Genomic DNA, 57,671 nt, shown 5'->3' with positions numbered 1-57,671 from the left:
TTGTTAAAGCAGGATTTTATCCACAATCTTATAAACAAAATCAGCACTAATCTTTGCACTAGATTCTAAAAACTCATCAAAGCTTTGACTAGCCTCTCCATCGGCACTATCACTAATAGAGCGGAAGATGCAATATGGGATTTTAAAATTATCACACACACAGGCTACACTTGCCCCCTCCATTTCTACTGCGATTGCATTAAATTCTTTTACGATAGAATCTTTTATCTGCTGATTTGCGATAAATTGATCTCCACTTGCCACAATGCCCTCTTTTATACTAAGCCCCATATCTTTTGCCACTTCCTTTGCCATGTCGCATAGCTGCTTATCGCTTTCATAAAAAAGCTTACCTTCAGGGATAAAGCCCATAGCATGTCCAAAGGCAGTGATATCCACATCATGCTGACATAGCTTTGTTGCAAGTAATAAATCCCCAACCTTTAGCCCCTTTGCCAATCCCCCTGCAACACCACTAAAAATAATCTTTTCGCAACCAAAGCGTAGTATCATGGTAGTCGCACTGATTGCTGCATGCACCTTGCCTATTTTGCTATACGCGATGATAATCGTTGCGTTTTTATATGTGATTTTATAATACACATTCCCTGCAATTTCTATGCTTTCATATTCTTTATAAAGTGTTAAAAGCGGCACAATCTCTTCACGCATAGCCCCAATAATACCTATTGTCATATTTTTCCTTTTCTATGTAAATTAAAACGCTGATTATAACATAATATAGAATCCTTGTGCTATAAAAATTAGGACTATAAGAAATAGTAACAACTTATCTAAAACTATGCTAAAATTAAGCTTTTTGAAACTCTTTAGATTCAATGTATTTATATGCTTATAAAAGGAAATATTTATGAAAATTAGTCCCCGCTATATCCTGCCAAATCTCTTTACAGCAGGTAGCATATTCTTAGGTGTCATGGCTATTTTTATGGCACATAAGGGTTTGGTGCAAGCAGATTCTAAGGCTTTTACAACGGCTTGTTGGTATATCTTATTTTCTATGGTGCTAGATGGGCTTGATGGTCGCGTAGCCCGTCTTACAAATACAGCGAGTAAGTTTGGCGTAGAGTTTGATTCTCTTGCTGATATTGTTGCTTTTGGTGTTGCCCCTGCGGTGCTATTGTATTTTTATGTAGGGCATGATTATGGTCGTTATGGTGTGGCAATTAGCGGTTTATTTGTGGTGCTTGGGGCTATTCGACTTGCACGATTTAATATTACAACAAATGTTGAGACAAATTCTTTTATTGGGCTTCCTATTCCTTCTGCGGCGGCTATTGTGTGCTTATGGATTATTGTGGTGGAACATCAAAAGGTGAGTTTTTTTGGCTGGATTGAGTTTTTACGCACAAATACTTATGTTTTTCTCATCTTTGCATTCTTTATTGCTATTCTTATGGTGAGTAATATCCGCTACCCAAGCTTTAAAAAGGTGCAATGGAATCTAAAATATTTCATCGTGCTTTTAATAGCCCTTGCGTTTGTTATCGCCCAGCCATCTTTAGCCCTTTGTGTGCTTTTGAGTGCGTATATAATCTATGGTGTTATAAGATGGATTTTTATCGTGCTTTTTAGAATCACAATGAAAAAGAAAGATATTGAAGAGATAAAGGGGGATAATGGCACACGCAAAGAGTAATCTCAATCTAGCAAGCGATAGTATCCCAAAACTCTTTTTTAACTATTTTATCCCCATGCTTTTAGCCATGCTTGCAATGGCTAGTTATTCCACCATTGATGGCATTTTTGTTAATAAAAAGCTTGGTGATGACGCTATGAAAGCAATCGTTGTAGTATGGCCCCTATTTCCTTCTATGATGGCGTGTTCGCTTATGTTTTCTTTAGGTGGAGCAACTCTTATTAGCTACTATCTTGCAAAAGGGAGAGCGAATATTGCTAGGGCTATTTTTAGTAGTATTGTGTATTTGCTTTTTCCTTTATCGCTTTTAGTTGGTGTTTTGTGCTATGCGTATGCTAGTTCTGTAATTGACTTTTTTGCGCGGGGTTTAACACAAAATGTGCATGATATGGCGGTGGATTATCTGCGTGGGACTTGTGTGGGACTTTTTGGAATCATATTACATCCTGTGCTTGATATATGCGTGGTGAATGATAAGCGTCCCCGCCTTGCTATGTTTGCTATGTTTCTTGGGGCTATTTGCAATGTGATATTTAACTATCTCTTTTTATTTGTATGGGAGTTTGGCATTATCGGCAGTGCGTATGCTACGACTTTAGGGCATATTATCGGCTCTCTTGTGCTATTGTGGCATTATATAGAATCTAGACATAGGGCATTATTACTTGGCTTTTTTAATAAAAATCTAGCCAATAAAATACGCACAGCATTACCCTTTATCTGTGAGAAAAGCGGGGAGTTATATTTTGTAAAAGTGCTTAATTGGAATCTGCTTGGAAGAGCGATAAAATATGGCTCACCTTATGCGGCAAGTGAAGCAAGTGTAGGCATTGTCATGTGGCTTTATAATCAGATTCTAAAAGATATTGGCGGTGAGTCTGCCCTTGCGATATATAGTGCTATTCTTTATGCAGGATTTAACTTTTTTACCATTATGATAGCATTAGCAGAATCCATACAGCCTATTGCAAGTTTTAACTATGGCATGAGACTTTTTAATCGTTTGAGAGAGATTCTAAGATTCTATATCTATGTAGCATTGGGGCTTTCTTGTGTTCTATATACACTATTCTTTGTATTTAGTGATTTTGTTGTGTCATTGTATTTAAAGGATTTAGAGCTTAAGGCACAAAGCGGGGTGGCACTCAATATTTACTTTATTGGCTATGTCTTTTTGAGTGTGAATTTAATTATTGCATTTTACTTGCAAGCATTACAACAAGCCCTAGCTTCTTTTGTCGTAACGATAGCTTACACACTTGCATTCATTGTTGTGCTACTACCACTTATGACACATTATTATGGAATCATGGGTGCATGGATCGCCTATCCTATATCACAATGCTGTGCTTTATGCGTGAGTGTTATGGTTTTATACTATACTACAAAGCGTTCTGGGCAATAGTCATAAAGATTCTATTTTTATCTTTTGTATGCAGTCTATGTGATATTTGAATCTTTATAATCTAATTAGACCCTTCTAATATGATTTTTATATTGACATATTCACCTAAAAGCTCTTTTGGGGTGGTTGTAGCGATATTAAAGTCAAAGCGATTAATCTTGCCATGTAATTCTACGCCGATGACATTATCACCATAGCTGACATAGCAGCCGCAATCTGTGCTAGAATCATTTGTCTTTAAATGCGGATTTTGCAATGGCATATCGGTTGTTTGCAATGCGAAAGGATTAGTATTTGTGTTTTTTTCTTTTAAGGATAGGCTTGGATTGCGTATTGGTCCTGTGATTTTTACCTTAAAGGCTACTTCTTTTGTTATATTATTTATTGTGAGTTTTGTGTGTAAAATGTTATTTTTATATGAGATAGATTGTAAAAAGGCTTTTTTAGTGTGAAAAAAATCTGTTGAAAGTAGCTCTTCATCTCGTGCGGCATTATAGGTATTAATACTTTTGATATCAACTTGCCCTTGCAGATTCTTAATCGCATTATTTTCAATATCAAGTGTGCCAGAAAACTCTTGAAAATGCCCTATGGTATCAGCGACACTTAAATGCTTTACACTAAAACTCACACTTGAATGCGTCTCATCGATAACATATTCCTTTGCTTGAAGAATCACACAAAAAAGCATGAAAGTAAAAAGTTTTTTCATATTTAACCTTTATTTTATTTACTTAAAGCCCAAGATTCTAACATATCTAAGCATAAAAAGGGTTAATTCACTCTGTAAGCTAATAGCTAAAAACATAACTCATCATCGTAAAAAATAACTAATTGAAGCAAATCCAGCTACACCGCATGACTTAATCTCATGCACTCTTAAATCACTATTTATACCACCTAATGCAAATGCCCTCTCTTTTACATGCAAAGGCAAATTTTGTAGATATGGCAAACCTAAAGCCTTATTGCCCTTATCATAGAATATAGGGCTGATTGTAGCGTAGTTAGCCCCAAGTGATAGGACTTTAGATAAATCTTTTAAATGATGTGTGCTTACAAAAATAGGATAGAATCTTTTATCTAGCCTATTTTCTTGTGATAAGTTTTCATAAGTATTTACGGCGTGATTGAATGGAGTTAGAAAGTATGAAAAAGATTCCATATTACATAATAGCTTTAAACTTTTTGCGATACTTGTGCGAGAAAGCGTGCTATAAAGAATCTTTACTTTTTCATGCAAACTCATGTTATCTTGCAAAGAATATATTAAAGCATGGCTTTGCTTTAAATCTTTACAGATATTCTCACGCAAAAGAGATATATCAGATTCCTTAAAATGTATGCCTAAGTTAAAGCCATGTAGCCATAAAAGTATGAGTGTCTCAAGTTTATAGATAGAGAGATTCAGTAATAAAGCTATATTATGAGTTTGACAGAATCTATATGTTTCAAATAGTTTATGATATTCATTCGCAGATAAAATATCATTATTATCATAGCGAAATGCGATAAAATCTAACTTCATAGTTTTAGATTCTAACATAGCATAAGCATATTGTAGCTTTGTATATAATGTATCATCAGCATAATATGCAGGGGATAAAATGAGATAGGATAACATCAAGAAGCCATTAAACTAGATATTAAATCATAATTACGCAAAATAAGATAAAAGAGTGTGCCACAAAAAATACTCACTAAAATATTCTTAAACATAATATGTAAAAACAGCACAAAAATAATGCCAATAAGCCCATAGACCCCATTATCAATATTATCTAAGCCCAACATATCCTTACATGAATACACAAATATCATAGCAATAAGACTAGGGGGCAAAAGAATGCCTAAATCTGTGATAACTTTTGGGGCTTTATTACGAAAAATAAAGAATGGCAAAAACCTTGTTAATGCCGTAAGTAAGGCTATAAAAAGTATCATAATATATAGCATATTACCCCTTTAATCTTGACTTAGAATCTTCCATAATACTTTCATGCCCTCACTTAAATCATATCTAAAATGCTGCATAATACTAGGCACAATAATGGCTAAAATCACTAAAGCCACGCCAATTTTCACAGGGAAACCAATCACAAGCAGGTTAAATTGCGGGTGAGTTTTCATAATCATGCCAAAAATAATATCAGTCAAAAGCAACACAGCAATAATAGGAAACGCCATAGAAAAGCCGATTAGAATCATATTTGCAAATGACTTTGTAAAATATGCGACAATATTATCACTTAGCATAAAACCACCAAGTGGCGTATCATTCAGCGTTCGCGCGATAATATCAAGCAAAAGATAGTGAAAATTAAAATGCAATGCCATAAGAATTGATAAAAACACCACAACTTGAGAGACTATAGGCTTTGTAGTCCCACTCATAGGATCATACGCACTAGCCATAGTCAAACCCATAGAAAAACTTGCCAAATCCCCGGCAAATACGATAGATGAAAAGATGATTTGCAACACAAGTCCACAAGTAAAACCTAAAAGTATCTCAAACAGCCCACCAATCATAAATGCTGTCAAACTAGGATAAGAGATAATATGCGTTACCATCGGCATAAACACAACTGCAAGCACAAAGGCAAGAGCCGCCCGCACACTCACAGGTAAAATCTGATTATCAAAAAAGGGGAAAAATGCAAGAATACCGCCAAAACGCAACAATAGCATTAAAAACGCCATAACATTTGCATTTGTAATATAGGGGAGAAAATCAAGCATAAATAACCTTACTTTTGATACAAAACTCGAAATACAAATAATCTTAATTTTAATGAATCTTAGTGAATCTTAGGAATAAAATTATAGCATGAGATTATTGAGATTCTAAAGTGTTTTGAAGTTTGGGTGAAATAGGATTGAATAAAAAGCATGTTCCCGTGCTTAACTTAGGTTCAAAAACATACTGATGTGATTGTGTGAAATCTTTTGATCGTGCTTTGCCTTAAATTTGCATTAAATAAGTTGCAATCTCATTCTAACTAAAGCAAAGAGAAATGCTAGTGCCTATGTTAAGTGTGCTATTAAGATTGATTTTTGCATGATGTAGGTGTGCTACATGTTTAACTATGCTTAAGCCAAGTCCTGTGCCATTTATCATGCTTGAGTGGCTTTTATCAACGCAAAAGAATCGCTCAAACACTCTCTCATGATACATTTCTGGTATGCCAATGCCACTATCTTTGATATGCAATGTTTTGTGTGTCGCATCAAGAATTATCTCTATACTGCCTTTATCCTTATTGTATTTTATAGCATTCTCACAGAGATGAGAAAGCATAACAAGAAGTAGTCGCTGCTCTCCCATAACCAAAAAATCATCGCCTTGTATAGCACAAGAAAGCCCTTTTTGCTGGATAGAATCTTTAAACATAGATAAAGTAATTTCACAAAGATTTCGCATGGAAAGCGGATAAGGCGTAAAAGTGTAGTCATTATCAAGCTCATTTAGGATAATTATATCTTCAATCAAAGCCATTAAATGCCTTGCTTCCTTATGTATATTGCAAAGAAATTTTGGAATGTCTTCTTGTTTAATGATATTGTTTTGCAGCATTTCAAGCACGGCTAAAATGCTTGTGAGTGGGGTTTTTAGCTCATGTGATACATTTGCGCTAAATTCTCGTCTTAACTGCTCTCTTTGTGCTTTTTCTGTGATGTCGTGTAGGAGTAAGGCTACGCCGATTGGGGTTATTTTTGTTGTATTTTCTGTGCTTTGATTGGCTGTGAGATTTGGGTTAAAATCGCTAGATTCTGTATCATTGTCTTGAATTATATATGAAAACTCGCTTTTAGATTCTGTGTTAGTTATTTTGCTACGCTCAACATGATGGGCTATTGTGTTAGATTCTAGAATCTTACAATTTTGCACCCCTACACCCTGCACCCACCCATTTGGATAAGAATCTAGATTCTCAAAATTTTGTGCTTTAGTGGAGTTAAGCACAGATTCTATAATGACTTGATAGGTGCGTCGTTTTTGTGTATGATTTCTGTTAGCTTTTCGCCTTGCATTGCAAGATTAAACCATTTTTTATATTGCGTATCTAGTGTGGCTATATTCATGCCTTCATGTAGGTTGCCAAAAAACTTCATAGAACTTTTATTAAACGATAAAACACTGCCTTTAGAATCAAGTAGCAAAAAGCCATCTTTCATATTTTGCGTAATCGCATTAAATGTTTCCTTGTCTGCTTGTAGTTGCTTTATTTGAGAATCTATCAAGCGATTTTGCTCATCAATCTTATGTAAAAGCGGTGAGAGTTCTTTATAGCTTTTTAGTCCAAGCGGATTCTCTAAATTGAGTGCATTTAATGGTGCGATAATAAAGTTTGCAATGCTTCTTGCAAGCATAAAGCTAACCGTCAAACACGCAAGTAAAATAAGGCTCATATAAGGCAGGGTATCATAGAGAAGTGAGGGCATATTTTTATGCGGACTTGCTATGCGTAAGATATAGGCTTGTAGGTTTTTAGGATTTTGAGTAAAATCTAGATTCTGCGTTGTCTCTTGCGTGATTTTGCGGGAGTTTGCTTTTTTTGCTTCGGCACTACCGCTTAGGTAGCTTCTCGCAAAAAAAGCTTCACAACCCACAAAACGAAGTTTCTTTAGAAAATCATCACAAGATACTTCCGCAGTTGGCGTTTTGGAGTTTTTAGAATCTAGATTCGCTAAATTTTCGCCCTTGTCTATACAATTTGAACGATTAGCTAAATTGTGATGGATAGTCATATCGCTTAGATAACTCCTACCCTCTAATTCAGCCAAAGCCTCCAAAGCCATAGAGCAATTGCTAGAATTTGTGGATTTGTTTGCGTGGCTTGTTGGGGTAGAATCTAGATTCCTACTAAAATTTGAGCTAGTTTCTAAACTCACACTTGATTCTATAAGCCTTTTTTCTAGCATGATTCTTACAGCGTGATAAAGCATTTCTTGCTGCATGCTTTGTGAGTAGCGATAGCTTTGGGCTACCCCATTTTGCATACTTTCTTTAAACTCTATCCTTTCTGCATGATTATCAAGTGCTTCTTTTAATGCAAGATTATCATACACAACCTTACCATGAGAATCTATAAGGCTTACACGATAGGCGGTATTAATATGTGATAGATAAGAGATTCCCTGCTGTTTTAACCCTATCTCAATATAATGGCTATTTTGCTGTAAATGTAATAGAATCTGCTTTTCATAATAGTTTGTAAAAAAGACAAAACTAGCCCATAATCCAAGCAATACCCACCCAAAGCATACGATAAAAATAGTCCAAAATATCCTTTGCCGCAAAATCCACTCACTTCACTTATATTTGCGCGATTTTATAACCAACGCCACGCACGGTTTGAATGTATTTGCCACTTTCCCCAAGCTTTGTGCGTAAGGTATTGATATGCACATCAACTGTGCGTGTTTGAAACTCACTACCCCAAATAGATTCTAAAAGCTGCTCTCTTGTAAAGACTAAATGCGGATTAGCAAGGAATAGCATAAGCATTTCAAACTCTTTATAAGTGAGATTTATAGGCACTCCATTAGAGCTAACTATACGCGTTTTTGGATTAAGCGTTATTTCTTGAAAGCTGTATTCATCTAGGGATAATCCACGCGTTCTTCTCAATAAAGCGTTTATTCTAGCAAGTAGTTCTAGCACACCAAAGGGCTTTGTTACATAGTCATCAGCACCCATATTTAGCCCATAAACCTTATCTAGCTCACTGCTTTTTGCGGTTAAGAGAATGACTGGTATATGCTTTGTTGATTGCTTTTTCTTTAGAATCTTTAGGACTTCTATACCATCTTGCTCTGGTAGCATCATATCAAGCAAAATGAGTTCAGGCATACAATCTTCACTCAAAGCATTGAGTGCTTCAAAAAAGGCTGAAGGTGTCGCAAAGCCCTTTGATTCTAAAGAATGCGTATTCAATGCGTATTCAATGAGTTCTCGTATCGCATGTTCATCTTCTAGGATAAAAATCATTGTTTCACTCCAAAATAATATGATTTATTATAGCTTAGTTTTCTTTTGTCATAAATGGTGTAATGTTATTTGAAAGTCATATTATAAAGTCTATGATATAATTATGTCTTATTTCTTTTACAAGGATATTTGTGCTATCAACTAATGTTATTTCTCGTCTATTTGGGCGATTTGCCCATACAAGATTCCCAAAAAGTATGCAATATGCGATTAATCGCTTTTATGTTGATTTCTTTAAAATCAATCTTAGCGAATTTGAGAGTTTAGAATCTTATCCTACGCTAAACGCACTTTTTACACGAAAGCTTATAAAGCCTAGAATCCTGCATACAACCCCTTTTAATCTCATTAGTCCAACAGATTCTCTTATTACAGAATCTGGTCGCATTACACAGCAGACTGCCTTACAGATTAAAGGTAAAAGCTATAAAGTTGCTGATTTACTCGGTGCAGTGCATGATTTAGATACATATAGTTTTTTAAATCTCTATCTATCACCAAAGGATTATCATCATTATCATGCCCCGTGTGATTTAGAGATTTTAGAGGCAAAGTATTTTTCTGGTAAGCTTTTGCCGGTGAATTTTGCAAGTTTGTATAAAAATGAGAATCTATTCATACAAAATGAAAGGGTCGTGCTAAAAATGCGTTGTAAATATAATCAAAGCATTATGTATTATGTCGCTGTCGGTGCGTTAAATGTGGGTAAAATGCAGTTTTTATTTGATAAGGCAATACAGACAAATGCAAAACAAGGTGATTGTGTTTATACTTATGAAAAGCCTATTGCATTAAACGCAGGTGAAGAGATAGGATTTTTTGAAATGGGATCTACGATTGTATTAATCGCACAGGCTAACTGGAGTGTAAAATCAGGCGAAGTTGTGAGAATGGGTGAGCAAATTGGCACTTTAGAATCTTCTATGTGTTATTTAGCACTTTAAATTCAATGAATATCTTGATTTTCTTATGTTTGAATTCCGATAATTCCCCAAAAAAAGTCCCTAAACTTATTTTTTGATATTTCCCTGCTTTCATATGGGCTAATTATTATGTCTTGTTTGTGAAACTTGTAAGTTTTCTGTCGTGTTATTTGCAGACTCTTCACCAGAATGGCTTGTAGCTGTAGCTAAAGATTCTATATGTGATGGGCTTGTGGAATCGTTTATCGCTTCATTTGGATTTAGCTCATCATAGTGTTTGCAATAAGTTTCAAACATATCTTTTTCAAGCTTTTCATACCAATTTGTATTAAAATCCGGTGTGAAAGCTGGCATACATACCACTCGTGCGATATTTGATTTTACACTAATTGGATTGCTATCATATACTTTTCTAGTATTCACAAATACGATTGGTTGCACCCTTAGATTAAGCTTTTCAGCTAGGATTTTAGCTCCCGGTTTAAAGGGTAGAAACGCCCTTTTTCCCGGTCCCCTTGTGCCTTCAGGGAAAATAACAATAGGGCGTTTTTGACTAAGTTTATCTTTTGCTTCCTTTAAAAGCTGGATAATCCCCTTTTTATCTTCTCTATCAATAAGTATCATTTCAGGTAACTTCAAAGCATAGCCATAATATGGAAGTTCGCCCAATTGCTTCTTTGCTACCCAGCAAATATTTAAAGGGTGATCTCCCTCAAGGCATATAATATCTGATGCGCTTTGATGATTGACTACAATAAGTTGTGCATCTAGGTCATAGTCCCCTACTTTCTCCATTTTTAGCCCATTTGCAGGGAAAAAGTATTGACAATATCTTCGTGCTAATCTCCCATTCTCTCTTTTTTTCAACAAATAAATCCCAACAATAATACATGCAAGCCCAAGTGCTATAGTGAAAGTGGCAAAATAACCTCTTAATTTTTCCATACCTATCCTTTCTATTGAATTTCTAGAATCTAACGCTTATTTGTGTCATTGCGACTAATCCAACCCACTTTAGAATCAATATTTACTTTATAATAGTCATTCTTTTTATCTATTGCTTCAAGCTTTGTTGGATTTGTGATGACAAATAGCTCTGTTGAATTATGCGTTGGCTGTATCAGCACTCGTGCATTTGGCAAGGTCTTAATGCTATAGGTATTTGAAAAGATTCTATACACAATAAAGCCAAGCAATAAACATGAGATAATGGCAGCAAAATATGAACGCTTTATAAGCGTGATTAATAAAAAGATTCCAAGTATGATAAGTAGTATGTTTGTAATTTTTAGAAATGAGCTTTTTGGATTAAGATCTTCTTTTATCTCATCATCAAAAGATTCTATATTAATCGCATTTTTAATGCTTAGTGGTATAAACTCATGCTTATTAATATCAAAGTAGCTAAACTCAATAGAATTCAGCTCTTTTGGAATCCTAGCAAGCACATTAACCCGTGCAATTTCATCGCTAAATTTTGTGCCTTGACCAAACTCTTGGTCCTTAATATTTGGCAATCTAAAATCTTCTAAATTACTCCCATTTCCTTCCAACTCAATCAGTATCATATTGTTATTATCATCATAGCTCTCAAGCGTATAGTCAATGATTTTTAAGCTATTTGCCACAACGCCACTATATCCTTGCGTCTTATTTAGGGCTTGTGCTTGAAGATCTATAGAATCTGTTTGCATGGAATCTTGCAAATAGTTATTTTGCACGTGCACTACAAGTGAGGGGATAACTACCTTTGGCTTTATAATCTTAAAGGTATATGTCGCGGTGTAGTAGTCGCCTTCTTTTTGCCATTCGCTTTCTTTTATGAGTTGCACACTTTGGGATTTAGCACTTTTATCTTGTGTTTCAAGCGATGGGTTAAATTCTGTATAAACAATGCGTGCTTCATCTAGTAGCACAAGGCGATAAGTAATGCTTATGTATTGTCCTACATATAGGGTTTGCTCCCTTAGGTTATCTATATCTGTTAGCGTTGTGATATTTAGAATCTTTGCTTGTTCTGTATTATCTGTTGAAGTTATGGCTTCATCATTTTCATCATTATTTAAAACACTATTAGCGATATCGTTTGGAATCTCATCTATCGCAAAAAGTGGATTTATACACAATAGCACAAAGCATAGCATAATGCCCTTTAGATAGTTGAAAAATGTAGTTTTTGTAAATATAGAATCTAATATCGCATAAAAGCGTGATAGCATTTGTTGTGTCCTTTATGTGTTGTGTATTTGTAAAATCCCGCATTATAGCATATTGTTAGCATTAAAATCTAAAAACATTTGTTTTTATCCCTGCTTTTTGTATGATGTAAAATGTTACCACAATATACACTTATTTTAAAAAGATAAATTTATATGTAGAATTTTTACAATTTTGCATAAATTACAGACTATACTTTGTGCTTGTATAAGGCATAGGTGTTATTACCTTATATGTGTTTATGTATTGCATTTTACTTCAATTTAGTATTTATTTTTGTTTAGAGTAAGGAGCAGGGCAATGAAAGAGTATTTAGGATTTGGTATCGCAGGTAATTTTGCAAACCATTTAGAACAAGCGGGCGAGGCGAGTGATTTCGTGCATGTTGTAAGTGATGAAGAGGGCGCACCAAAGGGCATATTTCCATTCTACATTCCAAAGGATAATACATTTTTAGGGCGTTACTGCATTGATAATAAGAAGATTTTGTTACCAAAAGATACAGGATTGCGCGCACAAGCAGAGCCAGAAATAGGGCTTGAATGTGAAGTTGTGTATGAGCAAGGAAAGGTAAAGACGCTTATCCCAAAGTTTTTCATGGCATTTGATGATACTTCAATACGAAATGATAGCAATGCTACAAAGATTAGTCAAAAAAAGAATTTTTCAGCCGCTTCAAAGGGTTGTGGTTTAAGGCTTCCTATCGATAAGTTTGAAAAAGGTGGGATTTGTGATGATTATTCCTTAACTTCGTTTTTAATCTGTGATGGTAAAGCCCATCAATATGGCGATAATGCGAAACTAACAAATTATAGTTACTTTTATCAAAAGCTGATTGATTGGATAGTAAAAAAACTCAATACGCAAGAAGACCATGCGGTTTTAGAGAATCTTGACGAGATTATTAAAAGGGCTGATTATCCATCAAAAATACTTATAGCTATTGGTGCGACAAGCTATACAGAGTTTGCTGAGACTAGATTTTTGCAAGAAGGCGATGAGGTATGTGTAGTTACCTATAATCATAATAAATATAGCAATGAAAAAATTAAAGACTTGATAGAGCAAGGCGTATTAAGCCTTAAAGATGCTTCAATCGTGCGTCAAGAAGTCGTGCGTAGTGTGGATTGATATAACTCAGTTTAGAAGTATTAATAACCCTATTGCGTTTGAGCTGGGATTTATAAATTGTGATGTAAGCCCCATGCCTTGATGTTTTGGTGTGTTTATGTATGGAGTCATGTGTATATGCAAAAAGATTAAGCCTTGGTAGATTTTACGCTAAGCACAAAAGCAGTCGTTGCCTCCTTGTTTCATATTGTTTTACATTCAGTGTATAGTTTTATCTCTTTTAAATCATAGAATCAAGTAAAACAGATTCCATGTCTGCGATATACAAAAACCTACATTTGTTAAGTTATACCAACTATTCCGTAAAATCTTCCCCATCATGTTACATGTGGTAGCACGAAACGACAATTATAAACTTATATGACAAGAATATATCATAACATATCCACTTTTATTGGCATGTATATTACAATACAACGCTAAGTATCTTGAATGAAAGGGGACGATGTGGGAGCGCAAATACAAGATAAAAAACAAAAAAAGCTTTCAATACTTTATGGTTTAGTATGTATAGGCATTATGATTTCTTTTTGGATTATCCCTGCACCAGAGGGTATGAAAGCAGAGGGTTGGCATTTACTTGGAATCTTTTGTGCGACAATTTTGGCAATTATTCTAAAAGTTATGCCTATTGGAGCATTAAGCATGATAGCTATCGCCATTGTAGCGATTACTTGCGTAACAGCACCTGGTGATACAAAAGCAAGTATTAAAAATGCTTTGAGTGGATTTAATGAGAGTCTTATCTGGATGATAGGCGTGGCGATTATGATTAGTCGCGCGATTATTAAAACTGGACTAGGCAAACGAATTGGCTATTATTTTGTATCACTTTTTGGTAAAAATACGCTAGGCATTGCCTATTCTCTTGTAGTAAGTGAGACGATTTTAGCACCTGTTACACCATCAAATACGGCTAGAGGCGGGGCGATCATCCACCCTATTATGCGATCTATCGCACATAATTTTAACTCCGAGCCTGAGACAAAAACGCAAAATAAAATAGGCAAATATCTTGCATTGGTAAATTTTCAAATAAACCCTATAACTTCTGGCATGTTTATCACTGCTACTGCACCAAATCCTATGGTGGTAAATAAAATCGTGGAGGTAGCAAATAATCATGGCATAGAAATTGACATGCACATCACTTGGGGGCAGTGGGCTTTATCCATGTTTTTGCCTAGTATCGTCGTGCTATTTTTATTACCGCTTGTTGTGTGGGCTATCTATCCCCCTGAAATAAAAAAGACAGAAAATGCAAAAGATATGGCTACAAAAGAACTAAATGCAATGGGTCCTATGAGTTTGCAGGAAAAAGTCGTGCTTGGTATATTTGCCATTATGCTTATGCTATGGGCTGGAGTTGGTAAGTTTTTTGGTTTTAAGATAGACCCTGCTGCAGTTGCGTTTTTGGGACTAGCATTAACCCTTGTTAGCGGCATACTTACTTGGGAAGATATTCTTAAAGAAAAAAGCGCATGGGATACTGTGGTATGGTTTAGTGCGTTAGTAATGATGGCTAGTTTTCTTGGTAAGTTGGGCGTTGTTAGCTATTATGCGACGCATCTTGAAAGCGGTATCAATGCGCTGGGCTTTGGCTGGTTTGGTGCGTGTTTGTTGCTTACTCTCATGTATCTTTATATGCACTACTTTTTTGCCTCTACAACCGCACATATAGCCGCTGTGTTTGCGGCATTCTATGCGGCTGGTTTAGCACTTGGCGCACCGCCTATGCTATATGCCTTAATGCTTGCAGCAGCGGGTAATATTATGATGAGTTTAACGCATTATGCGACAGGGACTGCCCCAGTTATCTTTGGGTCTGGTTATGCAAGTGTTGGAGAATGGTGGAAAGTAGGCTTTGTGATGAGTGTTGTGAGTGTGCTTGTGTTTGGCATTGTTGGTGGTATTTGGTGGAAAATCTTAGGATATTATTAGGGTATGTTTAGAATCTTATGTATTATATTGGCTTGTTTTTTTGTCGGCTGTGGTGTAAAGGGGACTGAAGAATCTATATCTTTAGGCAAACTGCACTCTTTGCAAATCCTACCAAACACATTGCCAAAAAAACCACAAAAAGAGATCGCTAGAATCTGTGTGAGTTTCACACCCTTTAATGCCGCGAAACAATATGAGATTCTCACTTTTGAAAATCTTTTGAGAGAAGCATATAAGAATACAAAGCAGCACACATTTACAAAAGTAGGTATATGGCAGCAAAGCTATAATATGTTTATATGGCAGAAAAAATGTCTTATATTAGGAATGTAAATGCGAAATGACTTTGTTGCAAAAATGCTTTTTATGATTATGCTGTGTGCGACTTTGTTGTATTCTGGCTGTTATAGTCCGCTGATACATTTGCAAAGCGTTGGATTAGCTAAAGATGATACAATGCAAAAAAAAGATTCTATACACATAAAAGATTCTATATATGCAGACAAAAAAGCACAACCGCTAATTTTCTATAAAGAATGTAGTCGCAATGGCAGTGCATGGCTATATGAATGCCAAAGCATAGGTTTAGAATCCATGCAACAAGCAATCTATCTTTATTATCCAAACGCACTTTTAAATAATATTACTATGAAATTTTATCCGCAAAAAACATATATACGATTTGAAATAGATGATTCTAGCGTAATGCAAGACATACGATAACTACATGCATATTTAGCATTAATATGATTCTATTTTATAGCCAAATGTGTTGTGAGTAACCCAAACTCCATGTTTAGATTTTATATGTTGTATTCAATGTGGGCGATAGGTGTTTTTTGTTGATTTTTTAAATCTACTATAAGCTACAATTCCAAAACCCCCAAATACTCTCTCACCCTCTTTTTAATAAAATCTTTAAGCCCTTGTGGCTCTAATACCACTACGCTTGGTATCCACATAAGCACTAAAGGGGTAATCTCCATAAAATCTGTAATATGCAGAGTAATATCAAGGCTGCCATCTTTATTTTCATCTAAATGCTGATTTGGCGAGATTTTCTTTCGTTTAAAATATTTTGCGACTTTAGAATCTACCCATAATCGCACCATAAAAGGCTTTGCTTCAGGCACAAACCACGCATTCAAAGCATTATCTAGCCTCCCTAACACTTCTTCACTCACACTCTCACCCTGCCTTACTTCCTTTATATCAGTAATGTTATTGAGATAAAACTTTTTCATTATATTAGATTCTAATCCTAAAAGATACCACTCACCATTAAAGTTTAGAATCTTTAGCGGCAGAACTTCTCTTTGCGTGTGGGTTTTAGTGTTATTTAGCTCTTGTAAAAACTTGAATTGAATTATCATATGCTCTTTTATAGCTTTTTGTAAAAGCAGAATAGATTCAGTCTCAAGGGTGATTTCTTCTAAATTTGAGCGAGTGAAAAATATATCTGTGCTTTGTTTAGGTTGGCTTTTAGATTCTAGGCTTTCAAGCAGGGATAGCATTTGTGTTTTTGTAGCCCCACCCATACTATATGCAAAGCTTTTTAGAAGCAAAAATGCCATAGATAATTCTTCATTTTCTTTTGTTGTGTAGTGTCCGTGAAAATAGATTTTATCTTTCTTATAGCTATATTCTGCACCCATATTCTCTACATCTCGCCGCAATGTCCTAAGGCTAACGCTAAACTCTTTGGCTAATTCTTTCGCACATATCACACCATTATTTTCGGGGTTGTGTAATGTTGCAAAAATCTTACTGATACGAGCCATTTTTGTTTCATAATCGTGAAGTGGCATTGTTTATCCTTTCAATAAAAATAGGCACATATTACCATAAAAATATTTGTTTTGTCATAACGCTGTCAAAGCTCTGTGGTATAACTTCACTCAACAAAGCGATATTTCACTTTGAAATACACACAAGGAGCGATTATGGCAACACAAGCACAAAGAGAAAATAGGGCTGTAAGCAAATATAAAGCAAAAAGACTAAGAGCAATAAAGAAAATGGAAGGCACACTTATAGATTCTAATAAAGAAGCCCTGCAAAAGCTCTTACCTTTTAAGCCCATAGCCAACGATAAAGACTATGATAAAAAGCTTTTTGTTGCACATCTTATGTCTCTTTTTCCACATACAGCGGATTTTGATGAGTGTTTTAAACTTTTTAGAAAGCATTTTAATGCAAATTTAGCTGATTTTAAAGATGAAGCTATGGTGGCAGAGTTTATCACACCCTATCTTTTAGCACATTTTCATATATTAAAGCCCAAGCTATTTGTGCGTAAGAATCTAGCCCTTTTACAAGAGTGCTTTGGATTAAGTGAATTAGAGACAAATATCTTATATGCAGTTGGTTTAGTTGAGAAAATAGGTAGATACTATGATGATAAGCTTGATTATTTTGAGTTTTGTTTTCTTTTAGGTGGTGTATTACACACTAATCCTAAAAAGATACAAAAGCTACTTATGGCAGATATGCCACTGAGAAAGTTTGGTTTTATTGATGAAAATCTTAAATATGGTAATTTTGAATTAGAGGGCTTAGCCGAAAAACTTATGGTAGAGCCTCTTAGCAAACAAGAGATGATGAAATCCATTGCTAGAATCTACCCCAAAAGCACATTAAAGAGAGCTGACTTCAACTATATGCAAAGAGATTTAGATATGCTTTTAGATTATTGTAAAAATACGAAAAATCCTAGCATTTTTCTCTATGGTAAAGCAGGTGTGGGTAAGAATGAAATAGCAGCCCTTATAGCAAAAGAACTCAATAAGGAATTATGGGAGATTTATAATATCAATGATCAAGGCGAGATTAGAGAGGATAGACTCGAGCAGTTTATAAGGGCTCAATCTATGCTAAATGCTGATAAATCTGTGATTTTGCTTGATGAGTGCGAAGAGTTTTTCCCCAGCTTGTATCCCAAATACAATGAAGACAAAGCAAGTAAAAACACACTCAATAAAATGCTAGAATCTGTGAAAATCCCAAGCATTTTTCTAAGCAATAGTGCGGATATTGACCCAGCGTTTTTGCGGAGATTTGACATTGTGCTTGAAATCCACGCTCCAACAAAAGAGAAAAAACAAGAGCTTATACAAAAGTCTTTGAAATCTCAAAAGATAAAGCTAGATTCTAAAATCATTACTCAAATAAGTGAATCTAGCCTTTCACAAGGTGTGCTTTTGTCAGCGTGTAAAGTAGCTAAAACTCTAGCTAAACATAAGCTATCTAGCTTGAAAAATTGCGAAAAAACTCCAAAAAGCACAGCCACAAAAAGCCATACTATCACCCAAAGCCTTATCCAAGTATTAAACGAGCATTTAAAACTGCAGGGAGAAAAGCTCATTTCTATTAATGTGAAAAAAGAGCAGAATCTGCCCTATGATATGAGCTTAATTAACGCAAGTATGGATATGAAAAGCTTATGTGAAAAAATCAAAAATGTATGTGGGACAAAAGATTCTAAAGATTTTGCAACCACAGATTCTACACAAGGCATTAGAATCTTAGCTTATGGAATGGCAGGAAGTGGTAAAAGTGAGTTTGCCAAAGCCTTAGCAAAAGAGCTAGATAAACCTATAATGTTAAAAAAGGCGAGTGATTTACTCTCTATGTGGCTAGGAAAGAGTGAGCAAAATATCGCAAAAGCTTTTAGCGAAGCAGAACAAAAAGGAGCAATACTTGTGCTTGATGAAGTAGATAGCTTTTTACAAGATAGAAGCGGGGCATATCATAGTTGGGAAGTTACTCAAGTGAATGAAATGCTTACACAAATGGAGAGTTTTCAAGGTATATTCATCGCTACAACAAACTTTATGACTAATTTAGATAAAGCAAGTATCAGGCGATTTGATATGAAAATAGAGTTTAAGCCACTAGATTCTACTAGATTCATAAAAGCCTTTGGATTATATGCGAGACATTTAGGGCTTAGTGATTATGTAGCGTTTTTAGAATCTAGCTCTGCTAAAAGGGCGATAGAAAAGCTAGATAATATTTGCTTTGGAGATTTTGCCTTACTTGCTAGAAGTGCTAGATTTGAAGCAATTACTTCTTCACAACAATTACTAGAGAAATTACAAGAAGAATCTAGACTTAAAGATACACATACAAATAATAGAAAAATGGGGTTTTAGAATCTCTATTTTACAAAGTAGGTGCAAGTTTAGAGTGTAAATAAGCTTTTAGAATCTTAAAATGAGTTGTGATACAATAAAATAATCATTTATAAGGAAGTGTAATGACAGATGAAAATTTAGGGCTACTTTTAGAAAAATTTAGGGAATTTACTATCGATATTGAAGCGCGAAAAAAGCGAGGGCAAAATGACTTTAATCCCTTGCTTTGCGTGCAAAAGCTAGATGATGAAGCAAATATGCACAGCGGCTTTTTATACGCCCTGCTTAATCCTTGTGGGGAGCATTATCAAGATGATTTATTTCTAAAACTCTTTTTAGATTCTATTAGCTTAAAAAAGTGGTTTGGCGATACAAATAATGCAGAAGTGTATAAAGAGTATAAAAATATTGATATTTATATCACAAATAATAATAAGCATATTATTATAGAAAATAAGATTTGGGCTAGAGACCAAGGCACACAGATTGCGCGATATATAGAAGCGATTGCTGAAGTGGATTCTAGCGATGAGGGGGAATCCAGCGTAGAGTATGAAAATATCGCGGTGGTGTATCTAGCCCCATATATAAAAAATCCTACGCAGCAAAGTCTAGGCAAATGGAAAATACAAGGGGAGTTTCTTGTAGATAATGAAAATAATAAAGTGCGATTTAAAGCAATCTCGTATAACAATGAAATGATAGATTGGCTAGATTCTGCCCTAAATGAAGCAGGTGGGATAAGCAATCTAAGAATGGCGATAGAGTGCTACACTGATGTAGTAAAAAGACTAACAGGAAAAAAGGATAATACAATGGATTTACAAGCATTTTTTAATAAAGAAGAAAATAAGCATTTTTTAGACATAGCATTAGAGCTAGTAGCTAGGCGAGATGAAGTGTTACACGCACATTTTAGTGCGATTGCAAGGGAGATTAAAAGCAAGATTGAAATCGAGCATAAAGGATACGGGGTAGAAGTTTGGGACAATGGAAAATGTATCTCTGTGCGACATAGTAAGTTTGATGAAATACATAATTTTTGTTTTTATATAGAGGCACAACTTGAGAACGAAAAAGTATGGTCTTGGATTTATTTATGGAAGCACGACAAAAGTCAAACAGAAAGGCTTACCCCAAAACTTAGAGAAGTTCTTGATGTAAGCAATAATGATGTTTTTGATTCTAGCACGACGCTTAACAATAACAAGAAGTGGTATTTGTCATTAAAAGAATTTAAAGAAATTAATTTGAGAAACTTCACACAAGAAGAATTTATGGAGTTTTTTAAAAGCATGAAAGACAAGGTTGATGAATTTAATCAAAAAATTGCAGATGATTTAGCAAAAGGACAAGATTCAAAACTTGCTAAGTTTTTGCCTAGTGAAGATGATTAGAATCTTTGTCATAACGCTGACAAAGCGATGTGCTATAACTTCACTTAATAAACACATAAAGGGGAGAAAATGCAAATCACATAGGCTTACGATTTAGGGCTTTTAGCTAGATAATAGTTTTTAAACCCTTGTTGCGTTTTTTTTTTTTTTGATTACAATACGCATTTATACTTATAGCGATTAATCTTTACTACATTAAATTTAAAGAAAGGATAAGAGCATGGCAACTTATAAAGAAGAATTGTTTAATGCGATAAACTCGGGTTTAAAAGGCAGAGAACTTGGCTGGCTGGATAAATGTTATTGGCTGAATAGTCTGTTAATGCATGGATTTTTAAATCCGCTAGGCAAACATTATCAAGGCAATTTGTTTTTAGAAGAGTTTTTAGAATCTGTTGGGCTTAAAGAGTGGTTTGGTGATAGTGAATATGCTAATGTGCGTTTTCATGAGTATGGTTTTCTCTACTATTATTGTGAGCGTGGGAAGCATATCATTATACATGATAGTTCGAAAGGTGAAGAAGATCTACATATTAATCTTGAAGAGTATTGTGAAGAATTTGAGAGAGACTTTGAGTATCGGCTAGAGAAGAATGACGAGCTTGCTGTGATTTATATTGCCCCTTATAAAAAAAACATTTTCAAAAGAAAGCTTAGGCAAATGGGAAATACAAGGGGATTATCTTGTAAATGGAGATAATAAAGTAAGATTTAAATCTATCACTTTTGATAATGAGATTCTAAAATGGATAGAAAAGTCAATAGCAGAAGTTAGCTTTATCACAAAGCTAAATGCCACATTACTCTTTTATAAAAATATCGCCCAAATCATCACTACAAACACAGATGAGAGCACAAAGGATATAGAGAAACTTTTAACAGATAATAATCTAGAAGAAAATATAAAAATACTCTGTGAGATTCTATCAAATAAAGAGAGACTTATAGATTCTTATTGTGAAGCGATTGCAGAAAAGTATGAAAAGCAATTAGAAAGCAGGGGCTTTGAGATTGCTGAAGTAAATAATGATTTAGCAAAGTACACATATCCACTTATCATTAAGCCTAAAGATTGTGGGGAGTACTATTTTGCTTTTTGTATAGAAACATCCAAATACAACGACAAACCTGTTAATTATGGTGTGCAGCTTTTTAAGCAAGATTCAGATTATATAGATAATTTTATGATTAATAGAATCAGCCGTTATTTAGGCATTCGTGAAAGTCGTGTGCTTTTTGATCCTATACTTTTAGAAGATGGAGAAGAAGATGAAGAAGAATGGTGGTGGGGGTATCAAACAGAAACAGAGCTAGAATCTGAACTACAAGAATTTTTAGATTCTAATAAGATCAAAGATCTTAACGATGAACTAAAACCCATTCAAGCATATTGTGATGCAATACATGAGATTAAAAAAACAATAGAAAACAACTATAAAGATTATGTAATGACAACAGAAGAAGATGAAGAATATTGGGAACTTGGTGAAGACAATTATATATCTGTATGGCATAAAGATTTTAATGATGAGAAATTATACTTTAGTATAGATATGTTTGAGTCTTCGCAATCTATTTTTTTTCAAAGTCAATTACATGGTCTTAATATTTTTATGGGGGAGCGTGCATTTCCAATACTTAAAGAAGTTTTGAGTGTAGATGATAGTGCGTTTCGTGAGGGATCACATTGTGCTCTTTTCGCATACTTAACACAAGGTGATAAAATGAATCCAAAAGACTTTACAAAAGAAAAATTTATAAACTTTTTTGAAAGTATGAGAGAGCAAGTTTATAGCTTTAATCAAAAGATTAAAGATGATTTAGCAAAAGGACAAGATTCAAAACTTCGCAAGTTTTTATAAGCTATAAAGAAGATGATGATTAGAATCTTATGAAAACTTTTTATTGTTGTTAAGGAAATTTATAGTGATTTTTCTTAATCTATAAAAGACACAATATCGCAAAATAGATTCTAAAATAATTTAAGTATCTAGGCTTACGAGTTTAAATTTTTAGCTAGATAATAGTTTTTAAACTCTTGTTGTTGCGTTTTTTTTGATTACAATACGCATTTATACTTATAGCGATTAAGCTTTACTACATTAAACTTTAAAGAAAGGAGAAAAGCGTGGAATATAAAGACTTTTTTGAAAAAGTAAATGGCTTTTTAAAACAGGCAGAGAAGCACAAAAGGCGTGGGAATAATGACTTTAATCCCTACTTGCAAATGTTGAGTGAAAGTGATGAAGTCAATCTGCATAGCTCGTTAATCTATGGATTTTTAGATCCTAAGAATAATCACTATCAAGGCGATGTGTTTTTAGAAACATTTCTAGAATGCGTAGGGCTTAAAGAGTGGTTTGGCGATACAAGTAACGCAGAAGTGCATAAAGAGAGAAAACGCATTGATATTTATATCACTAATGGCAATAGGCATATTATTATAGAAAATAAGATTTGGGCGGGAGATCAAGATAGGCAGATTGAGCGGTATATTGAGAAAATAGCAAAAGACCAAAGCCAAGAATCTAGTGAGTTAGAATCTAGCGATATAGATTCTAATGATGATATGGAATCTAGCAAGAGTAAAACTAAGCAAGCAAATAACGCTTATGACAATATTGCTGTGCTGTATCTTACCCCTGATGGACTAGAACCTTCAGGGTATAGCTTAGGTAAATGGGAAATACAAGGGGATTCTCTTGTAAATGGAGATAATAAAGTGAAATTTAAAGCAATCTCATATAAAAATGAGATTCTAAAATGGATAGAAAACTCACAAGCAAAGGTCGGCTGTATCACAAATCTAAATGCCGCATTGCTCTTTTATAAAGATGTCGTGCAAATCATTACAAATAAAAAGGAGAACACAATGAATATAGCGAAATTTTTGACAGACAATAAAGACAATAATATGCAGGAAAATATGGAGATAGTCTTTGAGATTCTAGAAAATCAAAATGAAATTATAGAATCTTATTGCGAAGCGATTATAGAAAAGCATAGAGAACAAATTGAAAGCAAAGGCTTTGAGATTATTAAGACAAGCGACAATAAAAGGAGAGATGAATGGGATTGCAATTCTTATAGATACCCTTATATGATTAAGCCTCAAGATCTTCAACAACGCTATTTTTTTGCTTTTTGCATAGAATATACTAAAAATAATGAAAATAATGGTTATGGCGTGCGGCTTTTTGGGAAGGGTTCAACTAATAACGGCAAAATCAAAGAATACTTGGGTATTAAACTTACTAGGTGGTGGTGGCTAGAGGTTGATGGTGTATCTATGGGTGCATCTATGAAGGAGGTAGAATCTAGCCTACAAGCATTTTTAGATTCTACTGAGATCAAAACGCTTAATAACAAGCTTAAAGAGCCTAATGAAAAGATTAAATCCTATCAAGCATTTTGTGATACACAAAATGAGATTAAAACAGCTATTGAAAGCAATTATAAGGATTATGTAGTAAAAATACATGAAGACAAAAATACCACAGATATATGGCATAAGGATTTTAATAGTGAAAAATTAGGCTTTAATATATCTGTGTGGTATGATAGCGAAAAACATAAAGTGTGTTTTGGGGTTTATTTAAAGCATAAAACAGATACTTCAGCTATGATTGCAACACTTAAAGAAGTTTTAGATGTATGTGATAGTGCGTTTTGTACAGAATCAAAATATATTTATATTAACTTAGAGCAATGCGATGAAATAGATCCAGCAAACTTGACAAAAGAAAGATTTATAAACTTTTTTGAAAGTGTGAGAAAACAGACTGATGAGTTTAATCAAAAGATTAAAGATGATTTAGCAAAACAAGATTCAAAACTTCGCAAGTTTGCTTGATAAAAGGTAAAACACCTTAGCACAAAATAGGATTCTAATCTTATTTTGTGAGCTAAAAATCCACAAAAATTCTAAAAAATTTCACTTGTTTTGTCATAACGCTGTCAAGAGATTATGTTAATATTACAAAGTTTATATGCGAAATAGCATTAAAGTTTCTCTTAGTTTCTCTGGCAAACAAATCTCTACAAAAGGACAGCTATGAATCTCTCAAAATCTCGCTTTATTAAAGGTATGCAATGTCAAAAGCTACTTTGGCTTTTAGCCCATAAAAAAGAAGCCCTAAGTGAGCCAGATGAAACGCAAATTGAGCGTTTTAGTGTGGGTGAAGATGTGGGGGTTTTAGCGTGTGAGTTATTCCCAAATGGCGAGAGAATCTCTTTTGATGATGGCATAAGCCATAATGCTAAACGCACAAAGGAATTGCTAGATTCTGGCACTAGCGTGATATATGAAGCGACTTTTATATATGAAGGCATTGTTGTAATGGTAGATATTTTGCAAAACACACCACAAGGGCTTATCATCAATGAAGTGAAAAGCTCCACAAGCCTAAAGGAAGTATATATCTATGATTTAAGCGTGCAGCACTATGTCATCGCGCATTGTGGATATAGTATAAAGGAAGCGAATCTTATCCATTTAAACACAGACTATAAAAGGGGTGAATCGCTTGATTTAACTAGGCTTTTTGCTATCGTGCCTTGCTTAGAATCTGTGCAAGAATTTACACTAAAGATTCCAGCAATTTTGCAAGAGTTTGCTAGCACTTTAGATGGGCAAGATGAGCCTAGCATTGATATAGGGCTGCATTGTGATGATCCTTACTCTTGCGAGGCAAAGGCTTATTGCTGGGAAGTCCAAAGGGGCATAAAGGGAGAAGATTCTATATTCAACCTTGCGTGGCTTAATGGCGATAAAAAGCTAGAGCTATATAGACAAGGGATAGCACGATTTAGTGATATAAAAGATATAGATAGCCTAAGCTACAAGCAACAACTACAAATAGAATGCTTTAAGAATAAATCCGTGCATATACAAAAGGATAAAATAAAAGAGTTTTTAGGGAGTTTATCCTACCCCATTTATCACTTAGATTTTGAGATATTCCAGCTCGCTGTGCCGCGATTTGTAAGCACTTGTGCGTATGAGCAAATCCCTTTTCAATTTTCACTGCATATCCAGCATAAAGATGGCAAGCTAGAGCATAAAGAATTTTTAGCTAAAAGTGGAGTAGATCCAAGATCTGATCTCATCAAAGCCCTGCTAGATTCTATCCCGCAAAATGCCTTTATCCTAGCTTATAATGCGAGTTTTGAAAAAGGTGTCATTACAAGACTTGCTGCAAGTTTTCCACAATATGAAAAAGAGCTTTTACATATCGCTTCACAGATTGAAGACTTAATGACACCCTTTGCCGCTAGGCATTATTATCATTATAAGCAAAATGGCAGCCACTCTATCAAAGTCGTTTTACCAGCCCTTGTGCCACAAATGGAATCCGCTTATAAAGAGCTAAGTCTCGTGCATAATGGCGGAGAAGCAATGGAGTGCTTTGGGGCATTAGAATCTATGCCAAAAGAAAAGCAGATAGAATATCGCAAAGCCCTTTTAGCATATTGCAAACTTGATACACTTGCTATGGTGGAGATTATAAAGGCGTTGGAAAAGTTAGTGGGCTAAACGCAAGATTCTAATCTTACTTATGATAATTGAGAATCTTTGTCATAACGCTGTCAAAACATTATGTTATACTCTATCTATCCAAACAAATAGGGAGTAATAATTGAAAGATTCTAAGCGAGTGATGATATGTAGCGGAGCAGGAGCTTAGTGCTGAGAGTGAATTGCAGACATTCCGTGATAATGATAGTAAGAGAGTTTATAAAATATAGAACAATATCTTGAGATGATAGAATCATGGCTTAGATTTTTAATTATATACAAACAAAACAGGAAGAATATATGGTTAAACACGATGATATAAAGACGATTAAAGAACTACTTTTGACAGACAAAACACGCTATCATATCCCAAGCTATCAAAGGGGCTATAAGTGGAAAAAGCAGCAGGTAGAAGCCCTATTAAATGATTTGTATGAGTTTGCCTTGCAAGAAAAAGCGAAATTTTACTGCTTGCAGCCTATTATGCTGAAAGAAAATAAGGGTAAATACAATGTGATTGATGGGGCAACAAAGGCTTACGACTTTATACCTTATCTGTAAGGTGCTAGATTTAGGGATAAAATGCACGATAGAGTATGACACAAGAAAGAAAAGCACGGAATTTTTGAAAGATCCTGAAAAATATATGGATTCTCAAAAAGTGGATTCTAGTGATAAGAACATATTTAAAGGTATGGATTATTACTTTATGATAGCAGCTTACAAAACAATTAAGGAGTGGCTTGGTAATAATAATGAGAAAAAAGAAGTAATAAAAGGACTATTTCAAGCAGACAAGACAGAAAAATATGTCGGCATGATTTGGTATAAAAGTGATGAAAATGAAGCATATCTTTTTGCCAATATCAATAGCGGGAAAATCCCATTAAACGATGCCGAGCTTATCAAAGCACAGCTTTTATTAAAAGATGAAGCAAATGAAATACAAGAATTGCGACAGATAGAGTGTGCTAACGAGTGGGATTCTATGGAATACGCTCTGCAAGATGATGAGTTTTTTAGCTTTTTAGTTGAGGATAAAGAGAGCTATGACACAAGGATTTTGCTACTCTTTGAGGTATATTATGAGATATATAGCGATAGCGAAAAGGACAAATCCCATGCTGTATTTGAGTTTATACAAACTAAACTTATGGATAAAAATTCTAAAGAGTGCTGTTGGCAAGAAATTAAAAAGATTTTTCTTACTTTTAAATCATGGTATAACAATTCAAAAAGCTATCATCTTATCGGCTTTTTACTTGTAGAAAATGAAAGTCTAGCAGGGCTTTATAAAGAAGCACAAGGACAAACAAAAAGCAAGTTTTTGCATGAAACAATAAAAGAAAAAGTCAAAGAAAAAATTGCAACGCACAATAAAAAAGATTTAGCAAATATCAAATCCTTAACTTATGGTGATAATAACAAAGAACTAAAATCCATTGTATTACTCTTTAATATGCTCTCTTACATAGACACACAATACCGCTTTAGCTTTGATATATACAAAAATAACGATTGGGAGCTTGAGCATATCCACGCCCAGCAAGATAAAACACCACAAATACCATTCAAAGAAGTAGTAAAGTGGCTTAGGGATAGTAAGCAGATTCTTAAAAATGCAGAGCAAAGCGGTAAAGAATCATCGATAGATTTTGGAAAAATACCAAGCACACTGGAGAGAGTAGAAAGCCTACTAGAGAAATTAAAGGCAGAAGCAAAAAAGAAAAAGTTAGACGATGATGAAACTAAGGAATTTGGGGAATGCGTAAAAGCTGTTTTTGAGATATTTAAAGGCGATGAGCTACACACAATTGGTAATCTCACTCTACTTAGCAAGAATGAGAATATCTCTCTTGGCAATGCTATCTTTGCAATGAAGCAGCAAAGAATAAAAGAGAAAGAACAAGAGGGCGCATTTATCCCCCTTTGCACACGCAATGTGTTTTTAAAATACTACACAAAAGAGCAGAATATCTCTCAAGCACTCTTTTGGAGCAAACAAGATAGTCAAGATTATCAGGAAGAGATTATCGCAAAAATACAGAAATATTTATTCTCTTAAATCCCAAAATAAAGGATAGCAAATGAATACACAATCAATGACTTTTAAAGACTTGGCAGAAGAATACAAATACACAATCAAGATCCCTAGAATCCAACGCGACTACGCACAAGGCAGAAAAAACGCACAAAAGATAAGAGAAAAATTTGTGCGAGATTTATTTGAGGTGTTAAAAGGCAATGATGATAAGACACTCCACTTGCAGTTTGTCTATGGCAGTGTGAAAAATAATAATGAATTTATCCCCCTTGATGGGCAGCAGAGACTTACAACTCTTTATCTTTTGCATTGGTATATCGCAATGCGAAACAACACGACAGAATCTTATCTAGCAAACTTCACTCATGAAACACGCTCTAGCTCAAAAGAATTTTGCAAGGCTTTGAGTGAGAATACAATTACTATCAAAAACAGCACTGATATATCCGCAACTATCAAAGACCAAGCATGGTTTCTACCCTTTTGGGAGCAAGACCCCACTATACAATCTATGCTTACAATGCTAGATTCTATCCATACACAAGCAATCAAATCTAGCCCAGATACCCCCATGCTAGAGTGTTTCTATAAGAATTTAGACAAGCTTACCTTTTCTTTCATTAAACTTGAAGATTTTGGACTAGATGATGAACTCTATATCAAAATGAATGCTAGAGGCGAACTGCTAAATGACTTTGAAAATTTTAAAGCAGCATTTGAAGACTTCGTGGGCAAGAAATTTAAAGATGTCAAAGATAAAGATAATAAACCAATCCCAGAAGCAATCGCATACAAGTTTGATAATGAGTGGCTAGAGAGTGTATTTAACTATGTGAAAGAAAAAGAAAAAGATGATATGGAGTGTATAGAACTAGCACAAAGCCATATGCTAAACATTATCAAATATCTATGCGAAATGCTTTATTACAAAGCAAATGAAAATGAAAAAAGCTCATTTGATTGGGATAAGGTGCATTTTAGTCAAACTGAATCAAATAATGATGAAGCAAAATCTAGTCAAGGCAAAATCAAAGATTCTACCCAAACACAAAACATTCATAGTATGTATAAAATTTTTGAAACACAAGAAGAACTAGAGATTCTTATCTATGTTTTTGATAACTTTGACAAGATAAAAGATAAAGCAGCGGATATTTTTACAAACTTTACTACCAAGATAGGCAATAAAGTGGGGGATAAAGTTTGTATTTTTGATACAAAAAATGAAAATGGAACAAAGCTTTTTGCTGCAATGGTGCAAGGAATTTGTTATGCTAGAAAAGCAAACACACCAAGCAGCGAAAATGACAACGGCTTTACAAAGCAATATGCTATTTATCTTTTTAGTCTTATCTGTCTTATGAAGAAACAAGATGAAACTAAGATTGACAAACTTACTGACAGGTTGCGTGAGGTAAGAAACTATTGCAATTATATGGGGCAAAAGTATTTGTCTAATGGTGTATTATTTTATACAAGTGCAATACACAATAATATGGGGGAGCATATCAAAGAATGTATAGCAATCTGCAATAAAGATATAGTGGCTAAAGATGAGATTATAAAGCAATTTGAAGATCATCAATATTTCAAAGGGGATTTGGAACTTTTGTTTGGCAAAGTGAAAGCAAGTGGAAAAAAGCCTTTAGATAAAGATGATAAAGCAATGCTAGAAAATGCTAAAATTATTTTAAACAAAGAACAAACGCATAGCATTATCGCTAATCTTATTTATCACAGATTTAATCGTAATTTTTGGCTAGGCGAGACTTACAATAAGACTAAATTTCTTGTCGGCGGAAAAGAAGCTTGGCATATTATGCTGACACGAAATTGGAAAAATAAAATTAGCGGAGAGTTGGCAACAGCTTTTAGGGCTATGTGTAAAGAGAAATTAATAAGAGATGATGAGTTGCTTAAAAAGTGTAAGAAAAAAAGAATTAATCCGCAGAAATGGCAATACTATTTCATCAAATATAGCAAAAGTTTTTTTAAGGATAATCACAATTCATTTATATGGAACAAGTCATTAGAAATATACAGACTTACAGACATAAAAAGAACACCGCCTCTGATAAATCCATTTCTATGGACACTTAAAGAAAAGATTAAAGAAAAGTTAAAACTTAAAGCTGAATATAAAGGAGTAGCAAGCATTAAAGCTAAAGATCATTGTGTAAAAATCAAAGGCAAATGCGAAATACAATGTGCAAACAATAGCTTTGTGATAACACCCCTTAGTGATGAGTGTAGAAAGTCGTTAGAGCAATCACTGAAACAACAACCATCATTGCAATTTGAAAAAGGAATCTTTACAATCTCACTCACTAATGACAAAGATATTATCGAAGCACTTATTACCATACTCCAAGCAATTTTCACCAAAGAAAACCCCTAGCCCATGCCTACCAACTTGGGCTTATGCTGCAATGTAAATTTTTCAAGATATAATATTGACATAAATATGTCAAAAGTGTGTGCTATACTTCATCTATCTAAAACAAATCCATTGCATCTTTAGAAGCATAGAGGGCTACACAAAATCACAACACTCGTATACAACAATATTTATTTCTAAAGTTGAAACAAAAGATATTGTTATATGCTTTTATCTTATGCAGTCTTGCAAGTATAATTGATTGAATTGTAAGCACCCATTGCAGTCAAAATTGAAAGCAGTTTCACAACAGATTGTTTAGAAAATCTTTTATCCTTTTCAATAAAAAACCTTTTTACAAGAGTGCTTTGGATTAAGTGAGCCTGAAACAAATATCTTATATGTTATTTAGGCATTAATGACTATGTAGAATTTTTAGAAACTAGTCCTATTAAAAAAGAGATGGAAAAGCTAGATAATATTTGCTTTGGAGATTTTGCTTTAATTGCTAGAAGTGCTAGATTTGAAGCAATCACTTCTTCACAACAATTATTAGAGAAGTTACAAGAAGAATCAAAGCTTAAAGATACACATATAAATACGAGGAAAATGGGGTTTTAGGGGGGGGGGGGGTTAAAATACACAATGTATGCAGAAAGAGTTTTCAAGTGAATGACTTAAAAGCTGTATTATTGTTTTTTGTATTTTTGATTATAATATACATTTATATTTGTAGCGATTAATCTTTACTACATTAAATTTAAAGAAAGGGTAAAAGTGTGGAATATAAAGACCTTTTTGAAAAAGTAAGCGGCTTTTTAAAACAAGCAGAGATTCACAAAAGGCGTGGGAATAATGACTTTAATCCCTACTTGCAAATGTTGAGTAAAAACGATGAAGTCAGGTTACATAGCAGGCTAATCCGCGGATTTCTAAATCCATTAGGCAAACACTATCAAGGCGATGTGTTTTTAGAAGAGTTTTTACAATGTGTGGGGCTTAGAGAGTGGTTTGGTGATACACGCAATGCTAGGGTGTATAAAGAGTATAAAAATATTGATGTGTATATCACTAATGGAGAGAGACATATCATTGTAGAAAATAAGATTTGGGCAGAAGATCAGCTGCGACAAATTGAGCGGTATATTGAGAGCATAGCAAACGAGCAAAGCAGAGATTCTAGCGATACAGAATCTAGTGAGATAGATTCTAATGATATGGAATCTAATGAGCTAGAATCTAGTGAAAGTGAAACACCACAAGAGCAAGGTGCGTCTTATGACAATATCGCTGTGCTTTACCTAGCCCCTTATAAACGAAATCCTTCAGGGTATAGTTTAGGCAAATGGGAAATACAAGGGGATTCTCTTGTAAATGGAGATAATAAAGTGAAATTTAAAGCAATCTCGTATAAAAATGAGATTCTAAAATGGATAGAAAACTCACAAGCAAAAGTCGGCTGTATCACAAATCTAAATGCCGCATTGCTCTTTTATAAAGATGTCGTGCAAATCATTACAAAAACAAAGGAGAATACAATGAGTATAGAGCATTTTTTGACAGAGAATAATATGGAAGAGAATATGAAAATGGTCTATGAGATTCTAAAAAAGAAAGACAAAATCATAGAATTGTATCACGAAAAGTTTGTAGGAAAAGTTATAAAAGAGTATGCAAAAGAGATAGAAGACAACGGCTTTGAGTTCGTTGAAAACAAGAAAGAAAAAATGGACGAGTGGAAAAAGAATGAGTTAAGCTATCCCTTTATAATTAAGCCTAAAGATTGTGGGGAATATTATTTTGCTTTTTGTGCAGAATACTACATTAAATTAAAACAATATAGTTTCTATGGTGTGCGGATTTTTCACAAAGATTCAACGCTCAATCCAAATAAACTGAGTAAAATCCAAGAATATTTAAAGATTAAGAGAGAACCACCAAGCTGGTGGCTTTACTATAATGACGATAAAAAATGGCGTTATTCGTTAAGCACATCAATAGCAGAGTTTGAATCTAAACTAAAAGAATTTTTAGATTCTAGCAATATTAAAGCCTTGAATGAAAAGCTTAAAGAATATCAAGCATAGCAACATAACTCCCACAAAGTAAGTTTCTAATCTTATTTTGTGAGCTAAAAATCCACAAAAATTCTAAAAAATTTCACTTTTTTGTCATAACGCTGTCAAAGCTCCTTGTTATAATTTCGTTTATTAAACGATGAAAAGCAATTTTGCTAAAACATTGTGATTAACTTTAAAGGAGCGACAATGAGCTACAAAAATCGTATAGAATCTATACTCAAAGAATTAAGTCAAGGCGTGTATGAAAAAGATGAGGCTTTAAAGCTTATATTGCTTTCATTTCTAAGTGGTAAATCTGCCTTTTTGTATGGACCGCCCGGAACTGCTAAAAGTCTTGTGGCAAGGAGGGTGGCGTTGGCGTTTGATATGAGTGAAAAGATAGATTTTAAAGGGGATTCGGCTTTGGGTAATCATAGCGGCGATTTTGTGGATTTTAGGACAACCGCAGACCTTATGTCTAGCTCTGCCCTAAAATCCACAAAAAGCCCCACTAGCAATACCGCACTCGTGCGTAGCACTAGTCCATACTTGCAAAATCCTAGAATCCGTGATGAAGAAGCCGAGAATAACAAGCAAACGCAAAAAGCAGATTCTAACACTTTCTTTGCCTACTTAATGAATCGCTTCAGCACACCAGAAGAAATCTTTGGTCCCATAGACATAGCAGAGCTGAAACAAAATCGCCTTACGCGAAGCACACAAGGCTATCTCCCCACAGCACATTTTGCGTTTTTAGATGAGATATGGAAAAGCTCTCCAGCTATCCTAAACACGCTTTTAACCATTATCAATGAAAAGATTTATCGCGATGGCAATATGGATATAAAAGTCCCATTAAAAGGGCTAGTGTGCGCGAGCAATGAATTTCCTACGCCAAATCAAGGGCTAGAAGCCTTGTATGATAGGCTCATTATCCGCTTAAAAGTCTTGTCTGTGGAGAAAAAGGCTAGTTTTGAAGCCCTGCTTAAAGGCATAGATGAAGCAAAGCCTACTATCACAAAGCCCTTTAACTTACAAGAATTACAAGATATAACACAAAAAGCTAAAAGCATTACTTTTTCTACGCAAAGCTTAAAGGCACTTCATCACCTAAAAGCCCTTATAGAAACTCATAATAAAGCCCTAGATAAAGACACAACAAACCTAGATTTTAGCCTAGATTCTACACAAGAGAGTGAGAAAATCTATATTTCAGATAGAAGATGGGTGGCTATGGCAGAGATTTTGAGAGTAGCAGCAGTTTTAAGTGATAGAGATGAAGTGCTGCCCATAGATATTATGCTTTTAAAACATTGTCTATGGAGCAGTGAATCTCATATAGACATTATCCAAGATATTTTAGCAAAAGCCCTAGAAAACACTATACATATAGACCTAGATGAGTTTGATATATCGCATTTACAAGATGAGTATGAGGCTCAATATGAGCTAGTGAAAACAGAATTTTATAGCAGAAATAAGGCAAAGAAAGTCTCTCAAAAGAAAAAAGATGAATACACAAAAATCTGTGATACTCTCTTAGAATCTATAATGTCTTTACAAGAGAGACTAGCACAAATCTATAATACACAAAAGAGTAGCTTATATAATGTTTTTCTTAACGACAGAGATTATGACATAGCATTACAGGACATTGCAGAGAAGCAAACGCAGCTAGATCTTCTCTATCTAGCCCTAGACCAGCTAAAACATATCATCGCACGACAAATAGAGCCTATGCCACTAAAATATATGGATAAAAGCCGGATTATCTATCACCCAAAGACAAAAGATGAGCTACTCAATCTTATAGATGATAAAAGTGTGTATCTAGGCGATATTGATACAAGTGCTATTACAGATATGAGTGAGCTATTTAAAGGCTCAAATCGCACAGATTTTAGCGGGATAGAATATTGGGATGTAAGCAGCGTAGTAGATATGAGCGATATGTTTTTTAAAATGACTAACTTTAATCAGTCATTAGTATTATGGGATGTGAGTAAAGTAGAAGATATGAGTTGTATGTTTTATGGAGCAAAGAAGTTTAATCAACCGCTAGATTCGTGGAATGTCAGTAATGTAGAAGGTATGTCTTCTATGTTTGAAGGGCTACAAGCTTTAATCAACCGCTAGACTCTTGGAATGTAAGCAATGTAATTTTTATGTCGCGTATGTTTAAAAGAGCAAATAATTTTAATCAACCGCTAGATTCGTGGAATGTAAGCAAGGTGATGGATATGAATAAAATGTTTGATAACGCTAGGAAGTTTAATCAGCCATTAAACTCGTGGAATGTAAGAAGTGTATCTGATATGAATTGTATGTTTAGAAGTGCTTTAAGCTTTAATCAACCGCTAGATTCGTGGAATGTCAATAATGTGAGAAAGATGAGAATGATGTTTGATGGGGCAAGTAGCTTTAATCAGCCCTTAGATTCGTGGAATGTGAGTAATGTATTTGATATGCACGCGATGTTTTATGGAGCTACTAGCTTTAATCACTCTTTAGAATCTTGGCGTATTAAAAAAAGCACAGATACAACTTATATGTTCTATCAAAGTGGCTATAAGCACCCATATCCTAAAGGCATAGAATGAGACATATACCACAAAGCATAGCAGCTAATCCACGCTATACAAAAATCCTACAAGATAAGCAGGTAGATAACATATTGCAAAAAGCCTATATAGGCTATTGCAAAGAGCAAGATTACTATGATAACTTTAACCCTTTTATGCAAGAAGAGTTAGCCCTAAATCAACGCAAAAATATAGAATCTTGCGATGATATACAAGCCCAACAAGATTTACAAGCATTTGAAAGCTTTAATGCTACGCATAAAGCTATGCTAGATTCAATGCTTCATCAACAAACAGACACAGAATCTGCAAGGAAATATGCTCTAGAATATTGGGATAATTTGCTGCGGGATAAAAAGCAAAAATGGCTAGAATCTATGAAAGAAAAACTAAAAGAACAATACATTCAAGCAATAAAAGATTTTTTAGACTATCTTTTACCCATTTTAGAATCTTTACTAAGAGTTTATAGCTTATGTGGAATAAAAAAGCCTAATAATGATTTAGCCCTAGCACAAATACTAAATGAAGCAAAGCAAAGCTTTGATATGAAGCAACTCTGTCCAGATACCTATGAAGAAAGCGACACAGAGACAAATGGCTATGATTATAGCAAAGGGCATAAAAGATTTATTAACTTTAAAGAAATCAATGCCTTTATAAAGCACATACAAACTAGCAAAGATTTGCGTAAAATCGCTGCATTACTTGGCAGAGAAGAGGAAAATGGAAATAAGAAAATAGAGCATAGCAGTATAGACCAAAGCATAAAAACGCATAATCACAAAGAAGAGATGAGTGGGGTAACTTTAGGCAGAGATTTGGCAAATCTTTTACCACAGGAATTAGCTATGCTAAAAGATGAGAATCTAGAATTGCTCTTTAATCTCAAATACATTCAAAACCGCCTTTTTTGCTTTGAAAAACAAGGCTATGAAACCATACAAAAAGAGCATTATAAAATGGCAAAAAATGAAGGAGCGATGATAATCTGTGTAGATACAAGCAGTAGTATGAGCGGAAATAGAGAATATCTAGCAAAGGCTATAACGCTTTTTCTTGCTACAAAGGCAAGTATGCAAAATAGGGCTTGTTATCTTATCAACTTCTCTACTGATATAGAAACTATGGAGCTAAGCGGCAAAGATAATGCTAGAAATCTTATAAACTTTTTAGCGATGAGCTTTAATGGTGGGACAGATGTAGCCCCAGCATTAAAAGAGGGACTTAAAAAAATGCAAGAAGATAGCTTTAAACAATCTGATTTAATCGTTATTTCTGATGGTTATTTTGATGAGATTTCACAGAATCTGCAGCAACAAATGCAAGACCAAAGGCACAAGGGCAATAGATTCTATTTGTTAGACATAGATGACAATGCAGATAAGAAAACATTTTTTGATACACATTGGGCGTATGATACACAAACGCAACAAGCCCAAGTGTTGTATGCGATGGGGAATAGAATCTAGGATTCTATATTTACGCAAAGGTCTATCATATTTTACAATGCTTTGTCATAATATTGTCAATAGATTGTGTTACACTTACTAAATATCAAAAAAGGTTAGCAAATGAATAAAAATAAACTGAGTGAGATTCTAAAAAATTTGCCTAATAATTTTAGCTTTAAAGCCGTGTTTGAAATAGATTCTAAACATGTTTGTAGTAACAATAAAAAACAAAGTGCAACTAAGCAAAAGAAGAAATCTCACGCATTAAAACAAAATAAAAAGGCAAAAAAGATAAAAGAGCAAGAGTTATGGGAAGATATACGGGACACAGAAAATGAATGGCTAAATTTTTCCACGAATTACTATGATGTGGCTTCTAAAAAATGGGTAGATTATACAACCTATTGGAGTAATCGCATTAAAGAAAAGCTAGAGATTCATGGAATCTTTATGAGTGATAGAGATATTGAGGAATTAGGTTATACCTTTTTAGAGGTTTTCTATGAATATGAACTTGATGATTTTATTAGGGAATATAAATTATCAAAGAAATATAAGGAAGTGTAATGGATTCTAAACGAGTAATGATATTTAGTGGAGCTGGGCTTAGTGCGGAGAGTGGATTAAGGACTTTTAGGGATAATGATGGCTTATGGGAAGAGTTTGACATTATGGAAGTCTGCAGTGCGAGTGGCTTTGCTAAGGATAGAAAAAAGGTGTTAGATTTCTATGATAAAAGGCGGATACAATTAGGAGAAGTTAATCCAAATGCCGCACATAAGATGATAGCAAGGCTCAAAGCAAACTATCCACAAGAAGTAGTAGTCATCACGCAAAATGTAGATGACTTGTTGGAGCGAGCTGGGTGTAAAGATGTCATTCACTTGCACGGATTCTTACCTGAAGTGCGTTGTGAATTGTGTGAGACTATCACAAATATTGGTTATGTAGCTATGCCAAAACTTATATGTGAATCTTGTGGGGAAGAATCTTTGCGGCATAATATTGTAATGTTTAGCGAATATGCCCCAAACTATGCCCTGTTAGGTAGAGAGTTAGAGAAATTAAATGCGACTGAAAATAGCTTATTTGTATGTATTGGCACAAGTGGAGAAGTGCTAAATGTTGCACAATTTAGTCAATGTGCAAAGCAGAGTGTGTTAAATAACTTAGAATCTAGCTGGTTTGATGAGTGTTTCAATATGTGTTTTATAGAATCTGCTGTAAGTGCTGCTCCTAAGATTGAAAGGCTTGTGGGAGAGTTTATAGAATCTTAAGAAGTTTAGATTCTAGATTTTGCGTTGTCTTTTTGGCTAGAATCGGCGATTACTTCATCTCGTGCTTCGTCATTTTGCAAGTGTGGATTTGTGGCTTTGCCACCGCATATGTTTAATAAACTCCTTGTACTCGGCTCGTAAAACCCCGATTCTAACTCAAAAATACTTCCGCAGGGCGTTTTGAAATGTGCTAGATTCGAAATAATTGTCATATTGAGGCGTGAGCCGAAATATCTAGCATAGAATCTAAAACGATTTTTAGCCTACGGCTCAAAACGACAAGAATCTAGACTCTATACACTAAAAGATATCTCATTTTTCAAAAGCTTACATAAGCAAAGCTCTTGCCTACACTTGCAAAAATGACAAGATTCTAAAAGTTAGGATTCCAAAACCCCCAAATACTCTCTCACCCTCTTTTTAATAAAATCTTTTAATTCCTGTGGCTCTAATACCACTACGCTTGGTATCCACTTTAGCACTAAAGGGGCAATCTCCATATAACTTGTAATATGCAGAGTAATATCAAGGCTGCCATCTTTATTTTCATCTAAATGCTGATTTGGCGAGATTTTCTTGCGTTTAAAATACTTTGCGACTTTAGAATCTACCCATAATCGCACCATAAAAGGTTTTGCTTCAGGCACAAACCACGCATTTAAGGCATTATCTAGCCTCCCTAATACTTCTTCACTCACACTCTCACCCTGCCTTACTTCCTTTATGTCAATAATGTTATTGAGATAAAACTTTTTCATTATATTAGATTCTAATCCCAAAAGATACCATTCACCATTAAAGTTTAGAATCTTTAGTGGCATTACCTCTCTTTGCGTGTGAGTTTTAGTGTTATTTAGCTCTTGTAAAAACTTGAAGCTAATTATCATATGCTCTTTTATAGCTTTTTGTAAAAGCAGAATAGATTCAGTCTCAAGGGTGATTTCTTCTAAATTTGTGCGAGTGAAAAATATATCTGTGCTTTGTTTAGGTTGGCTTTTAGATTCTAGATTTTTAAGTAAGGATAGCATTTGTGTTTTTGTAGCCCCACCCATACTATAAGCAAAGCTTTTTAAAAGCAAAAATGCCATAGATAATTCATCATTTTCTTTTGTTGTGTAGTGTCCGTGAAAATAGATTTTATCTTGTTTGTAGCTATACTCTACACCCATATTCTCTACATCTCGCCGCAATGTCCTAAGGCTAACGCTAAACTCTTTAGCTAATTCTTTCGCACATATCACTCCATTATTTTCGGGGTTATGTAATGCGGTGTAGATTTTACTGATACGAGCCATTTTTGTTTCATAATCGTGCAAGGGCAAGGGAGTCCTTTTGTTATTGTTTTATAATTTATAATGTAAAAACATATATCAATATTACCATAAAAATATCTATTTGTCATAACGCTGTCAAAGCTCTTTGCTATAACTTCATCTGTCTTCATCACATCATAAAGGAGCGTTATGACTTTAAGCACACATTACACAAAAGACGCATTGGAATCTATCTTTGCTACCGCACAAAATGCCGAGTTTATGGGGATTATCTCTGCGTATAGGACTTATAAAATGATCAATGGAAAAAAGCAGGCCATAAGTGAGCAAGAGAACTTCTATCGACACAAGTTTTTAGGGCTAATGCTGAATGAAAGGGGTATTTCTTGTGTGAGCTTTTGCGCGGTATCAAAGACATTATACAAGCAAGATAATAACTCAGCACAGGAGCAAAATACAGATTCTGGCTTACAAGGTGACACGGGCTCAAAATATGAGTGGTGTTTCTATCTTGTATGGGGTGAGAACACCGCAGATTGCATTGAGATTGGTAAGCTTGGCAGGGCGTGTGGCAATGCTTATTATCTCTCAAGTGGCGGAGTAATGCACGGCTTTGCTCCGCATAAACGCGGCATAGGGCTTAAGCCCTACATCGGCAAGAGACGCATAAGCCCACAAAGGGTGATAAATATGTTTCATCGGTGGTTTTTAGAGACAGAGGGGACAGAGCTTATTGGAATCCGCTTTTATCAAACTATGGAAAACAGCTCACTGCGGCGGCAGGCGCGCGGAAGCCTCGCGCGATTTCATAATATTTCTTATTTGTATTACGCCCTCCCAAGATTTGATAAGCAAAATCCACGCATAGATGCAGAGGAATATCTGCGATCAGATTCTATGATTACAGAGAGTATTACAAACAAAACTTTATCACCCTTTATGCTGAGATATATCTTTGAAGAAAGGAGTCTTATGTTTGTAGATAAAAGTAGCTATCAAAGCTCTGTGCTATAACTTCACTCATCAACACAACAAAGGAGAGAAAATGCAAATCACACAAGAAAATCTCTTTTCCTATATGCAAGCTTGGCTTAGAGAATGCGATATGAAGATTCTGGGCTATCACAATGACACTAAGGCACAAAAGACTAAAAAATGCTTTTGTGACTCCTTGCATTTGCTAGAGTTTTTAGACACATTTTCTTATGATTTAGTATATAACTCAAAAGAGTTTTTCCTAGCAGTCGCAAAGCAATCGCAGAGAGATTTGGGCGTCAATCAATGTGAGTTTGAAACACTTTTGCAAGATTCTATCTCTAGGCTTGAGAATCTTAGAATCTTAAGAGAAGCACGCATAAATTTCAAAACACAATATCGCATTCGTTGGCACACTGCCAACCCACTTATACTCGAGCCGCAATATGCACAAGCTACCCTAAATCTTGCAGAGATTTTACAAATCGCAAAAGAAGTGGTGCTAAAGCACTATACCAAATACAATGGCAGGCTAAGTATTGGGGGCGATATTTTGGAATATTATGTATTTTATAATGGCACTCGCTATGAGTTTGACACACAGGGCAATCTCAAGGACAACCCACAAGCTCAATTCGCACAAGGCGTAATATCTGTAACGCTAAGTGTTTAGTCTATGGCGACAAAATCAAGGGGAAAATATGGCAGATAAAGATAAGACAAAAGATTATCATCGTAAGCAAGATTTTATGAATCCGTATGATGAATATAATAGCGAAGTAACACATCGTTTTGATATAGCCACAAAGCAGTGGCTAACAAATGGGGACTTCTACCAAAACAAGGTGGCTGAATGCTTGATGAAAGCGGATATACAATGCGATGATACGCTTATAGCAGAGATTGAAAGCTCATTATATTTTCGCTTCATTAGTTGGGAGTATATGTATGAAGAGATTGATGAGTATATTGAGATTTTAAAGGCAGATAAGACACACAAACAAACGCCGCAAATGTGATACAATACGCAACTATATTTAGTAAGGAAGTGTAATGACAGATGAAAATTTAGGGCTACTTTTAGAGAGATTTAGGGAATTTACTATCGATATTGAAGCACGAAAAAAGCGAGGGCAAAATGACTTTAATCCCTTGCTTTATTTTTTTTTTTTTTGATTATAATACGCACACACATATTACATTTTAAGGAGCGACAATGGCAAATGATTTCAAAGTAGAAGGTTTCAGTCTAGAGGACTTATTGGCAAATAAAAAGATGTCTTATCAAATCCCATCATATCAACGACCTTATGCGTGGGATAAAGATCAAATTAGCGATTTAATTGAAGATTTGACAGAATCTTATTGCAATGGCAAGGAAGGACAATATTTTTGTGGTTCATTAGTGATTGCAAAAGGTGCAAATAGTGAGCGGTATGATATTATAGATGGGCAGCAGAGACTCACTACTTTTACTATTTTAGCCTGTGTGATTAGGGATTTTTACATAGATAACTTGGGAGCTGAAAATAAAGATCGCATACAAGATAGCATATATGATAAATATGATAAAGACAAACATAAGCTAAAATTTTTAACAGATGAGAGATATCAAACCACCTTTGAAAGTAGTGTGTTAAGAGAAAATGTCTTGCAAGAGAGATTGAAAGAAGTCAAAAAGCCACAAGATATAAAGGATAATAGATATTTACAAAATGCGTATTATCTAAAAGAAAGGCTTAAAGAAGCAATTAGCGAAAATAATATTGATATAAATGATTTTGTATCGTGGCTTTATACAAAAGTTATTTTAACAAGGATTGAATGCCCTGATGAAGAAAGTGCGATTAGAATCTTTAATGTTTTAAATGATAGGGGAATACCACTTAGCCCTGTAGATATTTTAAAATCTTCTCTTATGCAGTCATTAGATAAAGAGCGTAGAGAAGCTTTTAAAACAACTTGGCAAGAGATTATGTCAAATTTGAAAACAATGGGATTTTCTATGTATGACACATTAAATGCTTATTTTTACTATGCGATAGCAGACAATCCTAAAGGAAGACTTGATAAAGAGCTTAAAACTTATTTTGAAAAAACTAAGCAAGATTCAATTGCTATTATTGAAGAAATAAGAAAGTTTGCACACCACTATATTGAGATGATTAACGCTAAAGATAAATATATCTATTGCTTAAGGTATCTGCCTAATCAAATCTATTGGCGAAGCATTTTGTGTGCTGCAAAAATGGTGGATTATAAAGAATACAATAAGCTAAAAGAATTGCTTATGGCTTACTATTACCAAAACCTTATAGGTATGGCAACGGCTAATAGATTTAAGCAGGTTTCATTTAATATCCTTAAAGCAGTCAAAGATAATAAATCAATAGATGAGATAAAAAACATTATGCGTGAAAATCTCAAAAAATATGGCACAACAAAAGATTATAAAGAATGGCTAGATGATGCAGATGTTTATGATTTGAAGTGGGTAAAACCAACATTACTTTTGCTTGAATACTTTTCTAAAGATGATGAAATTGGGTTTATAGAAATGGACAATAAGCTTCATACAGAGCATATCCTACCAAGAACTCCCAACGACGATTGGAAAAAAATCTTTAGCGATGAAGAAAGGGATAGCTGGACAAATGCCATAGCTAATCTAACATTATTAAAATTTAAAAAGAACATTCAAGCCCAAAATAAAAGCTATGAAGAAAAACGAAAAATCTATCTCAACGATGATGTCAGCACAAGCTTTAATATCACACAAGATATTTTTAAACATAAAAAGTGGAATGCGGAAGCGTTAGAAATGCGAGAGAATGAGATTAAAACTAAGATAGCAAAACATATTGATATTTTTTAAAATCTCATTAGATTCTAACACTTATATAAACAATGCGATTAAGATAGCTTTAGCTTAATCGCATTTTGCAATCCCTATCTAGCATTTTCTTGTTACATTCTTTAAATCCCACAACGATTCCAAAAAATTTCACTTTTTGTCATAACGCTGTCAAAGCTCTGTGGTATAACTTCACTCAACAAAGCGATACTTCACTTTGAAATACACACAAGGAGCGATTATGGCAACACAAGCACAAAGAGACAATAAAGTCCTAAGCAAATTTAAAGCAAGAAGGCGAAGAGCTTTAAAAAAAGCAGAAGGCACACTTATAGATTCTAACAAAGAAGCCCTGCAAAAGCTCTTACCTTTTAAGCCCATAGCCAACGATAAAGACTATGAGAAAAAGTTTTTTGCCGCACATCTTATGAATCTTTTCCCGCACACACTGGATTTTGATGACTGCTTCAAGCTCTTTAGAAAAAATTTTAATGCAAATTTAGCTGATTTTAGTGATGAAGCTATGGTAGCAGAGTTTATCACGCCCTATCTTTTAACGCATTTTCATATATTAAAGCCCAAGCCCTTTGTGCGTAAGAATCTAGCCCTTTTACAAGAGTGCTTTGGGCTAAGTGAGCTTGAGACAAATATCTTATATGTCATCGGCTTGTTTGATAAGATGAGTAGATACTATGGTGATAAGCTTGATTATTTTGAGTTTTGTTTGCTTTTAGCGAGTGTGTTGCAGACTAGTCCCACAAAGATTCAAAAGCTGCTTATGGCGGATATGCCGCTTAGAAAGTTTGACTTTATTGATGATAGGCGTAGAAGTGGTGAGTTTGAATTAGAAAGCTTTACTGAAAGACTTATGCAAGAGCCCTTTAGCAAACAAGAGATGATGAAAAAAATTGCTAGAATCTACCCTAAAAGCACACTTGAAAAAGAGGATTTTAGCTATATGAAAGAAAAGCTAGATGTGCTTTTAGATTATTGTAAAAACGCGAAAAATCCTAGCATTTTTCTCTATGGCAGGGCAGGTGTGGGTAAGAATGAAATCGCAGCTCTTATAGCAAAAGAGTTAAACAAGGAATTATGTGTTGTGAGTAACCCAAACTCCATGTTTAGATTTTATATGTTGTATTCAATGTGGGCGATAAGCACTTTTTGCTGATTTAGTTTCCTAGAATTAACACACAAAAGATGTTAAAGCACAGAAATTAGGCTTTACATTTACAAATCTCTGTCAAACAACAGCCACGCCACAAAATAAGAACCACAAAAATTTCATTAAGCTTTTAATAACACAAAGATTCTATAATTCTCTCGAACTTTATAAACAAATAATATAAATCTAACATAACCATAAGGAAATAATCTCATGCAGACAAAGACAGGCAATCCAAAGATTTATATAGAAACATTGGGCTGTGCGATGAATGTGCGTGATAGTGAGCATATTATTGCAGAGTTGCAAGATAAAGAGGGGTATAGCTTGACTGCGAATATACAAGAAGCAGATCTTATACTCATTAATACTTGCTCTGTTAGAGAAAAGCCAGAACAAAAGCTATTTAGTGAAATAGGGCAATTTGCAAAGCATAAAAAAGATGGGGCAAAGATTGGCGTGTGTGGCTGCACGGCAAGTGCTATGGGACATGAGATTATCAAAAAATCGCCACATGTAGATTTTGTCTTAGGGGCTAGAAATATCTCTAAAATCACAAGCATTATACACAAGCCAAAAGCAGTAGAGATTGATACAAGCTATGATGATAGCACTTATGTATTTTCAGATTCTAAGCAGAGTGGATTTAAAGCATTGCTAAATATATCCATTGGTTGTGATAAAAAATGTGCGTATTGTATCGTGCCTTTTACGCGTGGTAAAGAGATCTCTATCCCTTTTGATTTGCTTTATAAAGAAGCAGACAAGCTAGTTAAAAATGGTGTCAAAGAGATTCTATTATTAGGGCAGAATGTAAATAATTATGGTGTAAGATTTAGCACACCGCATGAAAAGATTGATTTCACTACGCTTTTAAGAGAATTAAGCAAGATAGATGGCTTAGAGCGTATCCGCTTTACAAGTCCGCATCCTTTGCATATGAATGATTCTTTTTTAGACGAGTTTGCCTCTAATCCAAAGATTTGTAAAAGCATACATATCCCCCTGCAAAGCGGCTCAAATAAGATTCTAAAATCAATGAAGCGAGGCTATACGCAGGAATGGTATCTAGACCGCATTGCATACTTAAAAAAGCAAAGTCCAAATGTAGGCATTAGCACGGATATTATCGTGGGCTTTCCGGGTGAAAATGATGATGATTTTAAAGAGACAATGAGCGTTTTAGAATCTGTGCGTTTTGATACAATGTATAGCTTTATTTACTCGCCGCGTCCAAATACTCTGTCGCATTCATGGGGAGATAAGGATAGTGTGCCAAAGGAAGTAGCAAAAGAGAGATTAGCGATACTGCAGCAAAGACACAGAGAGATTTTGCAGGAAAATAGCCAAAAAGAGCTAGGAAAGATTCATAAAGTGCTAATAGATTCTAATAAAAAATCACTGAGTGAGACTTTTAGTGAGGGCAGAAGCGATACAAATAGATTGATTAGAATTGAGAATGAATTCATCGATATGGGTGCTATTGTGGATATAGAGATTACAAAAGTTGTAGGTAGCACGCTTTTTGGTAAAAGCATAGAAAAGTGAGTATTTGAATGTCTTTTTTTGATAGATTCCTTACGCGAGAGCGACAGCAGAAGCTAAAACGCAGATACATACATAAAGTTATGCTATTTATCTCAAAAACTATCAATATAACATGCCCTAAAAGATTTCATATTACTGATTATGTCAAGGATAATAATTTCATTGCGTGCTTATGGCATGGCAATTTCTTAATGATGCCCTATCTTTACGCAAAGGCTAGAGAGATTCCAAATATGTGTTTAATCACTGCCGCACATAATGATGGGGCAATGGTGGAGCAGTATTTTGAGCAGTTTGGATTAGAATCTATCCGTGGTAGCACAGGCACACATAAAGGTGGCACAAAGGCTTTGATACAAGCAGTTAGAGCTTTAAAAGAAGGCAAAGATGTAGCCGTTACCCCAGATGGTCCAAAAGGTCCATATAAAAGCATTGCAAATGGGATCTTACTCATGGCTATGAGAAGTGGCGTTGGAATCTGTGGTTGTAAAGTAAAGCCTAGTGCATATTGGGAGCTAAAGACATGGGATAAATTCTGCATTCCAAAGCCTTTTAGCCGCATTGACTATTATATACATAAGCCTTTATTTTTACCACAAGATATGGAGATTGATGAAGCAAAAAAGATATTGCAAGAATATATGAATGAGGTAGATGCTCTATGATAATGCAAGTTTTCAAATTGTTTTGCAGTGTAGCAATAAGATTCTATAAAAAATCCTATGACCACACTGATGTGTGCTAGTGTAATTGCTAAAAACTCACATTGTTTTTGAGCTATAAGTAAAAAATTTAAAGCAGAAACCTGGTGCTACCCATAAATTTCAATAGACCCAGAGACTCCTCGTCTCTAGGGTTTATTTACATAGAGTATCTAAGCAAGGAATGAAGCCTAGAATCTTTGAGTGATTATGTTATTAGAATTTAAGCTTTGTGAAAGCTAAACCAGAGTTTGCATTACCAAAACCATTGCTTACAAAACCACCACCAACAGACCATACAAGGTTGCCACTGCTTAAAATGTTGTAGTTGATGATAGCAGAGAATTCTTTGTAATCGCCACCAGCATAAAGCACATCAAAATCAAGTGTTTCACCAAGTTTTAATCCTGTAAATACATACCATGTATCCACACCAGCATTTAGATAGCCACGATTTGCAAGTCCAGTGCCATTATATCCATTCATAGGATAGAGATATTGTCCATAGAATCTTGTCCTATCAACAAGTGTTGTGCCATTCAAGCTAAGATTACCAATGCTTAAATAACCACCACCAAGCTTAATCATATCAACAAAAAGCAACTCTTCATCAACTTGCCACATGAAGCCATTTGCACCACTAGCAAAGAAATGCGACCATAAACCACGAAGTGTCGTAGTAGATTTTACCGCACCCAAATCAAAATCAAAGATAGCACGCGCTCCAGCCTGCAATACATCGTGATTGCCTACTTTTGACCAGTATTGTGCGTAAGGGCTAAGGCTTACATGCTCACCAAATTTGAAATCCAAACCAAGTGCGAATAACTCATTGTTGAATCCAAAGTTATTCCAGCTTGATGGATATTTACCAAAACCAGAAATATCCATACCATAGCGTCCATCAGCACCAGATTTTAGACTAGCGCTTGCATTGTATCCATCGCGTAACCAGTCATTAACCCATGTTCCCCAGATTCCAAAATATTGAGATTGATACGCAAGGGCAAAACCTTGATTATGTCCGCCAATCCACTCTGCTGTCGCTAGAATCTTACTTGCACTATATCGACCGAGTGCAAAATCTAGCCCAGAGCCTTGATAACCCACATAAAGATCAGAGAGATCCACATAAGGACTTGCAAAAAGCTTACCGCCGTGACCAACAAATGCGTTATTTGTAAAATTGCCACCAGCACCAATTGTAAGTGGTGCATAACCTGCCATAGCACCAAGACCGAGCTTAAATCCGCTGAAGTTAAAATCTACGCCCACCTGTCCTACAACGCCAACATATCCTGTAAGGCTTTGACCAGCTAATGTATTTGCATCGCCAAAGCCAAAGTTACCCATAACGCCCACTTTACCAAAAGGTGTTACCTCAACTGCTTGAGCTGCACTTACCAAAAGTCCTGCTAAAACAACCGAACCCATTATTTTTTTTGTCATCTTTTATCCTTTATTAACAATTTGTGCTTATCCGCATAGTTATGCAACAAAAACACTGACGAGTATATCGACTATTTTTTATTAACTTTAGCATTATCTTGTTATTAAGCATAATTAGGGACAGATTGCATGCTTAGATTCTAGAATTCGTTATATAATAGCACTTTATAAACTCACTTTATAGGTGTTATTTTGCGTAACCTTTTCATATCATTCATTTTTGTATTCTGCAATCTCTTAAATGCAACACAGACAAATCTCAATGAAAAAGAGCTTATATATGCGTGTTTAGATAGTGATAAAGAGGCTTGTTTAAGGCTTATTGATGAAGAGCTGCCAAGCATAGATGAATGTAATGAAGAGAGAAGTTGTATTTTAATCGCACATATTTATATGAATGCTAACTTGCATGAATACGCAATCCCTTATCTAAAAAAGTCTTGCTATGCTAATGTGATTGAAGCGTGTTTTGAGAGTGCATTGAATTATGAGATATTAGAAAACTACACACAAGCATATAATACATATAAACAAAGTTGCGATAAAGGTTTTATGCCAAGTTGCTATAATCTTGCCATGCTTTATGTGAATGGCTTAGGTGTGAAAGCGGATATAAAAAAGGCAAATAGAATCTTTTTTGAAGCGTGTGCTAATGATGAAGAGCAGTCTTGCTATAACCTTGCAATTTCATATAAAGAAGGCATAGGACTAAAGGCTGATAGACTGAAAGCAAAAGAGTTTTTTAAAAAAGCATGTGATTTGGGCATGGAGCTTGGCTGCAAGGAATACAAAATCATTAATGCGGCTGATTTTTCAATAACAATAAAAGATCATTTAAAGCAGCAGGAATAAGATTCTATTATTTAACGATAAGTCGTTGCAAAAGGATAGCTATTTACTTCTTTTATACGCTTTTTAAGCCTTAGAATCTTTAAGTATATTTCTAGCTCTTTTATTGTGGCATTCTCTAAAATCCGCATATTTCCTGCATGTATGAGAGTGGAATAATGATTTTTCTTATCCCAAAACTCTTTTTTTGTTTCTTCTGTGGCAAACATATCAAATACAGATAGAATCCTGCCCATTTCCATATCTCTCATAAGCAAGGCTTGTAAAATTGCATTACTTTCAATGCCATATTCAAGCACTTGTAAATCTTTAAAATAGGGTAGAGATATGAAGTTTAAAAAACCATTCTCCCCTTTTACACGCAAGATTCTAAGAAAATGGGCGGTTATCTCATGCTTTCGTATCGCACTATCAAATGAGACTAAAAACTGCAAGGTTGAATACAGCATATCGCCCCTTGTGCTTTCTAGCCCTTGCAATAAAATATTAATCGCCCTTGTATGAAGTCCTGCCATCATCAAATTGCTATATGCCATTAAAAAATCATTTTCATTCTTCGTTATTAAGGCTTGACATAAAAACGCCTCGCCAAGCAAAGCATAAGAAGATTCAAGCGCCCCACCTTCAATCATAAGTAGCCTTTGCATAGAGGCTTTTTTATCGCGATAATAATCAAATCCGCTAAAATCGCGCACTCTCTCACACCTATCGCACTGCTTACTAAAATACAGCTGCATGGCAAGTAGTAGCGATGGTGTATTCTTATATCTCACAGATTCTATAAGCAAGTCTTGTGTGAGTTTTGATATATCCATATCCGTGCGATTTATCTCAAGCAAAGCATTGTAATATTCATAAAATGTTTTTGGATAGCTTAGCTTTATAGAATCTTTTTCTTTTTGTGTTAAAGCACATTTTAGTGTGCCTTTTTTGACATTTTTAGGTGTGATTTGCATGCTTGTAAGTGTGTTTATTTCTTGCAACAAGGCTTGTTTTTGTGCTATTTTAGAATCTTGTGTTGAAATATTATTGGCAAAAAGATAAGTGCTAAGATAATAAAAACACAAAAGCAATAACGATATATTCCGCATGATTTTCTTTCAAAATGAATTACTTTCATTATAGCAAAAAGTTTAGAGATTCTGTGGTTAAAAAACATTCGTCAATAACTAAAAAAGGACAAATATAGCACAACATATTTTATACTCCAAATGTGATAACACATTGGCAAATATTCGCAATTCCTTCTGGAAACAACTTTTAGAATCTAAACATAATAGTCTAAACTACCAAATGCGATAAAGTCGTCCATGTTGCATACGCGAGTTTAGCTCAATAGATTCTCTTCTTGCATCACATGCTGCAAGCATGCCTAATTCACATGCCAACTCTTGGTAATGTTCATAGTCTTGCTTACTAAGAGATTTAGAATCCATATAAGCACAAGCGATGGCAAACTCTTTATCACATGCCCTTTTGCGATATTCTAAGATATGTTCGCGTTGTTTTTCAAAAGAATCGTTATTTTCATACACAAGTGAAAGCAAAAAGCACTCAAAAACCCCGCCTTTATCGCATTGTGTTTGTATGTGTTTTAGAATCTTATCAGCTTCTTGTGTTTGATTATCGCTGAGATAATGCTGTCGCATATACATACAGCTTAACTCATCATTAAAATAACAACCATGCCGCATATAAGAAAGCGTTTTTTTAGGATCTCGTGAGACACCACGCGCATCTTTACTTGCAACGATTAGCATACCACAGCTTAGTCCAACACCCGCGTTACATTCCTTATTAAATTGTGCGAGTATTGTTTCGCACACCTTGTTGTCTTCGAGATAGTAGCACTTGCCAAGCAGATTTACCTTTTGTGCTTTTTGTGTGTCATTAAGTATCTGGGCTTGCACTCTAGTCCATTTTAAATCAGGGTTTTGCACGAAAGAATTTTGAGACTTTTCTGCTACATTTGCCGTATTTGTCGCACAACCAACAAGAAATAAGCACACACATATTAATCGAAGCATAATTTTCCTTTAGTTGAATAGATTCTAAAACTATCTTCGCCCTCTTGCATCAAGTCCTTTTTTTACAGATCGTTCAAACTCCATAGCAAGTTCTGGGTGTTTTTCTTCAAATCTTTTCTGTGTTTCAATGATAATATCTTTTTGTGCGTTTTTGTGAAGAGATAGGGCAATGAGAATGTTTTTAATTTGTAGTTTGCTTAGTTCCAATTTATCATATTCACTAAAAAGCTTATCTAGCACTTCTTGTAAATCTTCTAGTGAGCTAGAGCTAGAATCTAGCACCATCATAACACTCTCAACACTAAATCCACCTGTTAAATCAATGTCAAACTCTCTTTCTTTTGGCTTATTCGATAGCACAAACTTAAAAAGTGCGAAGATAAACAGCACAACAACAACGACAAAGCTTCCAACAATAACAATCACATTTGTTTCCATATAAATCCCTTTGGCAAGTAACCCTTTGTAAGAATTAAAGTCTGTATTCTAACATATTTTTTTACTGAATTCCAAAGTTAATTATTTTTTATTTGCTAGAATTGCTTATTTTTTGTGTCATTAAAATTAAAAGGATAATGGAATGAAACATTTTAAAGCTAAATGTGATTATGAGAAACTTGCAAAAGAGTATGGCACACCACTCTACATTTACGATATAGAATCTTTGCAACAACAATATCTTAAAATAAAAGATTCCTTTGGTGGTTTTAAATCGCTTGTGTGTTATGCCCTCAAAGCAAACTCTAATTTAAGCATTCTAAATACTCTTGCAAAGCTTGGTAGTGGGGCTGATTGTGTGAGTTTAAATGAAGTAAAACGCGCTATTTTAGCTGGTATCCCGCCATATAAGATTATCTTTAGCGGTGTAGGAAAAGAGGATTATGAGATAGAAGAGGCAATAAAGCTTGGGATATTATTCATAAATGTAGAATCTAAAATGGAGCTTTATCGCATTGAAGCCATTACAAAGAAACTCTATGGTGATAGTATTGCAAATAAATCATCACATACAACAGAGACTAGCCAAGCAGATTCCCTGCCTTTAACTACGCCAGAATCTATGCAATATCAAACGCGAATCTCTATCCGTGTAAATCCCGATGTCGATGCAAAAACACACCCCTATATCTCAACAGGTTTGCATGAAAACAAGTTTGGCTTAGATATAGAGAGTGCAAAAGAGTTGTATATATACGCCCATAAAAGCGAGTTTTTAAATCCTATCGGCATACATTATCATATCGGCTCACAGATTCTAGATAAAGCCCCGCTTTTAGAATCCACGCAAAAGATTCTAGACCTTGCAAAGAGCCTTAAAGCCTTGCAGATTCCATTGAAATTCTTTGATATTGGCGGTGGCTTTGGCATATCTTACAACAATGAAGAAAGTTTTGTGATACAAGACTATATCCATGAGATTATAAGAAAGATTGATGCACTAGATTTTACCGCCATCTGTGAGCCCGGACGCTTTATTATGGGGAATAGTGGGGCATTGCTTACACGCGTTATAGGTGAGAAGCAAACCGCAAATAAGAGGTTTGTCATTGTGGATTGTGCGATGAATGACCTACTTCGTCCTAGCTTGTATCATGCCTATCATCATATTAGCCATATTACGCAGAAAGAGACAGATTCCACGCAGATATGCGATGTTGTTGGGGCGATTTGTGAAAGTGGGGATTATGTAGGAAAAGATATTAAATTGCCACATTGTGAAAGCGGGGATTTACTACTTATTGAGAGTGCTGGGGCGTATGGATATAGCATGTCAAGTAATTATAACTCTCGTATGCGACCCGCTGAAATCGCAATATATAATGGAGAGTCCTATCTCATAAAAGAAAGAGAAAATTTTGATTTAAGTGTGCAAAATGAGCTTTCATGTTTAGAGAAATTACCAAGTTTTGATTCTAAAACAAATTAGAATATATAGAATCTAAAAAGATATTTTGCACTCACGCATTCAATATGACAAAATTTTAGATTCTCATCTCACTATAATTTCAACTTTCTTTTAATTCTTGTCATACAACCCATTTAGTCGGTATGTGTTAAATCTAGCTTGTTGTGGTGTGGCATAAAAGCTATTTCACAAAATTGCAATTTAGCGTATAATCTATAAAAAGTATAAGATACGCTAACAACATATAGCAGACTATGAAACTTGTTTTGTAAAATTGATATTTTATAATATTTTTCTTATGTAAGAAAATCATAATTATGGGGATAACTAAACATGCTGCTAAAAGAATTACACTTATATCACCAAAGCACCATATTTTTATAGAGAAATGCTTAACGCCAAATATAAATTTTAAAACCACACTGACTATAAATGCAAATGGATATGAGAATATAATAGCAGATGTTATCATTAGCCAAAAACAAATAAAGCAATCCAGGATAAATTTACCCCATTTAAATTCTTCTTTCATCACAACCTTTCATTTTTGCAAGTATTCTCAAATATTATGCCCTTAATTTATCAACAATACAACATACCAACTTCTTAAACAAAATGATATAGAGCCAAATAAATGGCAATAAGAATAAGAGAAGCGATAAATCCATTTTAAGCAACAATACGCTAACAAGAAATAACAAAGGAAAAATATAATACAACCAATATTTTTTAAAAAACAATATAAAATCATTGATATTTTGATTGTGATGAATGCACCACACTTCAAAATCAATTGGAATCTTAAAAATACATAGAAAATAACAATAAGGTGTAATAGCTAAAAGAGATGCCATAAAAATACTTTCAAAAAAGCTAGGTTGATACGCCATTGATAAGGATAAAATAAACACTAACACACAAAAGCCAAGCCACCCCGCATATAAGATTCTAAAAAATGTTCCCACAGCTAAAACTCCAAAAAAGCAGTAAATATTAAAGACTGACATTATAATATAGTTCGTTCTCTGCATCCCGCACTATTCGAGTTAATATGCGGAAAAAAATACAAACTTTTTTCACAATAATCATTCCATTCATAATATTGCATATATAATTCAAATCATAATTTTATAAACCCTGCAAAATATGATTTGCAAGATTCACGCAAAATGAGAGAGAATATGCCACTAAAGTTTCACATTTTTTCACTACAAAGTAAAGAATATAGTGGAGCAGGACTCATGCAATATAAAGGTAAAACAATCTTTTGCAATGAGAATAAAGAAGCAAAGATTCCGCCAGAGATTCCATTAAAAGAGGTTATAAAATACTATTATCGCTATCCAAAAAATGCAAAACCAAAGCATAAGATTCCTTTCATAGATTCTAATTTCAAGATAAGAAAAGACACGCCACATATCGCATGGCTTGGACACTCTTCTCTATTTTTTACACATAATAATATAGCGATTTTAGTCGATCCGCTCTTTAGCATGTATGCCTCACCATTTGCATGTATCAATCGTGCGTTTTCGCAGACTAAATGCTACAAAAACGATGACTTTCCACATGCACTGCTTGTCATCATCACGCATTCACATTTTGATCATTTGGATAAATCAAGCATTCTTTCACTTGACGCACAAACAATGTATTTTATTTGTCCCCTAGAAGTTGGCATATATTTGCGTAAATGGGGCATTAAAGGGAGTAAAATCATTGAGCTTGATTGGTGGCAGGGAGTAAGCTTTGAGAATGTTTTAGATTCTAGTCCTAATGGGTGGGTGCAGGGCGTAGGGGTGCGAAATTTATGGATTTCAGAATCTAAAAATTTTAAAAATGTGAAAAATGATACAATAGCTGCAGAATCTAGCAGCAAGGATTCTAAAAATAAACATGCCCTTACACAGAAAAAGAGTGAGATTTTAAAAATCACTGCCACACCCGCACAGCACAATTCAGCACGGCTTGGCGATTTCAACAAAACCTTATGGGCTAGTTTTGTATTAGAGTTTTCACCAAACACGCCGCAGTATAAAAAGGTGTTTTTAAGTGGCGATGGTGGCTACTACACACATTTTAAACGCATTGGAGATATGTTTCAGGGTTTTGATTTGGCATGTTTGGAGAGTGGGCAGTTTAATCATGCGTGGCGATATTCACACTCTTTTCCATTTGAGATTCTGCAAGAGGCAAAGGACTTGCAAACAAGCATGGTTTTGCCGATACATTGGGCTAGATTTGTCGCTGGTAGTCATGAATGGAATGAAGTAATAAGATTTCTTTATGAGAATCTACATAAACTAAATATCCCTTGTGTTGCACCAAAGATAGGGGAACTCTATCCTATTGGCACGACTTATGATAACCAAATGTGGTGGGAGTGATAAGGATTTATTGTGTTTGCTAAACAGCTTGATACCTAGCCTTGATTACTCCATGAGAGAAGCTGTCAGTGCTTAAAAAATGAAGTCAATATTTTATGCTATAATCTCACTCTTATTTTATTCTTTGGAGTTTATTTATGTTTAATTCGACATCACTTAGTCGCATATTCTTTAACAGAATCTTTTTGTATCTTGTGCTAACCAACACAGCTATATTTATGATAACCAACACTATAACTATGGGGGGGGGGGGTATAGAACCCAATTTTAAAAAACTTATTCTTCTAACTCTTCAGTGTCTTGTTATTAACTTTAGCATTTTCTACATTCCTTTTTATATTTGTAGCCTTATATATAAGAAATGCCTATCAGGCATTTCTATAATCTTTTTTGTGCTTACTTTCATTATAGGCATTGTTGATGTATTTCTTTTAGGGAATTTTCAAACTCCGCTAAATAAGATTATGTTTCAAGTATTTTTAAGCACAAATCCAAATGAAGCAAGTGAGTTTTTACAATCATATTTGAGTAAAAATATCATTATATCCCTTGTGATTTTTACTCTATGGAGTATGCTATTTATAGTTAAGATTCCAAAAAGTTTTCTCATTAAACTTGGTTTTAAATCCGCACAATCCCATAACGACACAGAATCTATCAAAGACGATAGGGTAGAAAAAATATCTTGCTACTTATTTATTATTTCTCTCACTCTATTTGCATTTTTGTATGGTAGATATTGGTATGGTGAGAAATATCCACAAAAGCAGTTTTTTACTGATAGGAATTCACTTTTTAGATTCGAGCAAGTGTTCTACTATGGCATAAAAGAGCAAAATGCATTTTTAAAACAATATAAAGAGTTAAGTCATGAGTTAAATGAGTTTAAAACAGAAAAGCCGGGCTATATGATAAGAAATGAAAGCAGTGTGCCAAAAGTGGTTTTAATTATTGGTGAATCTACACAGAGAAACTATATGGGAATCTATGGTTATCCCCTGCAAACTACACCGCTTTTACAAGAGTTACAAAAAAGCGGAAATCTCGTGGTATTTAGCGATGTGATAGCCCCACACGCACACACAAATGAATCTTTACAAAAAGTTCTCACTTTCAGTAATTATGAAAATGGGCAAACCCCATGGTTTAAGCAGCAAAATCTCATCAATATTATGCGATTTGCTGGATATAAAAGCATTTGGCTAAGTAATCAAGAGGCATTTTCTGTGTGGGGCAATGCACCGGAGGCAATATCGAGACATGCCGACATTACAAGATTCTCGCGTATTGTAGAAAGCTTTGATTCCGGAGCAGATTATGATAGCGTATTGCTACCTATGCTTGATAAAGCCTTAAGTGAGTATAATAATGCTGATAAAAGCTTTTATATCTTGCATCTTATGGGGACACATGGTGGATATGCCCAAAGATTCCCTAAAAACTTTGCTAAATTTAGTGAAAAAGATTTGATTGATAAGAATCTTAATACTTTTTCATTTGCAGATTCAGCTATACCTTTAAATTCAAGGCAGATGAATACAAAGATCGCATACATTAATGCTATTTATTACAACGATTATGTGGTAAGCAATATTATGCAAAGATTTAGTGATGAAGATTGTATTGTAATCTATCTAAGCGATCATGGTGATGAGATGTATGACTTTAGGGATCTTGCTGGACATGCAGAGACCATAGGGTCTCGCTTTATGATAGAAGTCCCTTTTATGATTTATATGAGTGATACTTTTAAACAAAAGCATAAAGACATAGCACAAAAGATACAAAACGCACAGAATCTTCCCTTTATGACCGATGATTTTATCCATGCATTTCTTGATCTCTTAGATATTGAAACCAAAGACACTATAACACAAAGAAGCCTTTTTCATAAAGACTATAATGCTAAAAGACAAAGAATTTTTTCTGGCAAAGATTATGACAGAGAGCTAAAAACACAAAAACTTAGTGCTAAGGTGCCAGAAAAGCTATGGCTACATAGAGTTGATGAGATAGCAAAACTAAAAGATTTCTGGGGAAAATATGCTGGCTATGAAATCGATGTGCATTTTTTAACAAACAATCCCAAAAAACCAACACCATATTTTGATGTAGGACACGATGGACTAGCACATAGCATAGGGCTTGATTTAGCAGAGATGTTTTCGGCTACAAAGACATTATGGATAGATAGTCTTAAAAACCCCAATGATACCGACCAAGTTTTTACGACAAAGTTTTGGATTGATTTTAAGAATCTAGATGATTCTAATAAATTATTATCTTTAAGAGAACTAGAGAGACTATGTGAAACATATAAGATTCCAAAGGAAAATTTAGTGATTGAAAGTCCTAATTATGAAGCTTTGAAGGTTTTTAAAGATGAGGGATTTTTTACAAGTTACTATTTTCCATATTA

At 34.6% G+C, this 57,671-nt stretch carries 52 protein-coding genes (1 of these 52 only partly in view); 35 read left to right on the top strand and 17 right to left on the bottom strand.

Going from position 1 to position 57,671, the window contains the following annotated elements; genetic code table 11:
- Positions 1–3 precede the first annotated feature (3 nt).
- Complete coding sequence (locus tag XJ32_RS03525) at positions 4–696, bottom strand: 5'-methylthioadenosine/adenosylhomocysteine nucleosidase (protein ID WP_005217564.1); 693 nt, start codon at positions 694–696, stop codon at positions 4–6.
- Positions 697–871: 175 nt separating this feature from the next.
- Between XJ32_RS03525 and pssA the strand changes: the two genes are divergently transcribed.
- Positions 872–1,660, top strand: coding sequence for a CDP-diacylglycerol--serine O-phosphatidyltransferase (gene pssA, locus XJ32_RS03520; protein WP_005217565.1), 789 nt, complete (start codon positions 872–874; stop codon positions 1,658–1,660).
- Positions 1,641–3,065, top strand: coding sequence for an MATE family efflux transporter (locus XJ32_RS03515; protein ID WP_217332056.1), 1,425 nt, complete (start codon positions 1,641–1,643; stop codon positions 3,063–3,065). Before pssA ends, XJ32_RS03515 begins: the two co-directional genes overlap by 20 nt.
- A 61-nt stretch (positions 3,066–3,126) precedes the next feature.
- Here XJ32_RS03515 and XJ32_RS03510 read toward each other — a convergent pair whose 3' ends face one another.
- The 7 genes from XJ32_RS03510 to XJ32_RS03480 form a co-directional block, all read right to left on the bottom strand.
- A complete protein-coding gene (locus XJ32_RS03510) occupies positions 3,127–3,777 on the bottom strand; it encodes a YceI family protein (protein ID WP_077388372.1) in 651 nt (216 codons plus the stop codon).
- 102 nt (positions 3,778–3,879) lie between these two features.
- The gene (locus XJ32_RS03505; protein ID WP_077388371.1) at positions 3,880–4,689 is read right to left on the bottom strand and encodes a thiamine phosphate synthase; all 810 of its coding nucleotides are present in this window, start codon (positions 4,687–4,689) and stop codon (positions 3,880–3,882) included.
- Positions 4,689–5,021, bottom strand: coding sequence for a branched-chain amino acid transporter permease (locus XJ32_RS03500; RefSeq protein ID WP_077388370.1), 333 nt, complete (start codon positions 5,019–5,021; stop codon positions 4,689–4,691). Before XJ32_RS03500 ends, XJ32_RS03505 begins: the two co-directional genes overlap by 1 nt.
- 9 nt (positions 5,022–5,030) lie before the next feature.
- Entirely contained in the window at positions 5,031–5,807 is a 777-nt protein-coding gene (fliR, locus tag XJ32_RS03495) for a flagellar biosynthetic protein FliR (protein WP_004084396.1), read from the bottom strand.
- 256 nt (positions 5,808–6,063) lie between these two features.
- Positions 6,064–7,032, bottom strand: coding sequence for a sensor histidine kinase (locus XJ32_RS03490; protein ID WP_254422465.1), 969 nt, complete (start codon positions 7,030–7,032; stop codon positions 6,064–6,066).
- 5 nt (positions 7,033–7,037) lie between these two features.
- Positions 7,038–8,369, bottom strand: a complete 1,332-nt coding sequence (locus XJ32_RS12680; RefSeq protein WP_254422464.1) for a hypothetical protein — start codon at positions 8,367–8,369, stop codon at positions 7,038–7,040.
- A gap of 16 nt (positions 8,370–8,385) precedes the next feature.
- The gene (locus XJ32_RS03480; protein ID WP_005219641.1) at positions 8,386–9,060 is read right to left on the bottom strand and encodes a winged helix-turn-helix domain-containing protein; all 675 of its coding nucleotides are present in this window, start codon (positions 9,058–9,060) and stop codon (positions 8,386–8,388) included.
- A 131-nt stretch (positions 9,061–9,191) separates the two neighbouring features.
- Here XJ32_RS03480 and XJ32_RS03475 point away from each other — a divergent pair, with 131 nt between their 5' ends.
- On the top strand, positions 9,192–10,004 hold the full coding sequence (locus XJ32_RS03475; RefSeq protein ID WP_077388369.1) for a phosphatidylserine decarboxylase: 813 nt from the start codon (positions 9,192–9,194) through the stop codon (positions 10,002–10,004).
- Positions 10,005–10,103: 99 nt separating this feature from the next.
- Here XJ32_RS03475 and XJ32_RS03470 read toward each other — a convergent pair whose 3' ends face one another.
- Together XJ32_RS03470 and XJ32_RS03465 are read right to left on the bottom strand one after the other, a co-directional pair.
- Complete coding sequence (locus tag XJ32_RS03470; RefSeq protein WP_254422463.1) at positions 10,104–10,928, bottom strand: lysophospholipid acyltransferase family protein; 825 nt, start codon at positions 10,926–10,928, stop codon at positions 10,104–10,106.
- A 29-nt stretch (positions 10,929–10,957) separates the two neighbouring features.
- Complete coding sequence (locus XJ32_RS03465) at positions 10,958–12,202, bottom strand: hypothetical protein (protein ID WP_077388368.1); 1,245 nt, start codon at positions 12,200–12,202, stop codon at positions 10,958–10,960.
- Between the two features lie 298 nt (positions 12,203–12,500).
- Here XJ32_RS03465 and XJ32_RS03460 point away from each other — a divergent pair, with 298 nt between their 5' ends.
- The 4 genes from XJ32_RS03460 to XJ32_RS03445 all read left to right on the top strand — a co-directional run bounded on the left by XJ32_RS03460 (position 12,501) and on the right by XJ32_RS03445 (position 15,995).
- Positions 12,501–13,331 carry a DUF5718 family protein gene (locus tag XJ32_RS03460; protein WP_005217245.1) on the top strand — a complete coding sequence of 277 codons (831 nt, stop codon included), beginning with the start codon at positions 12,501–12,503 and terminating at the stop codon, positions 13,329–13,331.
- A gap of 519 nt (positions 13,332–13,850) precedes the next feature.
- Entirely contained in the window at positions 13,851–15,272 is a 1,422-nt protein-coding gene (locus tag XJ32_RS03455) for a DASS family sodium-coupled anion symporter (RefSeq protein WP_367635314.1), read from the top strand.
- Positions 15,273–15,275: 3 nt separating this feature from the next.
- Positions 15,276–15,605, top strand: coding sequence for a hypothetical protein (locus XJ32_RS03450; RefSeq protein ID WP_077388367.1), 330 nt, complete (start codon positions 15,276–15,278; stop codon positions 15,603–15,605).
- Entirely contained in the window at positions 15,606–15,995 is a 390-nt protein-coding gene (locus tag XJ32_RS03445; protein ID WP_077388366.1) for a hypothetical protein, read from the top strand.
- 143 nt (positions 15,996–16,138) lie between these two features.
- On the opposite strand, the gene XJ32_RS03440 is transcribed toward XJ32_RS03445, so the two are convergent.
- Positions 16,139–17,080 (bottom strand): helix-turn-helix transcriptional regulator, encoded by a 942-nt coding sequence (locus tag XJ32_RS03440; RefSeq protein WP_167619985.1) that lies wholly within the window; start codon positions 17,078–17,080, stop codon positions 16,139–16,141.
- A 135-nt stretch (positions 17,081–17,215) separates the two neighbouring features.
- Between XJ32_RS03440 and XJ32_RS03435 the strand changes: the two genes are divergently transcribed.
- From XJ32_RS03435 to XJ32_RS03365, 16 genes are all read left to right on the top strand, one after another.
- A complete protein-coding gene (locus XJ32_RS03435; protein ID WP_155761451.1) occupies positions 17,216–19,426 on the top strand; it encodes an AAA family ATPase in 2,211 nt (736 codons plus the stop codon).
- A gap of 104 nt (positions 19,427–19,530) precedes the next feature.
- Positions 19,531–20,805: a PDDEXK-like family protein gene (locus XJ32_RS03430; RefSeq protein WP_077388365.1), complete on the top strand. Its 1,275-nt coding sequence runs from the start codon at positions 19,531–19,533 to the stop codon at positions 20,803–20,805.
- A 220-nt stretch (positions 20,806–21,025) separates the two neighbouring features.
- Positions 21,026–21,505: a hypothetical protein gene (locus XJ32_RS03425; RefSeq protein WP_077388364.1), complete on the top strand. Its 480-nt coding sequence runs from the start codon at positions 21,026–21,028 to the stop codon at positions 21,503–21,505.
- The gene (locus XJ32_RS03420) at positions 21,423–22,667 is read left to right on the top strand and encodes a hypothetical protein (protein WP_077388363.1); all 1,245 of its coding nucleotides are present in this window, start codon (positions 21,423–21,425) and stop codon (positions 22,665–22,667) included. The genes XJ32_RS03425 and XJ32_RS03420 overlap by 83 nt, the downstream gene beginning before the upstream one ends.
- 266 nt (positions 22,668–22,933) lie before the next feature.
- Complete coding sequence (locus tag XJ32_RS03415) at positions 22,934–24,658, top strand: PDDEXK-like family protein (protein ID WP_077388362.1); 1,725 nt, start codon at positions 22,934–22,936, stop codon at positions 24,656–24,658.
- A 201-nt stretch (positions 24,659–24,859) separates the two neighbouring features.
- Positions 24,860–26,341, top strand: a complete 1,482-nt coding sequence (locus XJ32_RS03410; protein ID WP_254422462.1) for a DUF2779 domain-containing protein — start codon at positions 24,860–24,862, stop codon at positions 26,339–26,341.
- Between the two features lie 282 nt (positions 26,342–26,623).
- Positions 26,624–26,884: a DUF262 domain-containing protein gene (locus XJ32_RS03405; RefSeq protein ID WP_077388361.1), complete on the top strand. Its 261-nt coding sequence runs from the start codon at positions 26,624–26,626 to the stop codon at positions 26,882–26,884.
- On the top strand, positions 26,844–28,388 hold the full coding sequence (locus XJ32_RS03400) for a GmrSD restriction endonuclease domain-containing protein (RefSeq protein ID WP_077388360.1): 1,545 nt from the start codon (positions 26,844–26,846) through the stop codon (positions 28,386–28,388). Before XJ32_RS03405 ends, XJ32_RS03400 begins: the two co-directional genes overlap by 41 nt.
- A 22-nt stretch (positions 28,389–28,410) precedes the next feature.
- Complete coding sequence (locus XJ32_RS03395; protein WP_077388359.1) at positions 28,411–30,765, top strand: DUF262 domain-containing protein; 2,355 nt, start codon at positions 28,411–28,413, stop codon at positions 30,763–30,765.
- 441 nt (positions 30,766–31,206) lie between these two features.
- Entirely contained in the window at positions 31,207–31,365 is a 159-nt protein-coding gene (locus XJ32_RS11765) for a hypothetical protein (RefSeq protein WP_155761450.1), read from the top strand.
- 158 nt (positions 31,366–31,523) lie between these two features.
- Positions 31,524–32,831, top strand: coding sequence for a PDDEXK-like family protein (locus XJ32_RS03390; protein ID WP_077388358.1), 1,308 nt, complete (start codon positions 31,524–31,526; stop codon positions 32,829–32,831).
- 180 nt (positions 32,832–33,011) lie between these two features.
- Entirely contained in the window at positions 33,012–34,940 is a 1,929-nt protein-coding gene (locus XJ32_RS03385; protein WP_174566011.1) for a BspA family leucine-rich repeat surface protein, read from the top strand.
- A gap of 29 nt (positions 34,941–34,969) precedes the next feature.
- On the top strand, positions 34,970–35,404 hold the full coding sequence (locus XJ32_RS03380; protein WP_077388357.1) for a BspA family leucine-rich repeat surface protein: 435 nt from the start codon (positions 34,970–34,972) through the stop codon (positions 35,402–35,404).
- Complete coding sequence (locus tag XJ32_RS03375; RefSeq protein ID WP_077388356.1) at positions 35,401–36,858, top strand: VWA domain-containing protein; 1,458 nt, start codon at positions 35,401–35,403, stop codon at positions 36,856–36,858. The genes XJ32_RS03380 and XJ32_RS03375 overlap by 4 nt, the downstream gene beginning before the upstream one ends.
- Positions 36,859–36,960: 102 nt before the next feature.
- Complete coding sequence (locus tag XJ32_RS12415) at positions 36,961–37,407, top strand: hypothetical protein (RefSeq protein ID WP_174566010.1); 447 nt, start codon at positions 36,961–36,963, stop codon at positions 37,405–37,407.
- Positions 37,407–38,117 carry an SIR2 family NAD-dependent protein deacylase gene (locus tag XJ32_RS03365; RefSeq protein ID WP_077388355.1) on the top strand — a complete coding sequence of 237 codons (711 nt, stop codon included), beginning with the start codon at positions 37,407–37,409 and terminating at the stop codon, positions 38,115–38,117. The genes XJ32_RS12415 and XJ32_RS03365 overlap by 1 nt, the downstream gene beginning before the upstream one ends.
- A gap of 5 nt (positions 38,118–38,122) precedes the next feature.
- On the opposite strand, the gene XJ32_RS11755 is transcribed toward XJ32_RS03365, so the two are convergent.
- Positions 38,123–38,329, bottom strand: coding sequence for a hypothetical protein (locus XJ32_RS11755; RefSeq protein WP_155761449.1), 207 nt, complete (start codon positions 38,327–38,329; stop codon positions 38,123–38,125).
- A gap of 168 nt (positions 38,330–38,497) precedes the next feature.
- A complete protein-coding gene (locus XJ32_RS03360; RefSeq protein ID WP_254422461.1) occupies positions 38,498–39,439 on the bottom strand; it encodes a helix-turn-helix transcriptional regulator in 942 nt (313 codons plus the stop codon).
- Between the two features lie 141 nt (positions 39,440–39,580).
- Between XJ32_RS03360 and XJ32_RS03355 the strand changes: the two genes are divergently transcribed.
- The 8 genes from XJ32_RS03355 (at position 39,581) to XJ32_RS03320 (ending at position 46,598) form a co-directional block, all read left to right on the top strand.
- Positions 39,581–40,405: a hypothetical protein gene (locus XJ32_RS03355; protein ID WP_077388354.1), complete on the top strand. Its 825-nt coding sequence runs from the start codon at positions 39,581–39,583 to the stop codon at positions 40,403–40,405.
- A gap of 31 nt (positions 40,406–40,436) precedes the next feature.
- Positions 40,437–41,039: a hypothetical protein gene (locus XJ32_RS03350; protein WP_077388353.1), complete on the top strand. Its 603-nt coding sequence runs from the start codon at positions 40,437–40,439 to the stop codon at positions 41,037–41,039.
- A gap of 28 nt (positions 41,040–41,067) precedes the next feature.
- A complete protein-coding gene (locus XJ32_RS03345; RefSeq protein WP_174566009.1) occupies positions 41,068–41,385 on the top strand; it encodes a hypothetical protein in 318 nt (105 codons plus the stop codon).
- A 34-nt stretch (positions 41,386–41,419) separates the two neighbouring features.
- Positions 41,420–41,542, top strand: coding sequence for a hypothetical protein (locus XJ32_RS13165; protein WP_302475947.1), 123 nt, complete (start codon positions 41,420–41,422; stop codon positions 41,540–41,542).
- A gap of 40 nt (positions 41,543–41,582) precedes the next feature.
- Complete coding sequence (locus XJ32_RS03335) at positions 41,583–43,241, top strand: DUF262 domain-containing protein (RefSeq protein ID WP_077388352.1); 1,659 nt, start codon at positions 41,583–41,585, stop codon at positions 43,239–43,241.
- A 220-nt stretch (positions 43,242–43,461) separates the two neighbouring features.
- Positions 43,462–44,391: a hypothetical protein gene (locus tag XJ32_RS03330; protein WP_254422460.1), complete on the top strand. Its 930-nt coding sequence runs from the start codon at positions 43,462–43,464 to the stop codon at positions 44,389–44,391.
- A 207-nt stretch (positions 44,392–44,598) separates the two neighbouring features.
- On the top strand, positions 44,599–45,933 hold the full coding sequence (miaB, locus tag XJ32_RS03325) for a tRNA (N6-isopentenyl adenosine(37)-C2)-methylthiotransferase MiaB (RefSeq protein WP_077388351.1): 1,335 nt from the start codon (positions 44,599–44,601) through the stop codon (positions 45,931–45,933).
- A gap of 8 nt (positions 45,934–45,941) precedes the next feature.
- Positions 45,942–46,598 (top strand): lysophospholipid acyltransferase family protein, encoded by a 657-nt coding sequence (locus XJ32_RS03320; protein WP_077388350.1) that lies wholly within the window; start codon positions 45,942–45,944, stop codon positions 46,596–46,598.
- 252 nt (positions 46,599–46,850) lie between these two features.
- Here the strand turns inward: XJ32_RS03320 and XJ32_RS03315 are convergent, their stop codons facing one another.
- Complete coding sequence (locus XJ32_RS03315; protein WP_077388349.1) at positions 46,851–48,083, bottom strand: hypothetical protein; 1,233 nt, start codon at positions 48,081–48,083, stop codon at positions 46,851–46,853.
- A 192-nt stretch (positions 48,084–48,275) separates the two neighbouring features.
- Here XJ32_RS03315 and XJ32_RS03310 point away from each other — a divergent pair, with 192 nt between their 5' ends.
- The gene (locus XJ32_RS03310; RefSeq protein WP_077388348.1) at positions 48,276–48,935 is read left to right on the top strand and encodes a tetratricopeptide repeat protein; all 660 of its coding nucleotides are present in this window, start codon (positions 48,276–48,278) and stop codon (positions 48,933–48,935) included.
- An 11-nt stretch (positions 48,936–48,946) separates the two neighbouring features.
- Here the strand turns inward: XJ32_RS03310 and XJ32_RS03305 are convergent, their stop codons facing one another.
- The 3 genes from XJ32_RS03305 to XJ32_RS12675 all read right to left on the bottom strand — a co-directional run bounded on the left by XJ32_RS03305 (position 48,947) and on the right by XJ32_RS12675 (position 51,397).
- Positions 48,947–50,023: a hypothetical protein gene (locus tag XJ32_RS03305; RefSeq protein ID WP_254422459.1), complete on the bottom strand. Its 1,077-nt coding sequence runs from the start codon at positions 50,021–50,023 to the stop codon at positions 48,947–48,949.
- 195 nt (positions 50,024–50,218) lie between these two features.
- The gene (locus XJ32_RS03300) at positions 50,219–50,959 is read right to left on the bottom strand and encodes a sel1 repeat family protein (RefSeq protein WP_077388347.1); all 741 of its coding nucleotides are present in this window, start codon (positions 50,957–50,959) and stop codon (positions 50,219–50,221) included.
- Between the two features lie 30 nt (positions 50,960–50,989).
- Positions 50,990–51,397, bottom strand: coding sequence for a hypothetical protein (locus XJ32_RS12675; RefSeq protein WP_020995383.1), 408 nt, complete (start codon positions 51,395–51,397; stop codon positions 50,990–50,992).
- A gap of 142 nt (positions 51,398–51,539) precedes the next feature.
- Here XJ32_RS12675 and lysA point away from each other — a divergent pair, with 142 nt between their 5' ends.
- The 3 genes from lysA to XJ32_RS03270 all read left to right on the top strand — a co-directional run.
- Positions 51,540–52,886 (top strand): diaminopimelate decarboxylase, encoded by a 1,347-nt coding sequence (lysA, locus tag XJ32_RS03290; protein WP_077388346.1) that lies wholly within the window; start codon positions 51,540–51,542, stop codon positions 52,884–52,886.
- Positions 52,887–54,046: 1,160 nt separating this feature from the next.
- Positions 54,047–55,252 (top strand): MBL fold metallo-hydrolase, encoded by a 1,206-nt coding sequence (locus XJ32_RS03275; protein WP_077388343.1) that lies wholly within the window; start codon positions 54,047–54,049, stop codon positions 55,250–55,252.
- A gap of 137 nt (positions 55,253–55,389) precedes the next feature.
- Positions 55,390–57,671, top strand: the 5' portion of a protein-coding gene (locus XJ32_RS03270) for a phosphoethanolamine transferase (RefSeq protein WP_254422458.1). The gene runs 160 nt beyond the window's last position; only the first 2,282 of its 2,442 coding nucleotides appear in the window; its start codon is at positions 55,390–55,392; the stop codon falls past the right edge of the window.

Origin of the sequence: Helicobacter bilis, assembly GCF_001999985.1 — a bacterium.
GTDB classification, from domain to species: Bacteria; Campylobacterota; Campylobacteria; order Campylobacterales; family Helicobacteraceae; genus Helicobacter_A; species Helicobacter_A rappini.
Note: the sequence above shows the minus strand (reverse complement) of the source record. Positions and strands in the feature narration are given on the sequence as shown.

Excerpts from the sequence above, each read along its gene's own strand:
- XJ32_RS03445 (WP_077388366.1), top strand. The coding sequence starts at position 15,606 with ATGCGAAATGACTTTGTTGCAAAAATGCTTTTTATGATTATGCTGTGT.
- XJ32_RS03275 (WP_077388343.1), top strand. The coding sequence starts at position 54,047 with ATGCCACTAAAGTTTCACATTTTTTCACTACAAAGTAAAGAATATAGT.
- XJ32_RS03375 (WP_077388356.1), top strand. The coding sequence starts at position 35,401 with ATGAGACATATACCACAAAGCATAGCAGCTAATCCACGCTATACAAAA.
- XJ32_RS03315 (WP_077388349.1), bottom strand. The coding sequence starts at position 48,083 with ATGACAAAAAAAATAATGGGTTCGGTTGTTTTAGCAGGACTTTTGGTA.
- XJ32_RS03330 (WP_254422460.1), top strand. The coding sequence starts at position 43,462 with ATGGCAACACAAGCACAAAGAGACAATAAAGTCCTAAGCAAATTTAAA.
- XJ32_RS03460 (WP_005217245.1), top strand. The coding sequence starts at position 12,501 with ATGAAAGAGTATTTAGGATTTGGTATCGCAGGTAATTTTGCAAACCAT.
- XJ32_RS03305 (WP_254422459.1), bottom strand. The coding sequence starts at position 50,023 with ATGCGGAATATATCGTTATTGCTTTTGTGTTTTTATTATCTTAGCACT.
- XJ32_RS03430 (WP_077388365.1), top strand. The coding sequence starts at position 19,531 with ATGACAGATGAAAATTTAGGGCTACTTTTAGAAAAATTTAGGGAATTT.
- XJ32_RS03345 (WP_174566009.1), top strand. The coding sequence starts at position 41,068 with ATGGCAGATAAAGATAAGACAAAAGATTATCATCGTAAGCAAGATTTT.
- XJ32_RS03410 (WP_254422462.1), top strand. The coding sequence starts at position 24,860 with ATGAATCTCTCAAAATCTCGCTTTATTAAAGGTATGCAATGTCAAAAG.
- miaB (WP_077388351.1), top strand. The coding sequence starts at position 44,599 with ATGCAGACAAAGACAGGCAATCCAAAGATTTATATAGAAACATTGGGC.
- XJ32_RS03385 (WP_174566011.1), top strand. The coding sequence starts at position 33,012 with ATGAGCTACAAAAATCGTATAGAATCTATACTCAAAGAATTAAGTCAA.
- XJ32_RS11765 (WP_155761450.1), top strand. The coding sequence starts at position 31,207 with ATGGAAAAGCTAGATAATATTTGCTTTGGAGATTTTGCTTTAATTGCT.
- XJ32_RS03450 (WP_077388367.1), top strand. The coding sequence starts at position 15,276 with ATGTTTAGAATCTTATGTATTATATTGGCTTGTTTTTTTGTCGGCTGT.
- XJ32_RS03425 (WP_077388364.1), top strand. The coding sequence starts at position 21,026 with ATGGCAACTTATAAAGAAGAATTGTTTAATGCGATAAACTCGGGTTTA.
- XJ32_RS03355 (WP_077388354.1), top strand. The coding sequence starts at position 39,581 with ATGACTTTAAGCACACATTACACAAAAGACGCATTGGAATCTATCTTT.
- XJ32_RS03500 (WP_077388370.1), bottom strand. The coding sequence starts at position 5,021 with ATGCTATATATTATGATACTTTTTATAGCCTTACTTACGGCATTAACA.
- XJ32_RS03505 (WP_077388371.1), bottom strand. The coding sequence starts at position 4,689 with ATGTTATCCTATCTCATTTTATCCCCTGCATATTATGCTGATGATACA.
- XJ32_RS03380 (WP_077388357.1), top strand. The coding sequence starts at position 34,970 with ATGTCGCGTATGTTTAAAAGAGCAAATAATTTTAATCAACCGCTAGAT.
- XJ32_RS03510 (WP_077388372.1), bottom strand. The coding sequence starts at position 3,777 with ATGAAAAAACTTTTTACTTTCATGCTTTTTTGTGTGATTCTTCAAGCA.
- XJ32_RS03480 (WP_005219641.1), bottom strand. The coding sequence starts at position 9,060 with ATGATTTTTATCCTAGAAGATGAACATGCGATACGAGAACTCATTGAA.
- XJ32_RS03465 (WP_077388368.1), bottom strand. The coding sequence starts at position 12,202 with ATGCTATCACGCTTTTATGCGATATTAGATTCTATATTTACAAAAACT.
- XJ32_RS03455 (WP_367635314.1), top strand. The coding sequence starts at position 13,851 with ATGATTTCTTTTTGGATTATCCCTGCACCAGAGGGTATGAAAGCAGAG.
- pssA (WP_005217565.1), top strand. The coding sequence starts at position 872 with ATGAAAATTAGTCCCCGCTATATCCTGCCAAATCTCTTTACAGCAGGT.
- XJ32_RS03525 (WP_005217564.1), bottom strand. The coding sequence starts at position 696 with ATGACAATAGGTATTATTGGGGCTATGCGTGAAGAGATTGTGCCGCTT.
- XJ32_RS12675 (WP_020995383.1), bottom strand. The coding sequence starts at position 51,397 with ATGGAAACAAATGTGATTGTTATTGTTGGAAGCTTTGTCGTTGTTGTT.
- XJ32_RS03350 (WP_077388353.1), top strand. The coding sequence starts at position 40,437 with ATGCAAATCACACAAGAAAATCTCTTTTCCTATATGCAAGCTTGGCTT.
- XJ32_RS03515 (WP_217332056.1), top strand. The coding sequence starts at position 1,641 with ATGGCACACGCAAAGAGTAATCTCAATCTAGCAAGCGATAGTATCCCA.
- XJ32_RS12415 (WP_174566010.1), top strand. The coding sequence starts at position 36,961 with ATGAATAAAAATAAACTGAGTGAGATTCTAAAAAATTTGCCTAATAAT.
- XJ32_RS03400 (WP_077388360.1), top strand. The coding sequence starts at position 26,844 with ATGGGGCAACAAAGGCTTACGACTTTATACCTTATCTGTAAGGTGCTA.
- XJ32_RS03405 (WP_077388361.1), top strand. The coding sequence starts at position 26,624 with ATGGTTAAACACGATGATATAAAGACGATTAAAGAACTACTTTTGACA.
- XJ32_RS11755 (WP_155761449.1), bottom strand. The coding sequence starts at position 38,329 with ATGACAATTATTTCGAATCTAGCACATTTCAAAACGCCCTGCGGAAGT.
- XJ32_RS03435 (WP_155761451.1), top strand. The coding sequence starts at position 17,216 with ATGGCAACACAAGCACAAAGAGAAAATAGGGCTGTAAGCAAATATAAA.
- XJ32_RS03395 (WP_077388359.1), top strand. The coding sequence starts at position 28,411 with ATGAATACACAATCAATGACTTTTAAAGACTTGGCAGAAGAATACAAA.
- XJ32_RS03335 (WP_077388352.1), top strand. The coding sequence starts at position 41,583 with ATGGCAAATGATTTCAAAGTAGAAGGTTTCAGTCTAGAGGACTTATTG.
- fliR (WP_004084396.1), bottom strand. The coding sequence starts at position 5,807 with ATGCTTGATTTTCTCCCCTATATTACAAATGCAAATGTTATGGCGTTT.
- XJ32_RS03300 (WP_077388347.1), bottom strand. The coding sequence starts at position 50,959 with ATGCTTCGATTAATATGTGTGTGCTTATTTCTTGTTGGTTGTGCGACA.
- lysA (WP_077388346.1), top strand. The coding sequence starts at position 51,540 with ATGAAACATTTTAAAGCTAAATGTGATTATGAGAAACTTGCAAAAGAG.
- XJ32_RS03440 (WP_167619985.1), bottom strand. The coding sequence starts at position 17,080 with ATGCCACTTCACGATTATGAAACAAAAATGGCTCGTATCAGTAAGATT.
- XJ32_RS03470 (WP_254422463.1), bottom strand. The coding sequence starts at position 10,928 with ATGGAAAAATTAAGAGGTTATTTTGCCACTTTCACTATAGCACTTGGG.
- XJ32_RS03320 (WP_077388350.1), top strand. The coding sequence starts at position 45,942 with ATGTCTTTTTTTGATAGATTCCTTACGCGAGAGCGACAGCAGAAGCTA.
- XJ32_RS03365 (WP_077388355.1), top strand. The coding sequence starts at position 37,407 with ATGGATTCTAAACGAGTAATGATATTTAGTGGAGCTGGGCTTAGTGCG.
- XJ32_RS13165 (WP_302475947.1), top strand. The coding sequence starts at position 41,420 with ATGACAGATGAAAATTTAGGGCTACTTTTAGAGAGATTTAGGGAATTT.